Annotated in this window: 52 protein-coding genes (2 of these 52 cut by a window edge); 28 read left to right on the forward strand and 24 right to left on the reverse strand. The window is 63.6% G+C overall.

Features of this window, described 5'->3' with window-relative positions; translation table 11 throughout:
- Positions 1-333 carry the 5' portion of a winged helix-turn-helix transcriptional regulator gene (locus G455_RS0101850; protein ID WP_028092110.1) on the reverse strand. It extends 51 nt beyond the left edge of the window, so only the first 333 of its 384 coding nucleotides appear in the window; its start codon is at positions 331-333; its stop codon lies beyond the left edge, outside the window.
- 183 nt (positions 334-516) lie between these two features.
- Between G455_RS0101850 and G455_RS0101855 the strand changes: the two genes are divergently transcribed.
- Both G455_RS0101855 and G455_RS23135 read left to right on the forward strand, forming a co-directional pair.
- Entirely contained in the window at positions 517-1,080 is a 564-nt protein-coding gene (locus G455_RS0101855) for an NADPH-dependent FMN reductase (RefSeq protein ID WP_028092111.1), read from the forward strand.
- Positions 1,081-1,192: 112 nt separating this feature from the next.
- Positions 1,193-2,473: a DUF2254 domain-containing protein gene (locus tag G455_RS23135; RefSeq protein WP_035365902.1), complete on the forward strand. Its 1,281-nt coding sequence runs from the start codon at positions 1,193-1,195 to the stop codon at positions 2,471-2,473.
- Here the strand turns inward: G455_RS23135 and G455_RS0101865 are convergent.
- From G455_RS0101865 to G455_RS26660, 6 genes are all read right to left on the reverse strand, one after another.
- Positions 2,470-4,104 carry an MFS transporter gene (locus G455_RS0101865; protein WP_028092112.1) on the reverse strand — a complete coding sequence of 545 codons (1,635 nt, stop codon included), beginning with the start codon at positions 4,102-4,104 and terminating at the stop codon, positions 2,470-2,472. The genes G455_RS23135 and G455_RS0101865 overlap by 4 nt on opposite strands.
- Complete coding sequence (locus tag G455_RS0101870; RefSeq protein WP_028092113.1) at positions 4,101-5,408, reverse strand: HlyC/CorC family transporter; 1,308 nt, start codon at positions 5,406-5,408, stop codon at positions 4,101-4,103. The genes G455_RS0101865 and G455_RS0101870 overlap by 4 nt, the downstream gene beginning before the upstream one ends.
- A gap of 130 nt (positions 5,409-5,538) precedes the next feature.
- Positions 5,539-5,724 (reverse strand): hypothetical protein, encoded by a 186-nt coding sequence (locus G455_RS0101875; RefSeq protein ID WP_028092114.1) that lies wholly within the window; start codon positions 5,722-5,724, stop codon positions 5,539-5,541.
- Entirely contained in the window at positions 5,709-6,728 is a 1,020-nt protein-coding gene (locus tag G455_RS23140; protein WP_084436959.1) for a site-specific tyrosine recombinase XerD, read from the reverse strand. Before G455_RS23140 ends, G455_RS0101875 begins: the two co-directional genes overlap by 16 nt.
- 1 nt (position 6,729) lies before the next feature.
- Positions 6,730-8,259, reverse strand: a complete 1,530-nt coding sequence (locus G455_RS0101885) for a hypothetical protein (RefSeq protein ID WP_051312101.1) — start codon at positions 8,257-8,259, stop codon at positions 6,730-6,732.
- Positions 8,249-8,398 carry a hypothetical protein gene (locus G455_RS26660; RefSeq protein ID WP_169726933.1) on the reverse strand — a complete coding sequence of 50 codons (150 nt, stop codon included), beginning with the start codon at positions 8,396-8,398 and terminating at the stop codon, positions 8,249-8,251. The genes G455_RS0101885 and G455_RS26660 overlap by 11 nt, the downstream gene beginning before the upstream one ends.
- 82 nt (positions 8,399-8,480) lie before the next feature.
- Between G455_RS26660 and G455_RS0101895 the strand changes: the two genes are divergently transcribed.
- Both G455_RS0101895 and aroB read left to right on the forward strand, forming a co-directional pair.
- Positions 8,481-9,089 (forward strand): shikimate kinase, encoded by a 609-nt coding sequence (locus tag G455_RS0101895; RefSeq protein ID WP_028092116.1) that lies wholly within the window; start codon positions 8,481-8,483, stop codon positions 9,087-9,089.
- Positions 9,090-9,092: 3 nt separating this feature from the next.
- Positions 9,093-10,205 carry a 3-dehydroquinate synthase gene (gene aroB / locus G455_RS0101900; protein WP_028092117.1) on the forward strand — a complete coding sequence of 371 codons (1,113 nt, stop codon included), beginning with the start codon at positions 9,093-9,095 and terminating at the stop codon, positions 10,203-10,205.
- Positions 10,206-10,225: 20 nt separating this feature from the next.
- Here aroB and G455_RS0101905 read toward each other — a convergent pair whose 3' ends face one another.
- On the reverse strand, positions 10,226-11,296 hold the full coding sequence (locus G455_RS0101905) for a site-2 protease family protein (RefSeq protein ID WP_028092118.1): 1,071 nt from the start codon (positions 11,294-11,296) through the stop codon (positions 10,226-10,228).
- 72 nt (positions 11,297-11,368) lie between these two features.
- Complete coding sequence (gene ssb / locus G455_RS0101910; protein WP_028092119.1) at positions 11,369-11,890, reverse strand: single-stranded DNA-binding protein; 522 nt, start codon at positions 11,888-11,890, stop codon at positions 11,369-11,371.
- Between the two features lie 259 nt (positions 11,891-12,149).
- On the opposite strand from ssb, the gene G455_RS0101915 reads away from it, so the two are divergent.
- A complete protein-coding gene (locus G455_RS0101915; RefSeq protein ID WP_028092120.1) occupies positions 12,150-12,740 on the forward strand; it encodes a lytic transglycosylase domain-containing protein in 591 nt (196 codons plus the stop codon).
- A 17-nt stretch (positions 12,741-12,757) separates the two neighbouring features.
- On the opposite strand, the gene G455_RS0101920 is transcribed toward G455_RS0101915, so the two are convergent.
- Entirely contained in the window at positions 12,758-13,306 is a 549-nt protein-coding gene (locus tag G455_RS0101920; RefSeq protein WP_028092121.1) for a helix-turn-helix domain-containing protein, read from the reverse strand.
- A 94-nt stretch (positions 13,307-13,400) separates the two neighbouring features.
- On the opposite strand from G455_RS0101920, the gene G455_RS0101925 reads away from it, so the two are divergent.
- The 3 genes from G455_RS0101925 to G455_RS0101935 all read left to right on the forward strand — a co-directional run bounded on the left by G455_RS0101925 (position 13,401) and on the right by G455_RS0101935 (position 15,661).
- Positions 13,401-14,114 carry an AzlC family ABC transporter permease gene (locus G455_RS0101925; protein ID WP_028092122.1) on the forward strand — a complete coding sequence of 238 codons (714 nt, stop codon included), beginning with the start codon at positions 13,401-13,403 and terminating at the stop codon, positions 14,112-14,114.
- Positions 14,107-14,400, forward strand: coding sequence for an AzlD domain-containing protein (locus G455_RS0101930; protein ID WP_028092123.1), 294 nt, complete (start codon positions 14,107-14,109; stop codon positions 14,398-14,400). The genes G455_RS0101925 and G455_RS0101930 overlap by 8 nt, the downstream gene beginning before the upstream one ends.
- 106 nt (positions 14,401-14,506) lie before the next feature.
- A complete protein-coding gene (locus tag G455_RS0101935; protein WP_028092124.1) occupies positions 14,507-15,661 on the forward strand; it encodes a cytochrome-c peroxidase in 1,155 nt (384 codons plus the stop codon).
- A 37-nt stretch (positions 15,662-15,698) separates the two neighbouring features.
- Here G455_RS0101935 and G455_RS0101940 read toward each other — a convergent pair whose 3' ends face one another.
- A complete protein-coding gene (locus G455_RS0101940) occupies positions 15,699-16,316 on the reverse strand; it encodes a trimeric intracellular cation channel family protein (RefSeq protein ID WP_028092125.1) in 618 nt (205 codons plus the stop codon).
- A gap of 407 nt (positions 16,317-16,723) precedes the next feature.
- On the opposite strand from G455_RS0101940, the gene G455_RS0101945 reads away from it, so the two are divergent.
- Both G455_RS0101945 and G455_RS0101950 read left to right on the forward strand, forming a co-directional pair.
- On the forward strand, positions 16,724-18,424 hold the full coding sequence (locus G455_RS0101945) for an Hsp70 family protein (protein WP_028092126.1): 1,701 nt from the start codon (positions 16,724-16,726) through the stop codon (positions 18,422-18,424).
- Positions 18,414-19,523 (forward strand): hypothetical protein, encoded by a 1,110-nt coding sequence (locus tag G455_RS0101950; protein ID WP_028092127.1) that lies wholly within the window; start codon positions 18,414-18,416, stop codon positions 19,521-19,523. Before G455_RS0101945 ends, G455_RS0101950 begins: the two co-directional genes overlap by 11 nt.
- Before the next feature lie 451 nt (positions 19,524-19,974).
- Here G455_RS0101950 and G455_RS0101955 read toward each other — a convergent pair whose 3' ends face one another.
- The 9 genes from G455_RS0101955 to miaA all read right to left on the reverse strand — a co-directional run bounded on the left by G455_RS0101955 (position 19,975) and on the right by miaA (position 34,578).
- Complete coding sequence (locus G455_RS0101955; protein WP_028092128.1) at positions 19,975-23,373, reverse strand: DEAD/DEAH box helicase family protein; 3,399 nt, start codon at positions 23,371-23,373, stop codon at positions 19,975-19,977.
- 70 nt (positions 23,374-23,443) lie between these two features.
- On the reverse strand, positions 23,444-24,595 hold the full coding sequence (locus G455_RS0101960; protein WP_028092129.1) for a restriction endonuclease subunit S: 1,152 nt from the start codon (positions 24,593-24,595) through the stop codon (positions 23,444-23,446).
- Positions 24,592-26,130, reverse strand: coding sequence for a type I restriction-modification system subunit M (locus tag G455_RS0101965; protein WP_028092130.1), 1,539 nt, complete (start codon positions 26,128-26,130; stop codon positions 24,592-24,594). Before G455_RS0101965 ends, G455_RS0101960 begins: the two co-directional genes overlap by 4 nt.
- A 172-nt stretch (positions 26,131-26,302) precedes the next feature.
- Positions 26,303-28,393 carry a dipeptide ABC transporter ATP-binding protein gene (locus tag G455_RS0101970; protein ID WP_407636230.1) on the reverse strand — a complete coding sequence of 697 codons (2,091 nt, stop codon included), beginning with the start codon at positions 28,391-28,393 and terminating at the stop codon, positions 26,303-26,305.
- Positions 28,394-28,483: 90 nt separating this feature from the next.
- Positions 28,484-29,677, reverse strand: a complete 1,194-nt coding sequence (locus G455_RS0101975; protein ID WP_028092132.1) for an ABC transporter permease — start codon at positions 29,675-29,677, stop codon at positions 28,484-28,486.
- A gap of 15 nt (positions 29,678-29,692) precedes the next feature.
- Entirely contained in the window at positions 29,693-30,745 is a 1,053-nt protein-coding gene (locus tag G455_RS0101980) for an ABC transporter permease (protein ID WP_028092133.1), read from the reverse strand.
- A gap of 125 nt (positions 30,746-30,870) precedes the next feature.
- The gene (locus G455_RS0101985; protein WP_028092134.1) at positions 30,871-32,541 is read right to left on the reverse strand and encodes an ABC transporter substrate-binding protein; all 1,671 of its coding nucleotides are present in this window, start codon (positions 32,539-32,541) and stop codon (positions 30,871-30,873) included.
- Between the two features lie 258 nt (positions 32,542-32,799).
- Positions 32,800-33,594 carry an AraC family transcriptional regulator gene (locus tag G455_RS0101990; protein WP_028092135.1) on the reverse strand — a complete coding sequence of 265 codons (795 nt, stop codon included), beginning with the start codon at positions 33,592-33,594 and terminating at the stop codon, positions 32,800-32,802.
- A 90-nt stretch (positions 33,595-33,684) separates the two neighbouring features.
- Complete coding sequence (gene miaA, locus G455_RS0101995; protein WP_051312102.1) at positions 33,685-34,578, reverse strand: tRNA (adenosine(37)-N6)-dimethylallyltransferase MiaA; 894 nt, start codon at positions 34,576-34,578, stop codon at positions 33,685-33,687.
- A 123-nt stretch (positions 34,579-34,701) separates the two neighbouring features.
- On the opposite strand from miaA, the gene pyrH reads away from it, so the two are divergent.
- The 12 genes from pyrH to lpxB all read left to right on the forward strand — a co-directional run bounded on the left by pyrH (position 34,702) and on the right by lpxB (position 46,911).
- Complete coding sequence (pyrH, locus tag G455_RS0102000) at positions 34,702-35,448, forward strand: UMP kinase (RefSeq protein ID WP_028092137.1); 747 nt, start codon at positions 34,702-34,704, stop codon at positions 35,446-35,448.
- Positions 35,449-35,508: 60 nt separating this feature from the next.
- A complete protein-coding gene (frr, locus tag G455_RS0102005) occupies positions 35,509-36,072 on the forward strand; it encodes a ribosome recycling factor (protein WP_028092138.1) in 564 nt (187 codons plus the stop codon).
- Positions 36,073-36,080: 8 nt separating this feature from the next.
- A complete protein-coding gene (locus G455_RS0102010) occupies positions 36,081-36,830 on the forward strand; it encodes an isoprenyl transferase (protein WP_028092139.1) in 750 nt (249 codons plus the stop codon).
- The gene (locus tag G455_RS0102015; protein ID WP_028092140.1) at positions 36,827-37,627 is read left to right on the forward strand and encodes a phosphatidate cytidylyltransferase; all 801 of its coding nucleotides are present in this window, start codon (positions 36,827-36,829) and stop codon (positions 37,625-37,627) included. The genes G455_RS0102010 and G455_RS0102015 overlap by 4 nt, the downstream gene beginning before the upstream one ends.
- Before the next feature lie 31 nt (positions 37,628-37,658).
- A complete protein-coding gene (gene dxr / locus G455_RS0102020; RefSeq protein WP_028092141.1) occupies positions 37,659-38,831 on the forward strand; it encodes a 1-deoxy-D-xylulose-5-phosphate reductoisomerase in 1,173 nt (390 codons plus the stop codon).
- A 4-nt stretch (positions 38,832-38,835) separates the two neighbouring features.
- On the forward strand, positions 38,836-40,188 hold the full coding sequence (gene rseP / locus G455_RS0102025) for an RIP metalloprotease RseP (RefSeq protein ID WP_028092142.1): 1,353 nt from the start codon (positions 38,836-38,838) through the stop codon (positions 40,186-40,188).
- Between the two features lie 488 nt (positions 40,189-40,676).
- The gene (gene bamA, locus G455_RS0102035; protein ID WP_229861702.1) at positions 40,677-42,995 is read left to right on the forward strand and encodes an outer membrane protein assembly factor BamA; all 2,319 of its coding nucleotides are present in this window, start codon (positions 40,677-40,679) and stop codon (positions 42,993-42,995) included.
- Between the two features lie 45 nt (positions 42,996-43,040).
- Complete coding sequence (locus G455_RS23145) at positions 43,041-43,628, forward strand: OmpH family outer membrane protein (protein ID WP_154664319.1); 588 nt, start codon at positions 43,041-43,043, stop codon at positions 43,626-43,628.
- Positions 43,629-43,694: 66 nt separating this feature from the next.
- On the forward strand, positions 43,695-44,159 hold the full coding sequence (gene fabZ, locus G455_RS0102045; protein WP_028092144.1) for a 3-hydroxyacyl-ACP dehydratase FabZ: 465 nt from the start codon (positions 43,695-43,697) through the stop codon (positions 44,157-44,159).
- A 4-nt stretch (positions 44,160-44,163) separates the two neighbouring features.
- Positions 44,164-44,964 carry an acyl-ACP--UDP-N-acetylglucosamine O-acyltransferase gene (gene lpxA / locus G455_RS0102050; protein WP_035365907.1) on the forward strand — a complete coding sequence of 267 codons (801 nt, stop codon included), beginning with the start codon at positions 44,164-44,166 and terminating at the stop codon, positions 44,962-44,964.
- A 4-nt stretch (positions 44,965-44,968) separates the two neighbouring features.
- Positions 44,969-45,763, forward strand: a complete 795-nt coding sequence (locus G455_RS0102055; protein WP_028092146.1) for an LpxI family protein — start codon at positions 44,969-44,971, stop codon at positions 45,761-45,763.
- Positions 45,763-46,911, forward strand: coding sequence for a lipid-A-disaccharide synthase (gene lpxB, locus G455_RS0102060; RefSeq protein ID WP_028092147.1), 1,149 nt, complete (start codon positions 45,763-45,765; stop codon positions 46,909-46,911). Before G455_RS0102055 ends, lpxB begins: the two co-directional genes overlap by 1 nt.
- On the opposite strand, the gene mnmA is transcribed toward lpxB, so the two are convergent.
- Positions 46,905-48,050, reverse strand: coding sequence for a tRNA 2-thiouridine(34) synthase MnmA (gene mnmA / locus G455_RS0102065; RefSeq protein WP_028092148.1), 1,146 nt, complete (start codon positions 48,048-48,050; stop codon positions 46,905-46,907). The genes lpxB and mnmA overlap by 7 nt on opposite strands.
- A 149-nt stretch (positions 48,051-48,199) precedes the next feature.
- On the opposite strand from mnmA, the gene sciP reads away from it, so the two are divergent.
- The 5 genes from sciP to G455_RS27085 all read left to right on the forward strand — a co-directional run bounded on the left by sciP (position 48,200) and on the right by G455_RS27085 (position 54,404).
- Positions 48,200-48,478, forward strand: coding sequence for a CtrA inhibitor SciP (sciP, locus tag G455_RS0102070; RefSeq protein ID WP_028092149.1), 279 nt, complete (start codon positions 48,200-48,202; stop codon positions 48,476-48,478).
- Between the two features lie 123 nt (positions 48,479-48,601).
- The gene (gene ctrA, locus G455_RS0102075) at positions 48,602-49,315 is read left to right on the forward strand and encodes a response regulator transcription factor CtrA (RefSeq protein ID WP_028092150.1); all 714 of its coding nucleotides are present in this window, start codon (positions 48,602-48,604) and stop codon (positions 49,313-49,315) included.
- A gap of 96 nt (positions 49,316-49,411) precedes the next feature.
- Positions 49,412-51,850, forward strand: a complete 2,439-nt coding sequence (gene ligA / locus G455_RS0102080) for an NAD-dependent DNA ligase LigA (RefSeq protein ID WP_229861703.1) — start codon at positions 49,412-49,414, stop codon at positions 51,848-51,850.
- Positions 51,847-53,937, forward strand: a complete 2,091-nt coding sequence (gene recG, locus G455_RS0102085) for an ATP-dependent DNA helicase RecG (protein WP_028092152.1) — start codon at positions 51,847-51,849, stop codon at positions 53,935-53,937. Before ligA ends, recG begins: the two co-directional genes overlap by 4 nt.
- Before the next feature lie 344 nt (positions 53,938-54,281).
- Positions 54,282-54,404: a hypothetical protein gene (locus G455_RS27085; RefSeq protein ID WP_268246044.1), complete on the forward strand. Its 123-nt coding sequence runs from the start codon at positions 54,282-54,284 to the stop codon at positions 54,402-54,404.
- 380 nt (positions 54,405-54,784) lie between these two features.
- Here G455_RS27085 and G455_RS0102095 read toward each other — a convergent pair whose 3' ends face one another.
- Together G455_RS0102095 and G455_RS0102100 are read right to left on the reverse strand one after the other, a co-directional pair.
- On the reverse strand, positions 54,785-55,423 hold the full coding sequence (locus G455_RS0102095) for a MarC family protein (RefSeq protein ID WP_028092153.1): 639 nt from the start codon (positions 55,421-55,423) through the stop codon (positions 54,785-54,787).
- Positions 55,424-55,469: 46 nt separating this feature from the next.
- On the reverse strand, positions 55,470-55,922 hold the full coding sequence (locus G455_RS0102100) for an iron-sulfur cluster assembly scaffold protein (protein WP_028092154.1): 453 nt from the start codon (positions 55,920-55,922) through the stop codon (positions 55,470-55,472).
- A gap of 68 nt (positions 55,923-55,990) precedes the next feature.
- On the opposite strand from G455_RS0102100, the gene hisI reads away from it, so the two are divergent.
- Positions 55,991-56,350, forward strand: a complete 360-nt coding sequence (gene hisI / locus G455_RS0102105; RefSeq protein ID WP_028092155.1) for a phosphoribosyl-AMP cyclohydrolase — start codon at positions 55,991-55,993, stop codon at positions 56,348-56,350.
- 82 nt (positions 56,351-56,432) lie between these two features.
- On the opposite strand, the gene gluQRS is transcribed toward hisI, so the two are convergent.
- Positions 56,433-57,019, reverse strand: partial view of a tRNA glutamyl-Q(34) synthetase GluQRS gene (gluQRS, locus tag G455_RS0102110; RefSeq protein ID WP_028092156.1) — the 3' portion only. It continues 265 nt past the right edge of the window; 587 of the gene's 852 nt are visible here — the last part of the coding sequence; its start codon lies off the right edge, out of view; its stop codon occupies positions 56,433-56,435.

The following is a 57,019-nucleotide window of genomic DNA, read 5'->3' on the forward strand; positions in this document are numbered from 1 at the left end:
AGCGGATTCGTTCTCGACCGCCCAGGCGGTGAGCGTATGCAGCGGCGGCAGCAGGGTGCGGCCCAGATCCGTCAGGCTGTAATCGACGCGTGGCGGAATTTCCGGGGTGACGACTCGCTCGATCAAACCGTCGCGCTCCAGCTCTCTCAGTGTTGTGGTCAGGGATTTCTGGGTGACGCCACCGATGCCGCGCTTGAGTTCGGAAAATCGTTTCGGGCCGGGTTCCAGATGGGTGACGATCAGCGTCGACCATTTGCTGGAAATCTTTTGCAAAAGCGTCCGCACGGCGGTGCAGCTCGGATGGTCATGGGCGGGAAGAGTATGTGGTTTCATCGGTGATACCGGGGTTTCCCAAAGGTTCCGTCTTGCGGCAGCGCAGCAAATGTCTATCGTCGCCGCCGGTATCTCTTCGATACCAGAGTTTCACAAACACACCAAGTCCCTCAGCGCGGCCTCTCCTCCGCGCCAGGGATTGTTCCAGCTTCATGCTGAACTTTAAGAAAAGGACGCAATACCATGTCTTTGAAACTGAAAGTGATCATCGGTTCCACCCGCCCTGGACGAGTTGCTCCGATTGTCGGTGCCTGGGCGGCAAAGGCTGCCGAGGCCCATGGTGGCTTTGAGGTTGAGCTGGTCGATCTGGCATCGGTCGATCTGCCGCTTCTGGACGAACCGAACCACCCGGCGATGAAGCAGTATGAACATGCCCACACCAAGGCCTGGAGCGCGATTGTCGACGATGCGGACGCTTTCGTCTTCGTCACGCCGGAATACGACTATTTCCCGCCGGCGGCTCTGGTCAACGCGCTGCAATGCCTGTCGCAGGAATGGCGTTACAAACCGGCCGCCACGGTCAGCTATGCCTTCGTTTCGGGTGGTCTGCGCGCGGCGCAGGAGCTGCGCACGCTGATGGGCAACCTGCAGATGGTGGCGCTGCCGCAAGTGGTGCCGGTTCCCTTCTTCCCGCAGTTCGTCAAGGACGGCGAACTGGAGCCCAACGAGCCGATGACCGAGGGCATCAACATGACCCTGACCGAACTGGCCAAATGGGCCGAGGCCCTGAAGCCGATGCGCGGCTGAGGCTATCTGTATAGTCCGACGATGGACCGGCGCGATCATCGCGCCGGTCTTTTTCGTGCCCGGCCTTGTACTTGCCGGATCGCATGGCCATCCTGCCGCAAGGAGGGCGGTCATGCTGACATCGCTGTTGCAACGCTGGCATCTGATCCGGGCGACGCTGTGGTTCCGGGTGGTGGGGATTTCCGTGCTCAGCATCGTCGCGGTGCTGGCGGCCAAGCTGCTGGGCCCGGTGCTGCCGCATGAGCTGGATCAATGGGTCGGGGCGCAATCGGCCGATCAGCTTCTGGACATTCTGTCCAGCTCGATGCTTGCGGTCACCACCTTTTCGCTGTCGGTGATGGTAACGGTCTATCGCTCGATCTCGTCGCAATGGACGCCGCGGGCGCATCGCATCCAGTTGCGCGACCGCGCCACCCAGACGGTGCTGGCGACCTTCGTGGGCGCCTTCGTCTATGCGCTGTGTTCCATCGTTTTGCGCTCGACCCGGTTCTTCGCCGATCGCGATATCGTCGTGCTGTTCGTCATGACGCTGGGGGTGATCGTTCTGGTGGTGGTGATGATCCTGCGCTGGCTGGTGCGGTTGCAGACCATGGGCAGCCTGTCCGACATCGCCGGACGGATCACCGATCTGACGCTTGGCGCTTTCCAGGGCCGGATGGCGGCACCTTGTCTCGGCGCCCGGGCGCTGACATCGGATCTGATATTGCCTGAAACGGTTCTGGAGGTGCACGCGCCGCGATCGGGTTATGTTGAGCGGGTCTTTCCCGCCGCGCTGCAGTCGCATGCCAAGGCCTGCGGCGGCATTGTTTATCTTCTCAAGGGTGTGGGTGACTATGTCAGCCGCGGCGAGGTTTTCGCGCAGGTGACCGACGCCAGCCTGGAAAGCGTCGTTCTGGGGAACGTACATATCGGCTCGATGCGTGATATCGAACAGGATCCGGGCTTTGGCCTGCATGTTCTGGCCGAGATCGGATCGAAGGCGCTGTCGCAGGGGATCAACGACGGCGGCACCGCCATCGACATGATCGACCGGATCACCCGGGTACTGGAGAGCTGGCTGGCGCCGCAAGAAGCCCCGGCCGAGGCGGAACGCTATCCGAACGTCTATTTGCCGCCACTCGATCCGGCGCCGCTGGTCGCCGATCCCTTCGGGCTGATCGCGCGCGACGGGGCCGCCGTGCTCGAGGTGCAGATGGTGCTGCAATCGCGGCTTTTCGGGCTGGAGCATCATCCCGACCCGGACCTGGCCGCGGCCGCCCGCCATACCCGGGAGGAAGCGTTGGTCCGCGCGACCGAGGCCTTGCCCTATGCGGTCGACCGCGACAGGCTGGCCGAGCATGCCGAGGGTATGGGGCGCCGGAGCTGGGGGGAGGAGGCGGCGACCGAGGTCTAATCGTTGCTGCGCAGCCGCGACCGCTGCACCAGCTCGACCACGATCAGCGGCACCACCGTCCCGATCACCGCCACCACGATCAGCAAGAGCCCGAGCTGGCTGTAATCGGCGGGCACCTGCGGGCTGCCGTCGGGAGCCTTCACCTGGCGCGTTACCGTGAAAACCTGGTTGAGGTATTTGGTGCCGAGACTGCTGGCCGACAGCGCCAGATTGGTGAAGGAGGCCATCACCGCGAAGAAAGTGGCCTTGAGGTTGTCGGGGGCGTTGCGGGCGATCCAGGCCAGCATCGGGATCATCGCCACCTGACCCAGCGGGCTTTCCATCGCGGTATCCAGAATGGCGATGAAGCGGGCGTCGACCAGGCCGCCGGTCAGCGGCGCGGTCCAGTTCTGGATGCCGTAGTAAAGCCCGATATTGGGCAGCGACAGCAGCCCGGCGGCCAGGCTCAGGAGCACGACGATATAGACGATGGTGTGATTGGCCATCAACGGGCGCAGCACGAACATTCCCACCAGCGTCAGGACCGAAGTGATCAGCGACAGCACCGCCAGGAACTGCGGGTCGAAGTCGAGTTCGTCGATGGTGAACCAGGTGGCGCCGGCGCCGGGCAGGGGCGTGGCGCGAAAGACAAAGATGATGATCGCCGTGCCCACCAGCGCCCGCGCCTTGGCCGGCTCCAGCACCGCCAGGAGCTGGCGCATCAGATACAGCACGATCGCCAGAGAACCGGCAAAGATCATCTCCTGCGCATAGGGCAGATCCGACAGCCCCAGCGTGATCGAGATGGCGATGAAGAGGCCGCCGCCGATGAAATAGGCCCAGTTCGGTTTCGTCTCGCCACCCTCGGGGGCGAAATGCGCCTCGGCCTCGGTACGGCTTTGGCCCCGCCGGATCAGGGCGGCGATCTGGCGGTTCTGTTGCCATTTCGCCAGCAGCACACCAGAGACCGAGATCACCGGAATCGCCAGGCCGATCAGATAGATACGGCCATAGACCGCGCCCTTGGCGCTGTCGGGCAGATCTTCGATTCCGGCGAAAAGGGTAATGTTCAGCGCTGCCACCGCCGACAGCGCCCCGATCAGCGCCACCCGCCCGAGCGTCTGCATGGTGGTATGGAGCGCCCGGACCGTCGTCTCTTCGAGCGGGTGCCCGCTCTCATCGACTTTTGGCACCGCCTCGACCGAGAGCGCATCGGCCACTGCGTCCTGCAGCACGTAGCCGGTGGGCGACAGCAGCGAGGCCAGCACGAACCAGGCGGTGACCGGCATTACCCCGGGCATCCAGTCCACCCGAGTGGCAAGGCCGTACATGATCGCGAAGCTGGCGGCGATCAACCCGGCGCCGAAGAAGACCAGCAGCCATTTCCAGCGCCACAGCAGATCGACCAGATGGCCCATCGGCATCTTCAGCGCCCAGGGCAGCCCGACCCAGAAGCCGAGGCCAGCCAGGAACACCGCCGAGACATCGAGGTAATCCTTGACGAAGAACGTTCCCACCACCGAGGTGATGCCCGAGGCGCCATAGGCGAAATAGACCATCAGTGGTGGCAGGAAGGACCAGCGCATCTGCCGGGCCAGGTCGAGCACGACGGCATCGAACCAGCCCCTCAAACCGGCCCAGAGGCGGATCATAGCGGGCGGATTTTCAGCTTGGTCACCCGGTTGCCGTCGCGGCTGGTCACCTCGAAACGGAAGTTGTGGAAGGAAAACACCTGTCCCACGGTGGGGATCATCTGCGCTTCGTGTATCACCAGGCCGGCGACGGTATTGGCCTCGTCATCGGGCAATTGCCAGTCGGTGGCACGGTTCAGGTCGCGGATCGTCATGGCGCCGTCGACCAGATAGTTGCCATCCTCGCCACGGCGCACCGGATGATCGCCGTCGACGTCGAATTCATCGGTGATCTCGCCGACGATCTCCTCAAGGATATCCTCCAGCGTGATCAGCCCCTGGAGCGAGCCGTATTCATCCACCACCAGTGCGAAATGAGTGCGCCGGCGCAGGAACTGCCGCATCTGATCGTCGAGCGTGGTGGTCTCGGGCACGAAATAGGGCGGTTTGGCCATATCGGTGACCTGAAAGCCGCGGAAGGTCTCGGCCAGGTCACGCGACTGATCCATTCGGGCATAGATCGCCCGCAGCAGATCCTTGGCGTGGATGACGCCGATGATATTTTCGGGCTCGTCCCGGAAAACCGGCAGCCGGGTATGCGGGCTGTTGACGCATTGGGCGAAGATATATTGCGGGTCGGCGGCGGCGTCGATCATCTCGATGCCCGAGCGGTGCAGCATGATTTCTTCGACGGTCCGGTCGCCGAGGTCGAGCGCGCCGAGAATCCGGTCGCGATCTTCCTTTTCGACCACGCCTTCGGAATGGCCAAGCTGCAGCGCGCCGGCAATCTCCTCGCGCACGGCGAGCATCTGGCTGTCGGCGTCGATCCGCAGGCCGAACAGCCGCAGCACGCCGCGCACGATCAGGCGGACGGCTGCGACGATGGGCGAGAACACCGTGACGATCACCCGGATGATCGGGGCGACGGCGGCGGCGGCCTTTTCGGCATTGGTGATGGCATAGGTCTTGGGCAGCACCTCGGCGAAGATCAGCACCAGCAGCGTCATCACCAGGGTGGCCAGTGCCACGCCATTCTGGCCGAAGACCTTTGTAAAGAGCGAGGTGGCGAGCGAGGCGGCGAGGATGTTGACCAGGTTGTTGCCCAGTAGCACCGAGCCGATCAGCCGTTCGTTATCCTCGGTCACTGTCAGCGCCTGCTGGGCGCCGCGCGATCCCTTGTCAGCCTGGGTGCGCAGCTTGGCGCGGCTGGCCGCGGTCAGCGCGGTTTCCGAGCCCGAGAAGAAGCCGGAGAGGATCAGAAGAAACAGGATCGACCCGGTGGTGATCCAGAAGGCGGTGTCGAGAAGGGTAGAGGAGCTCTCCATCGGGGGGGGTATCTGCCGTAAATCAGGGATTTTATTCGGTTATGGGGCCTGGGTGCCCCGCGTTCAAGTGCGCCGTGTCATGCCCAGCGTTCCGCGGCTTTTTGCCGTGCCCGTCGCCGGGCTGCGGGCTTCAGTGCCGGAGGTGTCCGATCCGGGGACGGCTGATTTTCATCGTCAGCAGGACCAGCCCAACCAGGAGCAGGGCGATCATCGTCGTGAAACGGGCGGCAATTGCAGCCAGCAGGGCAGCGGGCGCCGCCGAGAGCCGGATTGTCTCGGCAATATCGTGGGGGAAAAGGCTCACTTCGGTTTGCATGGTCGGGCTTGCGGTTCCCTGGCAAGGCTATCTGGGGCCGGCTCTACAGGCAGGGAGCGGCTTGCCCCATTCTGTGCGAGCGGATGGTGTTCCAGTACCAGCTCGGCCAGCCGTTCGTCGAGCACATGGGTATAGATTTCCGTGGTCGAGACATCGGCATGGCCCAGAAGCGTCTGGATCGAGCGCAGATCGGCGCCATTGGCCAGAAGATGGGTGGCGAAGGCATGGCGCAGCGTATGCGGGGTGACGGTGTCGGGATTAACGCCGCCGGCGACCGCAAGTTCCTTGATCAGCAGATAGAACCGGTTGCGGGTCAGATAGCCGGACTTGCCGCGTGACGGGAACAGAAAACGCGATGGCTGAAGGCCTTTCAGGCGATGCTCCTCCTCGATCTCGTCGCGTCGGGCCAACCAATCCGCCAGGGCGCTGCGCGCGGGCGGCGACAGCGGCACCAGCCGTTCCTTGCCGCCCTTGCCCTTGACCAGCAGCATGCGCGGATCGCCCCGCGCCGCCGAGGCGGGCAGTGAGACCAGTTCGCTCACCCGCATGCCGGTGGCATAAAGCAGTTCCATCAGGCAGGTGTTGCGCAGCCGGTCGTCGGCTGTGCGGCCAACCTCGCGCGCGGCGGCCAGCAGCTTGTCGACATCGGGCACGCTCAGGGTCTTGGGCAGGCGCTTGTCGCGACCGGGGCCCCGGATCTGGATCGCCGGGCTGTCTTCGCGCCAACCCTCTTCGAAGGCGAAGCGGTAGAGTTGCTTGATGGCGGAAAGGCGCCGGGCGCGCGTGGCGCGGGACAATCCCTGCGCGTCGCAATCGACCAGATAGCTTTCGATCTGATCGCGGTCGGCCCGGGCGAAATCGCTGCCGCGCCGCTCCAGCCAATGGGCGAAATCCTTCAGGTCGCGACCATAGGCCAACTGGGTGTTGGTCGCTGCCCCCAGTTCCGCCGCCTGCGCATCGAGGAAGGTGGCGATCCAGCCGATCTGATCCGCTGGGGCCGGCATTTCAGACCGCCCCGATCAGGAGAAGCTGCAGCGCCGCGCGTCGCGCCGTGTCCTCAAGCCCCACGGCGCGGAAAGTGGCCAGCGCGGTGGTCAGCTCGGTCGGGTTGCCGCGGGCGCCGTGATCGAACAGTGCGATGGCCCGCAGGATGACCTCACCCAGCCGTTGGGCCTGCAGCGCATCGGCCAGATCCTGCGGCAGCCGGGTGTCGTCGGAAAAGCCGTGTGCGATCGCGCGCGCCAGCTCGTCCGGAGGATCGGCGCGGCCGGGATCGCCCTGGGCGAGCGCCGCCAAGAAGGTGCGTTCGGCGCTGTTGTCGGGCGGGCGGTGAGAAAACCCTTCGTAGGTGGGGGAGAGAAGCTCGATCTGCCAGGCCAGCGCCGCCGCCTTGCCGTCGAGCCGCAGCGCTGACAGCCGGTCGGTGAACATATGAGCGAAGGGCACTTCCAATCCGGCGATACGCATCTGCTCCCAGGCGCGGGGCAGGGTCTTGGCGACCGCTTCGGCGCTACCGGTCGACAATGCGGTGTCGAATCGCTGCACTGCCGCCACGCGATCCCAGACGCCGCCGGAGGCCGCGGGCCTGCGGTCGGTATAGAGGCCCAGCAACCTGTTGGGGTTGAGCGCGCCGATCCGGGTCAGCCGTTCGGCGGCTTCGATCTGGGCTTTCCATCCGGCCAGATCGCGCAGATCGGCATTGGCGAAGGCGCGCGGCAGGTTACTGCTGGGCAGCCGTTCGCCGATCGCCTCGTAAAGGCGGAAGGTCAGCGGGTCAGGGGCGTCCGGGGCCGGCAGGGGCGGCGCACCGTCGAAGAATTCGGGATTGAGAAACCGGTCTAGCAGATCGACCTGCGCCTCTGGCAGAAGCGCCAGCGAGCGCACGGTTTCCAGTGTCAGGGCTGCGGTCTGCCAATCGCCTTCGCGCGCGGTGCAGAAGATCAGCGCGGCATAATCTGGGGCCAGATAGGGGGCTGCCAGCAGCGCCGCGCAGGGCCTGTCCTCTTCGCCCGACAGCAGTGCCGCGTCGAACCAGCGCCTGAAAAAGGCAGCGTCGCGGGTGGGGCCGGCCTGTTCGACCAGCGCCAGCGCCGCATCCACCGCGCCCAGGCTGATCAGCCGGTCGATCTGCGCCAGCATCAGCTGCCGCGCCTCTTTCGGGCCGGCGCCCTCGGGCGGCAGTTTTTCGGCCAGCAGCAGCGTATAGAACAGCGCCTGCATCGCCGGGCTGTCCTGCACCGGCGCTTCCGAGATCAGACGGACAAGCTGGCGCGGATCGCTGCCCCGCCACAGATCGACCGGTAGGCCGGTGGTCGCCGGGGCGACCAGACCGGTTGCGACTGGCGCGTCTTCCAGCGGGCTGACCTCGATCTCGGGGCGCAGGGCTGCCTTGGCCACTGGCGGCTCCAGCAGGACGGAGCCCCTGACCGTGGGCGCCTGATAGGCGGCGCCGAGCCAGTCGATCACCGACAGCGGGTCCTGCGCCAGGGCTGTCGCTGGCCAGAAGACAGCGAACAGCGCCGGGTTAATCCGCATGCAGGGTGACCGGTTGTCGGATCTCGGCCAGCGGCGGCGAGAAATCCTCACCGAACCAGGGGCCAAGATAGGCATAGCCCACCAGCCCGATTGCTGCCAGAATAATAAGGTAAAACAGGTATTTGATCAGTCGCCCCATGGGTTTTCCCGTGTCCTCGCCTCTGCCCTTTTTCCCAACTTATATATGGCCTTTTGGCTAAGATCACGTCATTCACTGAAGAATGAGCGAAATTGAGCATACCACCGCCGCCAAAGCGGATTCTGCGTCGGCGCCGGCAGGCCGCCGGGTCAGGAAAACCATCGTTATGGTCGGGATGATGGGCGCCGGCAAGACCGCCGTGGGCCGGGCGCTTGCGCTGCGTCTGGGGGTGCCCTTCCTCGACAGCGATCACGAGATCGAGGAAGCGGCCAATATGACCATCCCCGAGATCTTCGCCCGCGATGGAGAGGCCTTCTTTCGGCAGAAGGAAAGCCAGGTGATCGAACGCCTGCTGGACGAGGCGCGCGGCGTGTTGTCCACCGGTGGCGGCGCCTTCCTGTCCGAGGCCAATCGCAAGATGATCTCGGAAAAGGGGGTGTCGGTCTGGCTGAACGCCGATCTGGAGGTCCTGTGGAATCGGGTGCGTCACCGCGATCACCGTCCGCTTTTGCGTACCGCCGATCCGCATGCGACGCTGAAAGCGCTGTACGAGGCGCGGGTGCCGCTTTACGCCAAGGCCGATCTGGTGGTGCATTCGGACGCCCAGACCTCGATCGAGGGGATGGTGGACCGGGTGCTGGAGGGGCTGGAGACCCGCCCCGATGTGCTGGAGCCGGTAACAGGAGCCTGAAGAATGAAGACTACCGTTCACGTCGACCTGGGCGAGCGGTCCTATGATGTCGAGATCGGCCCCGGTCTGATCGCCGAAGCCGGCGCGCGGATCGCGCCCTTGCTCAAGCGCAAGCATGTCTGCGTGCTGACCGACGAGACCGTGGCAGAGCTGCATCTGGCGGAACTACGTGAGGGGCTTGCCGCTGCGGGCATCACGATGGAGGCCTTGGCGCTGCCGCCGGGCGAGGCCACCAAGGGCTGGCCGCAGTTCACCCGCGCGGTCGAATGGCTGCTGGAGCAGAAGGTCGAACGCCGCGACGTGGTGGTGGCCTTCGGCGGCGGTGTGATCGGCGATCTGGCGGGCTTCGCGGCCTCGGTCCTGCGCCGCGGTGTGCGCTTCGCGCAGATCCCGACCTCTCTGCTGGCGCAGGTCGACAGTTCGGTCGGCGGCAAGACCGGCATCAACACCGCCCAGGGCAAGAACCTGGTGGGTGCCTTTCATCAGCCGTCGCTGGTGCTGGCCGATACGGCCGTTCTGGGCACGCTGAAACCGCGCGATTTCCTTGCCGGCTATGGCGAGGTGGTGAAATACGGGCTGCTGGGCGATGCCGCCTTCTTCGACTGGCTGGAAACGCAGGGGCCGGCGCTGGCGGCCGGCGACATGGCGGCGCGTGTCCGCGCGGTGACGCGCTCGGTGCAGATGAAGGCCGATATCGTCGCTCGCGATGAGACCGAGCAGGGCGACCGCGCTTTGCTGAACCTCGGGCACACCTTCTGCCACGCGCTTGAGGCGGCCACCGGATATTCCGACCGGCTTCTGCATGGCGAAGGTGTGGCGATCGGCTGCGCCCTGGCGTTCGAACTGTCCTCGCGACTTGGGTTGTGCAGCCAGGAGGATCCCAGCCGGGTGCGTGCCCACCTCAAGGCAATGGGGATGAAGACGGATCTGAGCGACATCGACGGGCCCTTGCCGGATGCGGAGGGGCTGATGGCGCTGATGGCGCAGGACAAGAAGGTGGTGGACGGCCAGCTGCGCTTTATCCTCGCCCGCGGCATCGGCGAGGCTTTCGTGACCTCGGATGTCCCGCGCGAGGCGGTTGTGACCCTGCTGCAGGACGCTTTGGCAAATCGCTGATAGCGCCGCGCTTGCGGGGGTCAACGCCCCCGCAGCACCATCAGCTCACCAACGTTCTCATTGGTGATATAGCCCAGCATATGCCCCTTGGCGTCGATGACAACGATGGCGGGCGCCCCTTGGTGAAGCGCGTCCAGGACCTTGTCGAGCCCGGCGTTCAGCGGCAGGGAAGGGATGTCCTTCACCATGATCTCGGCCACCGGCTGGGTGCGCGGATGCTCATGCGCCAGCGCGGCAAACAGCGCATTGCGCGTCAAGAACCCCTGAAAGCCGCCCTGTGTGTCGATCACCGGAAATTCGTGCTGCGTGGTCCGGATCAGCGCCGAGGCGGCGCCGTCCAGCGTATCCTCGGGCGTCAGGCTTTCATAGCTGGTGATCATCGCGTCGCGGGCGCGTAGCTTCCGCGCGACGCTGCGCATCTCCACATCCTGGCTTTCGGCGCTCGCCGCCATGAAAATGAAGACAGCGATCAGCACCAGGATCGGGTTGCCGGTGCTCAGCCCCCAGAAGCCGAACAGAAAGGCCACGATCTGCCCGGCGGTGGCAGCCGCCTGGGTCGCCTTGACCCGGTCCATGCCCAGCGACAGCAGGGCCCGGAACACCCGGCCGCCGTCCATCGGAAAGGCGGGGATCAGGTTGAACAGCGCCAGAAACAGGTTCAGCGCGGCCAACCGCCCGAGAAAGGAGGCGCCACTGCCCGAGAATTCCTCGGTCAGGTTGAGCGTATTGGTCGCCCCCAGCGCCATCAGAATTGCCCAGATCGCGATATTCACCGCGGGTCCTGCCAGCGCCACGGCGATTTCCTGAGCGGGTTTTTCCGGCATCTTTTCAAGCTGGGCCATGCCGCCGATCGGCAGCAGAGTGATCGAGGGGGTGCGGATGCCATAGCGCCGTGCGGTCAGCGCATGGCCGAACTCATGCGCCACCACGCAGGCGAACAGCGCCACCACGAACAGCACGTTGTCCACCGCCGCCGGCCAGCCGCCCTGGGCATAGGCGGCATAGCCGATCCAGGCCAGCAGCAGGAAAAAGGTGACATGGATCCGCAGGTCCGATCCGAACAGCCTGCCGATGGAGAATGACCAGCTCATGCCTGATGCCTCGCCCTTGAAAGAAAACGGGGCGCCCTTGCAGGTGCCCCGTCAGATCGTCGACCGTTCCGATCAGAACGGAATTTCGTCGTCGTCGATGCCGCCCGAGGGGCCACCGCGACCGCCACCAGAGGGGGCGCCATAGGGATCGCCCGAGGGGCCGCTGTCGTAACCGCCGCCATAGCCACCGCCCTGACCGCCGCCATAGCTGCCGCCGCCGCCCTGGCCTCCCTGGCCGCCATCGCGGCCGTCAAGGAAGGTCAGCTCGCCGGAGAAGGGACGCAGCACCACCTCGGTCGAATAGCGATCCTGGCCGTTCTGGTCCTGCCATTTGCGGGTTTCCAGCTTGCCTTCGATATAGACCTTCGATCCCTTGCGCAGATATTGTTCTGCCAGGCGGGCGAGGTTTTCGTTGAAGATCGCCACCGAATGCCATTCGGTCTTTTCGCGCCGTTCACCGGTGTTGCGATCCTTCCAGGTGTCGGAGGTTGCAATCCGCAGATTGCAGACCTTGCCGCCGTTGGGAAAACTGCGCACCTCGGGGTCGCGGCCCAGATTGCCGATGAGAATGACTTTGTTCACTGAGCCGGCCATGGGACTCCCTCGTCTCTTGATGTTCCTTGGGCGCCCGAATCTCCGGTTCGGGACCGGGCGCGATGCAGGCCACCCTACAGAACCTCAGGGGTGGTTAAAACCGGGTTGTGATCCTGCCGCGCGGCCAGCTAGGCGGCCAGACAGGGCAGCGCCGGGCGAAGCCCCGCCACCATACTGGCGGGGCAGATCAGGTCATCTTTCCTTCCGGCCGAATTTATGTATAGTCCGGCGCGAGTGAAACGGGCAGGGCAGGGCCGGGATGCGCGGTGTCGCCATTGGTGTAATGATTATCCTCGGGGTTTGCGGCGGGCTGGTCGAAGACGCCCGCGCCGATATTTTCGCGACCCGTGGCCAGAAAAACCTATTTAAATCACAGCTCAAGGTGCTCGACAGCCGGGCCGCGCAGCAATACAGCGATTCGGCGCGCTTGCAGCCGAAATCTACCCATGACGGTATCGCCGGGCCGTTGCCCTATACCGGCAAGTACCGCGGCGAATATCTGACCATGGCGCGGGAGGCAGCGCGTCGGCATAATATCCCGGAAGAGTTGTTCTTGCGTCTGGTCCAGCAGGAATCCGGTTGGAATCCCAATGCGGTGTCGCACAAGGGCGCGCTGGGGCTGGCCCAGCTCATGCCGGACACTGCGCGTCATCTGCGGGTCGATCCGTCGGTTCCTTATGAAAATCTGGACGGCGGGGCGCGCTATCTGGCGCGGCAATACCGCAAGTTCAAATCCTGGCGCCTGGCGCTTGCGGCCTATAACGCCGGCCCGGATGCGGTGAAAAAGCACGGCGGCGTGCCGCCTTATGAAGAAACCCGGAACTACGTCAAGAAAATCTGGGGAAGCTGAAGCGCCCGGTCGGCGTCTCAGCGCGGGCTTTCCATCACCAGCAGCAACAGCGCGGGGCCGTCCAACGCCTCGTAACTATGGGCGGCGTCGGCGCAGTATCGGAAATAGTCGCCCGGCCTGATCTCCTGGGGCTGGTCATCGGGGCCGAGCCGGACGCGGCCGGAGCAGAGGAAGGCGTGTTCTACTGTACCGCGTGGATGCGGGGCCGAGCGGCGCGGTGCCCCGGGGCTGAGCGTGACGCGATAGATATCGCGGCGCCGGTCAGGCGGGGATTTGTCCAGCAGTACCGTGGTGAAATCGGCCTCTCCGGCGGCGATCTCGTCCCCCTCTCCGGCGCGGATCAGATGGCTATGCGCCTGGGCGCTTTCGAACAGCGCGCTGAACGGGATGCCAAGCGCGGTGGCAATCGCCCAGAGGGTTTCGATATTCGGATTGCCGCGTCCGGCCTCAAGCTGGGACAGGGTGGATTTCGCCAGCCCCGCCTTGGCGGCCAGCGCCGAGAGGCTGAGCTGCGCAAGATCCCGTTCGCGGCGGATCGCTTCGGCGACGATTGAGCTGGGCGTCATGTCGTTCTCTTTGTCGGTATATCGTTCGTCTTGACGAACGATCTGGGCCCGTTCATCTTATCGAACGTTGTTCGATGATTCCAGAGGGACGCCCATGCCCCCCGTCTATGATCCAGATGCCGCCCGGGCCGAATTCCGCGCTGGCCTGCGTGATATCACGCCCCTGTCGCTGGGGGTGGCGCTTTATGGTCTGGCCTTCGGTCTGCTGGCGGCGCAGGTCGGCATCAAGGCGCCGTTGACGGCACTGATGGGGCTGACGGTCTTTGCCGGATCGTCGCAGATCGTCGCGGTCGAACGTCTGGCCGCAGGGGCCGGGATGTCGGTGGCGATCCTGGCCGGGTTGGCGCTGAACCTGCGGCTCCTGTTGATGACAGCCTCTTTGCGGGACGAGCTTGCCGGCCGGCCGCTCTGGCAGATCATGCTGGGGGTGCATCTGACCTCGGACGAGAATTGGGGACTGATGCATGCGACCCGGTGCAGGGGCGGGCGGGCCGGGTATTGGTATCTGGTCGGTGGAGGCACCAGCCTGATTGCGGTCTGGGCGGGCGCCACGATGCTTGGCACGGGATTTGCCGGGCTGTTGCCCGATCTGGCCGCGATCGGTCTGGATTTCGCCTTTACCGCCGCCTTCATCCTGCTCTTGCGTAATCTCTGGCGAGGGCCGGGTGACCTGGCGCCCTGGGCGCTGTCGGCGGGGACGACGCTGAGCGTGGCTGTGTTGCTGCCGGTTGAGCCCTCCTGGGCGCTGATCGTCGGAGGGCTGGCGGGGGCCGCGCTGGCGGCGGGGCGGGGGGCGGCACATGGCTGATCCGCTGCTGGTGACCGCCGGGCTCGCGCTCGGAACTTTCGCGATTCGGTTGGGGGGCTATCTGCTGGGTGGCGCCTTGCCAGCGACGGGCCCCTGGGCGCGCGGGCTCAATGCCCTGCCGGGCTGTCTGATCGCGGCGCTGCTGGCGGTGCTGCTGGTGCAGGCGGGGCCCGCGGAATGGGGGGCGGCGGCGCTCTGCGCCGTGGTGGCGGTTCTCACCCGGTCGCTACCCTTGACCATGCTGGTGGGGATCGGCGCGGTCTGGCTGGCCCGCACCTTGATCTGAGCCGCTTTCACGACGTCGTGTGCGGGCGCGTTTTGCGGATTTGCGTCAGATCAATTCCTGACTATATCACTCTGCTAAAAGGCACCCGAACAAGGGGACTCGGATCATGACATTTGCGTATCGCGCTCGGCGCGCCGCCTGTGCGGCGCTTCTCGTATTGGCGCCCGTCGCGTCGCAGGCCGGCGCGGGGCAGGAGGCGGCTCCGGTATATAGCACGCTGGAAAGCCTGGGCGAGGCGTTGTTCTTCGACACCAACCTGTCGAAGAACCGCACCATGTCCTGCTCCACCTGCCATTCCCCGGATTTAGGTTTCATCGACCCGCGTGAGGTCGAGCCGGTCGGCCGGGCGGTTGCGCTTGGCGATGATGGCCATTCCCTGGGCACCCGCAATGTGCCCACCGCCGGCTATGCCGCACTGACGCCACCGTTTCACCTGACCGAGGACGGCAAATGGGAAGGCGGCCAGTTCCTTGACGGTCGTGCCTCGACGTTGGAGGATCAGGCCGGCGGCCCGCCGGTCAACCCGGTCGAGATGGGGATGCCCGATCAGGCCTCGGTCGTTGAACGTCTGCGCGAGAACCCCGATTATGTCGCCGCGCTCAAGGCGCTGGTGGGGGCGGGTGTCTTTGACGATCCGGAGGCAGCCTATGCCGCCATGACCCAGGCCATCGCCGCCTATGAGCGCAGCCCGGAGTTCGCGCCATTCGATAGCAAATATGACCGCTACCTGCGCGGCGAATACCAGATGACCGCAGAGGAGGAACTGGGCCGGCTGCTGTTCTTTTCACAGCAATTCACCAATTGTAATCTTTGCCATCAGTTGAAGACCAGCCCGATCGACCCGGAAGAGACCTTCTCGAACTATCAGTATCACAACATCGGCGTGCCGGCGAACCCGGCGGTGAAAGGCGGGCCCGATCAGGGTGTGCTGGACAATCCGGCCGTCACCGATCCGGCTCAGGCCGGGAAGTTCAAGGTGCCGACATTGCGCAACGTGGCGGTGACCGGGCCCTATATGCACAACGGCGTGTTCAAGGATCTGCGCACGGTGGTGTTGTTCTATAACAAGTACAACTCCAAAGCTGCCGCCCGGCAGATCAACCCGGAAACCGGCCAGCCCTTCGGCCCGCCCGAGGTGGAGGGCAATCTGTCGATGACCGAGCTGACGACAGGTCCGGCGCTCGATGACAAGCGCATCGACGCGCTGGTGGCCTTTCTCAAGACGCTGACGGATGCGCGCTATGAGGACTTGCTGGAGTAGCGGCAGGCCCGATCCGCAGCGACCGGACGGGCGCCCTTCAGAACCAGGGGGCGCGCGGCAGGTGCCAGCCGAACCGCACGCTGGCCAGGCGCAGGATCACTGCAAGCGCGCCGCCGATCACCGCGGCCAAGGTGGTTGACAGCCCGAGCGCAAGACAGCCGACATAGGCGGCGGCCCCTGACAGGGCCGCGAGGGCATAGACTTCTTCCCGCAGGACGCGCGGCACCTCTGACACCATCATGTCGCGCAACATGCCGCCGCCGACCGCGGTGATGACGCCGAGCAGGATAGCGCCCGGCGGGGTCAATCCCAGCATCAGCGCCTTTTGGCAGCCCGCAATCGCGAAAACGCCAAGCCCCACCGCATCGAGGAACATCACCGGCCGTTGCATCCGATCCAGGAGGGCGCCGAAGAAGAAGGTGAAGAGGCCGGCGGCACAGGCCATCCCGAGCGGCAGCGCGGAGCGGAAGACCGCCGGAGGCGTGTCGCCCAGCAGCAGATCGCGGGTCATCCCGCCTGCCACGCCGGTGGCCGTGGCCAGCACGAGAACGCCGAAAAGATCCAGCCGCTTGCGGATCGCGACCATGGCGCCGCTCAGGCCGAACACGAAGGTGCCGAGCGCATCGAGAGTGCCGAAGAGCGTCACTGCGGACATTGATCCATGCCTCCTCCAGGTGCCGCACTCTAGCAATTGCGAGCCTGAGGCCAAGGCGAAAGGTGGGATGGTGCTGAGGTGGACGAGGCGCGCGGATCGGTGGCGGCATGGGGCGCCTCGGCCCATATCCGACATTTGCAAGCGGCATGACGCTGCATCGCGGCGTTATTGAACCGGGCATTCATTTATCGCGCAGAAATTGTATTGCGCCAAGCGGGGACACCGGCAGACCATTTGGTCGATGTCCGGCATGAACCCTATTGTCCCAACCTGAGCTGGAAACATCGTTTGTTTCCGTCGCGTCCGAGGGGGCGATAGTGATTGTCTCTTAATTCGCATTGTCTATGACACAGTTTCGAACTTACAAGGCTTTGAACATATATCGTTTTTGTTGAAAGGGACCTGCGTTGACCTGCGTTGGTATCGACCTTGGAACTACGAATTCGCTGATCGCAGTTTATGAGGAAAACGGGCCGCGACTGTTGCCAAATGCATTGGGTGAGTTTCTGACCCCTTCGGTTGTTGGTCTTGCCGATGATGGAAAGTCCCTTCTGGTCGGACGCGCGGCCAAAATGCGCCTTGTGCGTCATCCGAAACTCACTGCCGCGCGATTTAAACGCTTGATGGGAACGGACAGACGTATCCGGCTTGGTCGGCAAAGCTATACTGCGGTGGAGTTGTCCGCCATGGTGCTGAGAACCCTCAAGGCGGATGCCGAGGCCGCGTTGGGGGCGCCGGTTTCCGAGGCGGTGATTTCCGTGCCCGCCTATTTCAACGGGGTGCAACGGCAGGCCACGAAAGACGCCGCCGAGATCGCCGGTTTGACAGTTCGTCGTCTGATCAATGAACCCACCGCGGCGGCGCTGGCGGCCGGGGTCCTGGACATGGGGGCCGAGAGCACATTTGCGGTTCTCGATCTGGGGGGCGGCACCTTTGACGTTTCGATCCTGGAAATGTTCGAGGGCGTCATGGAGGTCCGCGCCAGTTCCGGGGATGCACAACTGGGAGGCGAAGACTTCACGAACAGGATCGCGACTGATCTGGCCCGAACCGCAGGGGAGGAGTGGGATCGCCTGGAGCCCGGCGAGCGTGAGGCCTTTCTAAGCATCGCCGAAGAGCTGAAGCGGCGTGTGCGGCCTGACGTCCCCGCACGCGCGCAAATCTCGATCGGGCAGCGGCCCCTGACAGTCGAACTGACGACTGAGCGCCAGGATGAAATCGTCAAGGACCTAGTGGCCCGGTTGCGGCGGCCAATTGATGTCTGCCTTTACGATTCCAGCATAACCGTGGACGATATTGATCGGGTCATTCTGGTCGGTGGCGCCACGCGTATGCCTGTTGTCCAGTCGCTTGCGGCCCGCGTCTTTCGCAAGCTCCCCGAGCGAACCGTGGACCCCGACCATGCCATTGCATTGGGCGCTGCGGTTCAGGCCGGGCTGGTTGCGCGCCACAGTGCGCTGGATGACGTGGTGATGACAGATGTCGCGCCGTTTTCATTGGGCATCGCATCTGGAACGAAAATCAATGGCAAGTACTTCGGTGATCGCTTCGCCCCGATTATCGAACGCAACACGATCCTTCCCGCAAGCCGAAGCCAGGTATTTGCGACTGCTGGCGACAATCAGGTCGAGATCCAAGTTCAAGTCTATCAAGGCGAATCCGTTGTGGCGTCTGAAAACGTGTTGCTGGGAGACTTTTTCGTCCCGGTGCCGCGCGGCCCACGCGGCAAGGAAGCGATCGAGGTGCGTTTTACCTATGACGTCAGCGGACTTTTGGAGGTTGATGTGCGCGTTCTCTCAAACGGAAAGCGCGTTGTCGATGTGATCGACAATCTTGCGTCGGCCATGACCGAAAAGGAAAAAATGCGCCGCCTCAAAGAGCTTGAGGGCCTGAAGATAAGCCCATTCGAGGCTGCTGAAAACGTCGCCTTGATCGAAACCCTGAAACATCTGCACGAGATGCTGCTGGCGGATGATCGCAGGTCTTTGCAAGATCTGTTGAATCAGTTTGAAGCGGTATTGGCCGAACAGGACCCCAAGGCCATAGCCGCCGAACGCGCGCGACTGCTCGAAATCGTGAAGCGGATCGAGGAAAACTATGTCCGCTGACGCCGTTGGATGGCCATGGGACGTTTTGGGGCTTGAGGGCGCGACACAGGACAGCCGCGTCATCCGGCGGGCCTATGCCAAACGGCTCAAGTCACTGGACCAGGGCGATGTATCCGCGTTCCAGGCGCTGCGTGGCGCTTATGAATATGCGGTGTCCCAATCGGACAAGGGGAAGGCGGAAGCGCGGCCCCTCGTGATCCAGGCGCTTGCCGGCGGTTCCGGGGAGGAGGCGAGGCTTCCAGTGCCACCGGGAGACGTCACGCTGCCCGATCCGGGCCAGCAGACCGATGCGCCATCTGACGGCTCTGAGCCGGAGCGCTTTGCGCCCCGCGAACCGATATCCGCCTCTTCCGTGGGCGAGGCATCCGCCCTGACAGAAGAGGATCAAGACGAGGATGCGGCAATTATCGAACGCGCGCGCAATCTGATCGCGTTGAATATGTTTCGTACTGCCGGTTGGCAGCCGCTCCTGGAACAGCGGGCTATGATGTCACGCGAGGCGACCCAGCAATTGGAATGGCTGCTGATCACTCGGCTCAACAAGCCGGTCAAGATGCCTTACACGCCAACACCGCCCGGGTCCTGGATCCGGCTTGTGGATGAGCATTTTGGCTGGCTCCAAGACGGCATCGGGTTTTCACGTCGGTTCGGCATGATGCATCTGGCGATGCAGCGCGTTGTCGAAGCCAGGACCGCCGCTGCGCCCGCAGTGGAAAAGGTCAAGGTCGCGTCTGGCGTCAAGATCGCTGCCTGGATCGTTGCTTTGATCATGCTGATCCGCGGGCTTAGCTACATGGAGGTGACGCGCGACGTCGGGCCGGCACTGCTGACCGCATTGCTTCTTGTTTCGTTGACCTTCGGGTTGTGGATGCTCATCGGGGTGAGAGTCCTCGCGTTCATTGTCCGACGATCCCCTGCCATGCAGCGGTTTCTGGGACGGTCAATGCGGTGGTGGAATGGGACAACCCTGAGAATCCCGCGCCGATCCCTTTTGTATCTGTCACTTGTGCTTGGTATGACCGCATGGCTGTTCTTCGTCTTTCCGAAAGGCAGCGATCACCCAAGTCTAAGGTTGGGCATTCCGAAAGCGGAGCAATGACAGGGGCGCGCTTTTCTGGCTGAGCGAGGCGCAGATGGTACGGCCCACCCCTGTTCCCGATGTCGCGTGGCGGAGTTCACGTCGATGACAGACGGGGGCCGGGCGGGATTGATCTTCGTCGACGACCGCAATGGGAGCGGGGACCCGGTGCCCCGCAAGCCCCGGGGACCGCACAAGACGTTCAGCAACTGCTGAAAATGCTGGAGCGAGAAGCGCCTCTTCGCGCGGATGACGGCGGCTCTGGCCGCCGAGCACGCGAACGGACGGCCACGCCGGTCGAAGCAAACAAGCGAATACGTTCAGGATGCGCCTACGTAAGTGACGGCAGGCACACAGAACGGCCGTCAGCATGGTGGCCCCAAAGGGGGCGGTGGCCTGTCCGATCGGTTGAACCGAAGGCGGCACGAACACTGACCTGCCTGCGGTCACGGATGTCTGGGGCGGCTTCAGATCAAGCCGCTTCGGCAGAGCTGTTGATTTCCCTGACGATATTGATGATCCGCACCGCTTGATCTTTTGAGAAGACGCCGGCAATTCCCATGTCATTGAGATCGCAGAACGGGCTTTCGTAAAATGTCGCAGGTTCTACGATCCCGCTGTCTGTCAGGTGATCCACGATCATGTCGATGAATTCGGTCTGATCGGCGTTTAGCTTATGGGTCGTGACGAACTCGCCAAAGGCGTCTTTCGCGGCAGAGCGATCCAGTCCGACGAGCCGCCGCAGGAAGTTCCCCAAGGGCTGCTCGGCGACCAACTGGGCGAGGGTCTGCTGATCGGCGATACCCTGTTCGAGCAGCATCCGCTGCAGCTCCTCCAAGTCGGTCCTGGTCACAGGTTCGGCCCTGCGGATCTTCTGCAAGGCGATATGGTTCAGATGCCTGTCCACGAACTGACGGACTTTCGCGGTGAAGCGGGCTTTATCTATCCCATCTCCCACCTGCGGCAAGGTCACCACGTCGCCGGCCCCGATGTCATCTTCGAAATCGGTGATGATGTCCTTGCGTTCTTCGGGTTTGATGAGGTCGGTGAGCAAACGTAGCTTGCGGCGCACCTCATCCAACAATTCGACGGAAACATCAGTCCAGAACTCATCGGTCTGAACTTCCAGGATGAGCGCCATCTGCCTGGCCACGCTTGGCACGTTCCCGAGCGTCTCCAAGGCCGAGGCGGTCGCGCGAATGCGTGTCTGCAACCGACCAAACCCGGCATCGCCGCGAAGAAGCGCAATCTGCGTGTTCAGGAGCAGGAGGTCAAACTGCTTAGCGGAAAGCGTCTCGTCCTCATAGGCACTTGGCAATCCAGCAACCTCGTCGATCAATACCAGTCGGTCGTCCAGCGACAGCCTGGACCAGTTGGCTTTCTCCTGGAACCGCTCCACGGCGCGGCGCTTGTCCCGCACGATGAAGTTGTCAAGGCTCATGCCGTCCATCTCGGACTGAAGGCGGTCCTTCAGCGTGCCAATCAGGGCCGAGTGATCCTCTGCCTGGTCCTGCAATTCGCCGATCAATTCAACACGAGTTGCGAACAGGCGCTGACCGATAGGCTGGGCAACTGCGGGCTCCCGGCGATCGGGGGTCTCACGGAAGAATTCGAGGTTCTGGCAGAAATCGAAGATCAGAAACTCGCTCTTGTTGTCGCCGGGGCCGAACAGGTCCGGACACAGCCGCGTGCCACGCCCGACCATCTGCCAGAACTTGGTCTTGGACCGGACGATCTTGAAAAAGACCAGGTTGGCCACCTCGGGCACGTCGATCCCGGTGTCCATCATGTCCACTGACACTGCGATATGGGGCACCTTGGCGGGGTCCGAAAAGTCATCAATCAACGATTGCGCATAGGGCACGCTATAGTCGATCAACTGTGCGAACTTGCCCTGATAATGTGGGTAGTTGGCATTGAACCTGTCCACGATGAACTGGGCATGCTTGCTGTTCTTGGCAAAGATGATGGTCTTGCCGAGCCGATCTCCGCCTTCGACGCGGATGCCGTTGCGCATCACATGTTCCAGAACCTTGTCCACGGTGTCGATGTTGAACAGCCATTTGTTCAGATCGGCGGCCTCGACGCGGTCCGGCACCTCGCCGTCGTCGTTCCACTCTAGCGCGTCCCATTCCTCTTTCTCCTCCTCGGAGAGATCGTCATAGGTGATGCCCTCGCGCTGGAACTTCAGCGGGACCGAGATGGACTTCGGCGGAACCAGGTAGCCGTCCCCAACAGCATCATCCAGGTCATAGGCATCGGTCGGCACGCCGCGCTCAAGGTTGAACAGGGAATAGGTGTCTCGGTCGATCTCGTCCTTGGGGGTGGCGGTCAGACCGATCAGCAGGCTGTCGAAATAGTCGAAGATGGCGCGATATTTGCGATAGACCGACCGGTGCGCCTCGTCGATCACGATCAGGTCGAAATGGCCGGGGCCGAAGCGCTTCTCTCCGGCCTTCACCTCGTCGATCAGGCCCATCATGGTGGGGTAGGTGGACAGCAGCACCCGGGCGCCCGAATGGTCATTCTTGGCCGGGTCGTGGCGTTCCAGAAGGTTGGCCGAAGGTGTCGCCCCCAGGTGGGTCTTGAATGCGCCATGCGCCTGTTTGACCAACGCCCGACGATCGGCCAGAAAGAGCACGCGCTTGACCCAGTTGGCTTTCATCAACTGGTCGATCAGGGCGACCACGGTACGGGTCTTGCCGCTGCCGGTGGCCATGACCAGAAGCGCCTTGCGCTGGTGATCCTTCTCGAAGCTCTGGCCGACCCGCCGAATGGCCCGCTGCTGGTAGAACCGGCCGGCGATCTCCCTGTCGACCTCGACATCGCCCAGGGGTTTGCGGTTGCTTCGGCGCTGCTGCAGCAGCGCCAGCTCATCGTGCTTCAGGAACCCGGCCACCCGGCGCGGCGGATACATCGCATCATCCCAGATCCAGTGTTCGAACCCGTTGGTGGTGAAGATGACCGGGCGCTGGCCATAGACCCGTTCCAGGCAATCGGCATAGAGCTTTGCCTGCTGCTGGCCGATACGGCTGTCCTTGCGGGTGCGCTTGGCCTCGACCAGGGCCAGCGGTTTGCCATCCTTGCCCCAGAGGACGTAATCGACAAAGCCTTCACCGCTCTGGTTGGGCATGCCTGTGACGGGGAATTCGCGGTCGCGGGGCTGATCCAGCGCCCAACCGGCCTCGGCCAGCAGCAGGTCGATGAAGTTGTCGCGGGTCGCGGCCTCGTCATAATCATGCGGGTCGGGAACGGCCTGGTTGGCGCGGCGCAGGGCCTCCAGCTCGGCGCGGGCGGCGGCAAGGGCTGCATCGGCGGCCTGCCGGCCTTCCTCGGATTGGCGCAGGCGCTCCTCTGCCTCTTCGGCGCGTTTACGCGCGGCGGTGACATCGGTCTCGATCCGCTGGATCTGGGCGACCGTGCTGGCGGTGATGGTGACCGAGGTTTCCAGCCGGTCCGCATCAAAGCTCAGCCCCGGATCGGGGCGGGCGGTCCTGGCATAGGTGCGGGCGATCCAATAGCAGACATGGAACAGCTCTCGCACCGTCGCCACGGCATCATGGGCCGTCAGGGGCTTGCCGTTGTCATGCGCCGCCCGGTTGCCCTGCGTCCGGATATAAGACGCCTTTTTGGTGATGGCGGGGCCGGTCAGGGCGGTCAGGCTGGGTTCGGCAATCATCGCCGCCAGCGTCGGCGAATAGACCCGCCGCAGCGCCGGTTCGCTGTCGTAAAGCCATTTCAGCGCGGTTTCCAGTGTCAGCCGGGCCCAGAAACAGGCACCGCGCGGATCAGAGCGCGCATGTTTCTCCGCCTTGACGGCGTGGCAGTGCAGCTCGGGGAAATCGGCGGCGAGAAAGGCGAACTGGGTCATGGCGAACATCCTGTATCGACAGGAGCCTATGACGCAGCCCGCTCGGTCTCAACCATGAAGTGCAATGGGGTCAGAGGTCTCCGCGAAAGGCGCGATGTTGGAGCGAGGCGAAGAGGGTGTCTGCTTGGTCTAATGCAGCTTTAACATGGGCACTCACAACAGACGCGTCCGCTAAGCGCTGTTCGAACGTGTTCTGCTGCTCTAGTGGCGGTGTAATTATCGGCAGGGTCTTAATCTTTGCACCTGTGAGGTGTGCGATTGTCGCGGATGAAATAAAGTCCGATAACTGCCCAGTGTGTGCAGCAATGTAGAACCAAAATGCAATAAAATTTGCTGTTGCTTTCGTTGGGTCCACGCGTGCCCTGTGCAGAGCCTTCTGGTAATAAATTTCAGTTTCATCATGTTCCCAGACCGCGCACCGTCCAGGTTCACCCCCCTCACAGATCAAGAGGTCGCCCTTTTCTACTTTGAACCTAGACAGCTCATTTTCTGCAAATTCCATTTCAAATACTTCGGACAGATCAAAGCCGAACCACCGGACGTTCACATTGCGCAGGTAGGGCCTAGTTCTGATACCTCTGAATTTGCCTTTGTCCAGCATTTTACCCAAGCGCACGTCAGCGATTTCGCCAAAAGGCCTCGTCGGGAAACGGCTGTTTCGAAGATCCCCAAACATCTCATGAAAGATCGCCTGGCCGAGGGTGTTCATGGTGTCGAGGGCGCGGCTGCGGAGGCGGCAGAGCTTTGCTGCCTGATCCAAAATTCCCGCGATCCGCTTCTGCTCCTCCAATGGGGGGAGAGGGATGGATAATCCTCGAAGGACATCCAACTTAATGCCTTTCACCGTAGCGCCGGTAGCTTGTTCGAGGAGGCGATCACTGTTTGCTAGAAGAGCGTTGTATAGATAACGCGTGTCAACGCCGGGCTGAGGAATGAGTGCCTTCAGGTCTTGGTTAATCGCCAAGTCTATTGTGTTGATGGCGGCTTTGCCTACGGCCATTCGCGTGGGAACGATGATGTTGCCGGCTGGAATGATTTGCGTTGCAGATGCGGCGACTCCTTCAGCAGTTATGTGATCCACGGTCCTAGACAGTTCACTACTCTTGAAGTCTTTGACGGATGCCCAAGGTATGTCACCGCCCCAATAGGCTGAGACTTTCTTGTCCGGGGTGCCGCCTCCCTTGATCTCAACCAATTCGCCCAAGGCTACGAATTCACTCATCCCAACATCCCCTCAAGCCGGTCCAGCCCTTCGGTGATCTCGGCCTCGAGCGCCCGCAGCTCGGCGATGATCTCGGCGGGCGCCTTGTGGCTCACCTCCTCGTGCTCGATCTCCTTGTAGCGGTTCAGCGACAGGTCCCAGGATCCGGTGGCGACGATCTCCGCCCTGGGCACCATGAAGCTCTGCGCGGTGCGGGGATTGGCGGTCTCCGCCTCCCGCGCGGTCCAGCGGGCAAGGATGTCCGGCAGGTTGTTCTTCGCATGTTCCTCTGCCGTCAGCGCCTGTTCCGGTACCGGGCCGAGCCTGGCCTCCTCCAACAGGGGCGTGCGCTTGTCGTCCAGGCTGAACCCGTCCGCCGTCATGTCGTAGAACCAGACATTATCCGTGCCGCCCGAGTCGGTCTTGGTAAACACCACGATGGCGCAGGACACCCCGGCGTAAGGCCTGAACACGCCCGAGGGCAGCTTGATGACGGCATCGAGCTTGTGATCCTCGACCAGCATCCGCCGGATGTCCTTATGCGCCCTGGACGAGCCGAACAGCACTCCATCGGGCACGACCACCGCCGCCCGCCCGCCGATCCGCAGCAGCCGCAGGAACAGCGCCATGAACAACAGTTCGGTCTTCTTGGTCTTGACGATCTTCTGCAGGTCCTTGGCGGTGGCATCGTAATCCAGCGATCCGGCAAAGGGCGGGTTGGCCAGGATCAGCGAATAGGCCCCGGCATCGCCGCCGTGCTCCTCGGCCAGGCTGTCGCGGTAGGAGACATCGGCGTTCTCGACCCCGTGCAGCGTCATGTTCATCGCTCCGATCCGCAGCATGGTCGCGTCGAAGTCGAAGCCGTGGAACATGTGGTTGTGGAAGTGATCGCGGCTTTCCCTGTTGCGCAGGATGGCCGGATGCTGCTGCCGCAGGTATTCGCCCGCCGCCACCAGGAAGCCGCAGGTGCCTGCCGCCGGGTCGCAGATGATGTCCTGCTGGGTGGGCGCCATGATGTGAACCATCAGCTTGATGATATGGCGCGGGGTGCGGAACTGGCCGTTGGTGCCCGCGCTCGCGATCTTGCCCAGCATGTATTCATAGACGTCGCCCTTGGTGTCGCGGTCGTCCATGTCGATCTCGTCCAGCTTCTCGACCACCTTCGACAGCAGGTTCGGGTTCGAGAAACCCAGCCGCGCGTCCTTCATGTGGGTGCCGTAGGAGGACCCTTCCTCGCCCAGCTTGCGCAGGAAGGGAAAGACATGTTCGTCCACGATGCGCATCATCTCGCGCGCCTCGAAGTTCTTGAAACGGGACCAGCGCAGGTTGTCGTAGGGCTCGCCCTTGTCGTCGGCGCCCACAGGAAAGATGCGCCGCGCCATCGGCTGGTCGAGCATCACGGCCTTTTCCTCTTCGCGGGTGTGGATCTCGTCTAGCTGCTTGATGAAGAGCAGAAAGGTCAGCTGTTCGATCACGGCCAGCGGGTTGGAAACCCCGCCGGACCAGAAGGCGTTCCATATCTGGTCTATCTGAGAGCGGATGGTGCCTGTGAGCATTGGGGTGCGCCTGTCCTTTGATTTCGGCCCTTAGTAGGAAGCCGCGCATCCCGGGGCAATCGAGAATGCTGCTGGCAGGGGCGGGGGCGGGGTCATGTCGTGACCGGCCGCGTTCCACCTATCGCTGCCATTGGGCCAGGGTGTCACGAAGGTCCGGGTCCCGCCGATTGCCTCAGTCCGCCGCGATCCTGATCACCGGTTGCATCTGGGCCAATGTCTCGTCGCTCAGATGGCATTTCACCTGATGCCCCTGGGCCAACTGCCGCAGCGGCGGCACTTCGCGGTCGCAGAGGTCGCCGGGAACCTGCGATTTCCAGCGGCAGCGGGTCTGGAACGGGCAGCCGGGCGGCGGGGTCATGGCGGACGGCACGTCGCCCTCCAGCACGATATGCACCTTCTCGACCGAGGTATCGGCGATCGGCACCGCTGACAGCAGTGCCTCGGTATAGGGGTGATAGGGCGGGCTGAACACCTGATCGGTGCTGCCCAATTCCACCACATGGCCCAGATACATCACCAGTACCCGATCGCTCAGGTATCGCACGATGGAAAGATCATGCGAGATGAACACAAGCGTGGTCTTCTGCTCGCGCTGGATCTGCATCAACAGATCGGTCACCGCCGCCTGCACCGAGACATCGAGCGCCGAGACAGGCTCATCCGCCACCACGATGCGGGCATCCCCGGCAAAGGCGCGGGCGATCCCCACGCGCTGCTTCTGGCCGCCTGACAATTGTCGCGGCATCCGGTCGGCGAATTCGCGCGGCAGTTTCACCAGATCGAGCAATTCTAGCATCCGCTCGCGGCGGTGCGCCGCGGTCTGGCCGACACCGAAGACCTCCAGCGCCCGGATGATCTGCCGGCCCACGGTCATCGCGGGGTTCAGCGTGTCGAAGGGGTTCTGAAACACCATCTGCACCTCGCTCAGGGTGCACGCATCGCGCGCCTCGATCGGCAGCGCTTCGATGTTGCGCCCGCCGAGCCTGATCTGTCCTGCGGTCGCCGTCTCCAACCCCATCAGCACCTTGGCAAAGGTCGACTTGCCACAGCCGCTTTCGCCGACGATGGCTAGGGTTTCGCTCTCCCGGGCCTCGAAGCTCAGCTCTTCATTGGCCTTGATCGGCCGATGCGTCCGGCCCCGGAACAGCGTGTTGGCCGCCACCTCATAGTATTTCTTCAGCTTGTCCACCCTCAGCACGACTGGCCCGATCTCGGGCCGGGGCTGTTCCGCGCCAGTCGGCATCGGCGCGTCCCAGTCGATGTCCTGAAACCGCAGACAGCGGCTGGTATGGCCTTCGGCACCTGGAACATTCGCCAGCGCGATATCGCCGGCATCGCAGCGTCCGGCCTCGAAATAATCGCAACGCGGGCCGAAGGTGCAGCCGGGCGGGCGTTGGTGGGGCAGGGGGAAGGTGCCGGGGATCGCCCTCAACGGTCGGTGGGTCTTGTCCGTCCCGGGCAGCGGGATCGACTGGAACAACGCCCGGGTATAGGGGTGGCGCATGGCGCCGAACAGATCGGGAAGGCTGCCTCGCTCGACCGCCTCGCCGGAATACATCACGCAAAGCCGGTCGCAGGTCTCCCGCACCAGTCCGAGGTTGTGCGAGATGAACAGCATCGCGGTGCCGTATTTCTGCCCCAGCTCCTTCAGTAGATCGACCACCGCCGCCTCCACCGTCACATCAAGCGCGGTGGTGGGCTCATCGAGGATCAGCAGCGATGGCTCCGACATCAGCGCCATGGCAATGACGATCCGCTGCTGCTGTCCGCCCGACAACTGATGCGGATAAGCGTTCAGGATCCGCGCTGGATCGGGCAGTCTGACATCGACCGCCATCTGCAATGCCCGTGCATAGGCCTCTTTCCGCGACAGGCCTTGATGGATCATCGGCACCTCCATCAACTGGCGACCGATCTTCATCGCCGGATTGAGGCTCGCCATCGGCTCCTGATAGATCATTGCGATTTCGTTTCCGCGCAGCGCCTGCATTTCATGGTCTGACATCTGGCTCATGTCGCGGCCCTTGAACTTGACCGTGCCGCCGGTGATCCGACCGGTACGGCCCAGATCACGCATCACCGCCAGTGCCACGGTGGATTTGCCGCAACCGCTCTCGCCGACCAGACCCATCGTTTCGCCCGGCTGTACCGAGATCGAGAAATCCAGAACCGCAGGGATTTCGCGCCGCCGCGTGAAGAATGAGATCGACAGCCCGTCGATCTCCAGAATGGGGCCCTCATCTGCGGATTGCATCATGGTCATTCTCCCGTGAGGGCCGGTGCGCCCTGTCTTTCGGCTCTTTTTCTGGCGTCAAATATCCCGGGGGTCCGGGGGCTGGCCCCCGGCGGCGGGTCAATCTTTCAAACTTTCCTCCCGCAGCCCGTCGGCCAGCAGGTTCAACCCCAGAACCAGGCTGAGCAACGCCAGCGCCGGCGCCAGTGCCGCATGCGGATAGATCGACAGCAGCTTGCGACCCTCGTTGATGGTGCTGCCCCAGTCGGGGCTTTCCGGCTCCAGCCCGAGCCCGAAGAAGCCGAGCGTTCCCAGAAGGATGGTGGTATAGCCGATGCGCAGGCAGAAATCGACGATCAGCGGGCCGCGGGCATTGGGCAGGATTTCCCACAGCATGATGTACCAGGGGCTTTCGCCGCGGGTCCGGGCGGCGGCGATGTAATCGCGGGTCTTGATATCCATCGCCAGCCCGCGAACGATGCGGAACACCATGGGCGAATTGACGAAGACCACGGCGACGAAGATGGTCAGGATCGACAGATCGTCCGGGACGAAATCGAACGGCCAGAAGGCGATGGCGCTGTCCGGTGCCCCGGAGTTGATCGCTGCGGCATAGACCAGAAACAGCGGCACCAGCACGACGATCAGCCAGAGCCACATCTTCCCGGGCTGGCTGGCGAACCGCGACCGGATCAGCACGGCGGAAAACACCAGGGGGAAGGCGAATAACGCCGCCGCCATGTATTGCGGCAGCCCGGTCAGTCTGATCTCGGGCGCGACCAGCAGATAGAACAGCAAGATCACCGGAAAGGCTAGGATCAGGTTGGCCAGAAAGCTCAGCAGCGTGTCGCGCCGGTCGCCGTAATATCCGGCGGGCAGGCCCAGGGTGATGCCCACCATGAAGGCAAAGAGCGTGGCCAGCGGCGCAATGATGATCACCGTGGTCGCGCCCCTCACCATCCGGCTGAACACATCGCGCGCCAGATTGTCGCCGCCCAGCAGATACCAGCCATATTGCCCGGCCTCGGCGGCGCGCAACGGCGTGCCGGGCGCCTTGTTCTTCATGCCGGAAAGCTGCGCCAGCGGATCGTGGGTCACGATCATGTCGAAGGGGGCGAACAGGCCGGTGAACAGCCAGAACATCACCAGCCCCAGGCCAATCATCCCGACCGGACTGTAGAACAGCTTGCCATACAGTCCGAGCCGGCGCCTGAAGGCGAAAGAGACCGAGAACAGCAGGACCAGGGCAAACCAGACCGGGGTGAAGCGATAGAGGATGTGGCCGATGATCTGGAAGGGGGTCAGAGGATCCATGTGTCCGATTGCCTGTCACGAAATCCGGATGCGCGGGTTCAGGTAGACATATCCGATGTCCGAGAGGAGCTGCGTGGTCAGAACCACCAGGACCGACACCACCGAGACCGCCAGCAGAAGGTCGATGTCGTTGTTGCCGGCCGCCTGTACCAATGTCCAGCCGAAGCCCTTGTAGTTGAACAGGGTCTCGACGATGACCACACCGTTCAGCAGCCAGGGGAATTGCAGCATGATCACCGTGAAGGGCGCGATCAGCGCGTTTCTGAGCGCGTGTTTGATCACGACATTGGAAAACGACACGCCTTTGAGGCGGGCAGTGCGGATATATTGCGCCGCCATCACCTCGGCCATGCTGGCCCGCGTCATCCGCGCGATATAGCCCATGCCATACAGCGCGATGGTCAGGACAGGCAGGAAGAAATTTTCGAAATTGGCGTGATCCATGGCGCCGGTGGCGGTCCCCTTGAACCATTTCAGCCCGACGCTGGACGAAGCAAACACGGCGATGAGGATCACCCCCGAAACATATTCCGGGGTGGCCGTGGTGATGATCGACAGGCTGGACAGCCCCCGATCCAGCCAGGACCCTTCCCGCATCCCGGCCAGGACGCCGACGATCAGGGCCAGCGGGACCATCAGTGCCAGAACCCAGAGCATCAGCTTGCCGGTCAGCCCCAGCCGTTTGGCGACGATGGTCGAAACCTCTTCGCGGAACACGGTGGAAAAGCCCCAGTCGCCTTGCAAGACCCCGCAGAACCGCGGCGCTCTGGCGGCGGCCTCCGGCGCGATGGTTCCGTCAAGACAGCGTCCGGTGACGCCCTGATCGGTCTCTTGCCGCCAGCCCGGAACCACCCCCAACCATTGCCCGTAGCGCAGCGGCATCGCCTCGTCATAGCCGTTTCGCTCCAGCCAGCTCGCCACCGCCTCGTCGGACATGCGGAAATTGCCCTGGGTCTTTGCCAGCTTTTCCAGGTTGGGCCGGAGATTGGTCAGGACGAATACGATGACCGTCAGGCACAGGGCCGTCAGGATCATCATGCCCACCCGGCGAAGCAGAAAAAGTCCCATGGGCCCCCTTGTCGGTCAGGCGTTGCCATCGTCCGGATGCGCAGGCACCGTGCGGCGGGAATGTTGCATCAAGGTTGCGGGCCGCCCCCCGGGGGCAGCGGCCCGCCTTGGTCACGGGGGGGCGATCAGGCCGCCCAGGCCCATTTGTAATGGTGGTGTTCAAAGGTGATATGCATCTCGGTGCCGATCAGGCCGGGGCGCATGTGGCGGTAGAGCGAGCGCCAATAGGGTTGGATCGTCACGCCTTCCTCCTGGATCAGCGCTTCGCCCTTGGCGACGATCTCGCGGCGCTTGTCGGCATCGGCGATGGCCAGCGCCTGTTCCAGCAGCGCGTCGAATTCCGGGTTCGACCAGCCGAATTCATTCCAGGCCTCGCCAGAGCGATAGGCCAGCGCCCAGATCTGCACCCCCAGCGGGCGGTGGTTCCAATTGGTCGAACTGAAGGGATATTTCGTCCAGTCGTTCCAGAAGGTCGCCCCGGGCAGAACCGTGCGTTTCACCTTGATGCCGGCATCGCGCAACTGGGCGGCGACCGCATCGGCGGTGTTCTTGCGCCAATCGTCGTCGATCGAGATCAGATCATGTTCGAAATCGAGCATCCCGGCCTCCTCCATCAACGCCCTGGCTCCGGCCGGGTCGGCCTTGAGCGGCGGCAGCTTGGCGTATTCGGGGTGGATCCGGCAGACATGATGATTTTCGGCGATCTCGCCACGGTCGCCATAGCCCAGTTCCAGCAGGACGGCATTGTCCACCGCCATGCTGAGCGCCCGGCGCACCCGCTTGTCGGCATAGGGTTGCTTGCCGTCGATCTCGGCCAGTTGGTTGGGCCGGATCACCAGGGTGGCGGCGGTCACCACCTCGGATTGCACCAGGCCGATGTCGTTCATGATGTCGATGAATTCGCCGACGGATTCATAGAGCATATCGACCTCTTCGGCTTCAATTGCCGCCAGCCAGGCCGAAGGATCGGTACCGTAGTCGATATATTCGATGGTATCGAGATAGGGGCCGCCGTAGATGTCGGTGCCCCACCAGGGATGGTCGGCAGCGCGTTCCAGCCTGGCGGAGAGACCGACGTCGATCCGGGTCAGCTTGTAGGGGCCCGTGCCGATCAGCTCGTTCGGCTTTGCCGGGTCGTAGCTGGCGTGAACGATTGCTGCGGGATAATCGGCAAAACCCGGAATGATCGAGATATCGGGAAAGGAGGTATGCAGCACCACGGTCATCGGATCGACGATCTCGATGGCGCCATCGCGGGCCTTGCCGGTGTCGGGGTCGATCAGAGACGACACCCGGGCGGCCATCGAATTGCCCTCGACGTTCTTTTCGCACCAGCGTTCAATATTGCGGGCGACATCGGCGGCGGTGAAGTCCTCGCCTGTATGCCATTTGATCCCGGGGCGGATCCTGAGCCGATACTCAGTAGCATCCTCGTTGGCTTCCCAGCTTTCCAGCAACATGCCGCGAAAGGAGCCGTCGTTTTCGTATTCGACCAGATATTCGCAGGTACCGCGGGTGGTGCAGGCGATTTCGGACCAATCGGCGCTGCGGGTGTCCTTCAGCGCCTTGACCTGCATCTGGACCCGCAGGGTGCCGCCCATCCGGGGCGTGCCTTCCAGCGTCTGCGCCTGCGCCGGGAGTTCCCCGATCAGACCGTAGGCGGCGGTGACGCCGACGCCCAGTGCGGTGACACGGGTGAGGAATTCGCGCCGGCTCAGCTTGCCGTCGGCATATTCACCGGCGTGCATCCGCGCTGCGGGATGAATGCACTCGCGGGGGGTGGTGATCGGTGTCATGGATATCTCCCTGTCATGCGGGTGGTTCGGTGGCGATCGGCGAAACGGTTCGCGCGACTTCGGGCCGCCCTTGGCAGATTTATGCGGCATCCCCGGATGCCATGGTTCCCCATGGGGTGTAGTCGGCACCGGCAATCCCTTCGCGTCAATGGGTACGATCTATGTTAAAGGGTAGGAGTGCGACAGCCAGATGTCAAAAAAGCGACTTTCGAGGTCACCGCATTCTGCCGCCGGTCATGCAGTCGCGGGGCCGCCGGATTACATCGCGCGGCGCAACGCAGTGGGCGGCTGGCCAGTGTGCTGCTGGACGAAACGGGTGAAATAGGCGGCGCTGCCAAAGCCAAGATGCCGGGCGACATCCTGGACCGGGGTGTCGGTGGAAATCAGCAGTCGCCGCGCCGCATAAAGCACACGTTCGGTCAGCAGCGCCGCAGCGGTGCGGCCCGTTTCGGTGCGGCAGACCCGGGTCAGATGGGTGGGGGTGACCCCGAGCCGCTGCGCCAGCTCTGCCATGGTGGCGCCACTGGCGTATTCGCGGACCAGCAGATCGCAATAGCCCTGCACCAGTTTCTGGGCTGCGGTGGGGGGCGGGCCGGCGGCGGCGTCCATGTGGCGGCGCAGCCAGATCGCGATCAGTTCGGCATAGGCGTGCATGGCTGACTGGTAAAGCGGCTGTGCGCCGGTCTGTTCGCGGCCCATGGCCTCGAAGAGCGCGGTGAGATCGCCCTGGCTGGCGGCGTCGCGCATCCGCAGGTGCTGGACGCCGCCGGGCAAGGTCAGCCCGCTGGAAGGCGGGATCAGCAGCACCTGTCCGAAGCCGCTCCGCATCATCTCGATCGCCATCAGGCGACGGGCGGGGATGAACAGCGCGTTATGCGCGCCGATGCCGCGGCGCTGCCCCTCAAGCAGGGCGACCCCCTGGCCACGGGTGATCCAGATCAACAGATGTTCGGCCCGGTCATGAACCAGTTCAAGCTGCCAGGCGCCGCGCTGGGAAAGCTGCGCAAGCGTGACAAGCCGGATGTCGGTCAGTTCTGTCGGGTCATAGGCCATGTGGTCGGAGGGGACATCCCTGGGCGGAGATTTCCAGCCACTAGACCACCTTGAGCCGAATCGAACAAGTCGAGGCCGTAGGTTTGCGCTTCATTCCGCCGGAATGACCGGGTGCCAGCGCCGCATCCGTGACCGGAACCAGGTGCGTTGCCGCTTGGCGAACTGGCGGGTGGCAATGGTGGCGGCCTCACGCGCCTGCTCCAGCGTCAGCCGGCCGTCAATATGGGCCATCAGTTCGGGCACTCCGATCGCCTTGCACGAGGGCAGGGCCGGATCATAACGGTCGCGCATCGCCGCCACCTCGTCGAGCGCGCCCTGCGCAAGCATCAGATCGAAGCGCCGGCCGATCCTGTCGTTCAGCCAATCCTTGTCCACATCGAAGACCAGCGGCACCGTCGCCGAGGCGGGCAGCAGCGGCGGCGGCGTATCGGCCTGCCAATCCGCCAGCGGCCTGCCGGTGGCGCGCTGCACTTCCCAGGCGCGTTGGACCCGGGCGCGGTTGCGCTGATCGAGCCCGGCGGCGGTGGCGGGATCGAGATCGGCAAGCAGCCGGTCGAGCGGGATCAGGTCGGCCTCGGCCCGGATCTCGAGCGGGGTGGCGGGGATCTGGGCCAACCCTTCGGTCAGGGCGAGGAAATAGAGCCCGGTGCCGCCGACGATGATCGGCCGGTCGGGCCCCTGCAGCAGCGGCGCCACCTCGCGCAGCCAATGTCCGGCGGAATAGGGGGCGTCATAGGGCAGATGGCCATAAAGCCGGTGCGGCGCCTCGGCCTCTTCGTCGGCGCTGGGGCGGGCGGTGATCACTCGCCAGCAATCATAGACCTGGCTGGCATCGGCGTTGATGATCACCCCGCCGGCGCGCCGCGCGATTTCCAGCGCCAGGGCCGACTTGCCGCTGGCCGTGGGGCCCGCGATCAGCACCGGGCGATCGTCGGGGATTTCAGGCAGCGCGGTCAGGCCCGATCGCGTTTGCAATGTCTTCATGGGGGTGGTCCGTTTTCCCGAATGCACAATTTCGCGTCGATCCCGGCGCTTGTTGCATTGAACCCGGCGGCGATTTCCGACATTTTGGCGCGAAAATAACCCCGTGCCAGAGCGGAGCGCAACATGACCTCTTCCGAAACAGCCGAAACCCAGACCTCGCCGGTGAAATACAAACGCGTGATGCTGAAGATATCGGGGGAGGCTTTGATGGGGGATCAGGGCTTTGGCCTGCATCCGCCCACCGTCGAACGCATCGCCCGCGAGGTCAAGGCCGTGCACGACCTGGGGGTCGAGATCTGTATGGTGATCGGTGGCGGCAATATCTTCCGCGGCCTGTCGGGCAGCGCCCAGGGGATGGAACGGACCACCGCCGACTATATGGGGATGCTGGCGACGGTGATGAACGCGCTGGCGATGCAGAGCGCGCTTGAGGGGCTGGGGGTGTTCACCCGGGTGATCAGCGCCATCCGCATGGATGAGGTCTGCGAGCCCTATATCCGCCGCCGCGCCGTGCGCCATCTCGAGAAAAAGCGGGTCTGCATCTTTGCCGCGGGCACAGGCAACCCCTATTTCACCACCGATACCGCCGGCGCCCTGCGCGCCAACGAGATGGCCTGCGAGGCGATCTTCAAGGGCACCAAGGTGGATGGGGTCTATGACAAGGATCCGCATAAGTTCGACGATGCCAAACGCTATGATACCGTCAGTTATGACGAGGCGCTGGCCAAACGGCTGGGGGTGATGGATGCCGCCGCCATCGCACTGGCGCGCGACAACAATCTGCCGATCATCGTCTTTTCGCTGGACGAACCGGGCGGCTTCCGGGGCATCCTGGCGGGCGAGGGCACCTATACAAAGGTCTATGGCTAAGGCTATAGACCCTGCAAGCAACAATCCGAACAATCCGAATAACCCCAGGGGGTGGGCAGCATGTCCGAAGATTTCGAACTCGATACCGATGCATTGAAACGCCGCATGGACGGCGCCATGGCGAACCTGCGCACCGAATTCGCTTCGCTGCGGACCGGGCGTGCCTCGGGCTCGATGCTGGAGCCGGTCATGGTCGAGGCCTATGGCCAGATGACCCCGATCAACCAGGTCGGCACTGTCAACGTGCCCGAGCCGCGCATGGTGACGATCAACGTCTGGGACAAGTCGATGGTCAACAAGGTCGAAAAAGCGATCCGCGAAAGCGGTCTGGGTATCAACCCGCAGCTCAACGGCACCATCATCATGCTGCCGATCCCCGAGCTGAACGAGGAGCGCCGCCGCGAACTGACCAAGGTGGCCGGTCAATATGCCGAACACGCCCGCGTCGCGATCCGCAACGTCCGGCGCGATGGCATGGATCAGATCAAGAAGGCCAAGTCCGATGGCATGTCCGAGGACGATCAGAAGTTCTGGGAAACCGAGGTGCAGGAGCTGACCAACAAGATGATCGCCCTGGTCGATGAAGCGCTTGAGGCCAAACAGGCCGAAATCATGCAGGTCTGACCCAGATCATGCCCGATGCTTCGGATACCGGCCAGCAAACAGCCACGTCGGCCCCGCGCGGTCCGCGCCATGTTGCCATCATCATGGATGGCAACGGTCGCTGGGCGCAGGCACGCGGCCGGCCACGGCTGTTCGGTCACCACGCCGGCGCCCGCCGGGTGCGTGAGGTGGTCGAGGCCTGCCCGGCGCTCGGGGTCAAATATCTGACCATCTTCGCCTTTTCGACCGAGAATTGGAAACGTACTCAGACCGAAGTCGCTGGGCTGATGAGCCTGTTCCGCCGTTATATCGCCAAGGAAATGCAGGCGCTCGCGGCCAAGAACGTGCGGGTGCGTTTCATCGGCGATCGGGTGCGGCTGGATGCCAAGCTGATCACACTGATGGATCAGCTCGAACTGCAGACTGCGGGCAATGACGGCACCCATCTGACCATCGCGCTGAATTACGGCGGCCGCGACGAGGTGGCGCGCGCCACCAAGCGGTTGGCGCAGGATGTGGCCGACGGCAAGCTGAAGCCCGAGGATGTCGACGAGGAAACCCTGCCGAAATACCTCGATACCTGCGTGCTGCCCGATCCCGATCTTGTGATCCGCACCAGCGGCGAGGCGAGGATTTCGAACTTTCTGCTCTGGCAGTCGGCCTATGCGGAATATGAATTCATCGACACGCTCTGGCCCGATTTCTCGGCCAATGAACTGGCGCGGCTGTGCCACAGCTACGGCTGCCGCGATCGCCGGTTCGGCGGGGTGAAAACATGAGCGGCGCGGCGGGCTCAGGGCGCTGGGGCGATCTGACCGCGCGCCTTCTGTCGGGGCTTGTGCTGGCGGCGCTGGGGCTTGGTGCGGTCTGGCTGGGCGGCTATGTGTTCATCACCTTCGTGTCGGTGGCGATAGGGCTGATCGTCTGGGAACTGACCCGGATGATGCCGCCCGATGTGGCGCCGCGTTCGGTGGCCATGGGGCTGCTGGCCGGGGTTTCGGCCTTTCTGGCGATCTATCTCAAGGCCGGTTTCGCTCCGCCGATGCTGCTGCTGCCGGCGGCGGTGGGATTCTTCTGGCTGCCCGAACACCGCCGTATCTTCGTGCCGTACCTGATCTTCATCCTGCTTGCGGGGTTCGGGATGATGTCGGTGCGCAACGAATTCGGCTTTCCGTGGATGCTGTGGCTGGTGGCCGTGGTGGCGGGAACCGATATCGCCGGCTATTTCGCCGGCCGGATGCTGGGCGGGCCGAAGTTCTGGCCGAAGATCAGCCCGAAAAAGACCTGGTCCGGCACTGTGGCTGGCTGGCTGGTGGCGATGATCGTCGGCTGGGCCTTCACCTTTGTCACTGGGGCAGGCGCCTGGCTGATTGCGCTCTCGGCACTGGCCTCCTTTGCCTCGCAACTGGGGGATATCGCCGAAAGCGCGGTGAAGCGGCGGGCGGGGGTCAAGGATTCCAGCTCTCTGATCCCCGGGCACGGCGGGCTGTTCGACCGCTTCGACGGTATGTTGGGGGCGGCACTTCTGGTGTTGGCGGTGATGGAGCTGACGGGCTATCCCCCCGGAGCCCTGTGATCAACCGGCTCTCTATGAAAAGGCAAGATACATGCGGCGGGTGACGATCCTGGGGGCGACCGGCTCCATCGGGCAGAACACCATTGACCTGATCCGGCGCGATCCCGGCGCTTTCGATGTGGTCGCCTTGACCGGCGGCGCCAATATCGCCCGGTTGGCCGAAGACGCCCGCGCTCTTGGCGCCGGACTGGCGGTTACCGCCTATGAGGATCGGCTGGAGGAACTGCGCGCCGCACTCTCCGGCACCGGGATCGAGACTGCGGCGGGTGCCGAAGCGATCCGCGAGGCCGCGACGCGACCGGCCGACTGGGTGATGTCGGCGATTGTCGGCGCCGCCGGCCTGGCGCCGGGGCTTGCTGCCCTGGAACAGGGGGCGACGTTGGCCCTGGCCAACAAGGAATCCCTGGTTTGCGCCGGTGATCTGGTGCTGCGCACCGCCCGGGCGCACGGGGCCCGTATCCTGCCGGTGGACAGTGAACATTCTGCCGTGTTCCAGGCCCTGGTGGGCGAGGATATGGCGGCGGTCGAACGGGTGGTGATCACCGCCTCGGGCGGCGCCTTCCGGGACTGGCCGCTGGAGCGGCTGCGTGGCGCCACCGTTGCCGAAGCCTCGAGCCATCCGAATTGGGACATGGGGCAACGGATTACCATCGACAGTGCTTCCATGTTCAATAAGGCCATGGAAATAATTGAAGCAAAAGAGCTTTTTGGAATTCAGCCCGATCAGATAGAGGTGCTGGTTCATCCTGAATCTATGATCCACGCGATGGTGGGATTCGTCGATGGTGCCTTGATGGCCCATGTCGGCCCGCCGGACATGCGTCATGCCATCGGATATGCGCTGTACTGGCCGGAACGGCGCGGCCTGCCGGTGGAACGGCTGGATCTGGCAAAGATCGGTCAGTTCACCTTTCGCGCACCGGACGAGGGCCGTTATCCGGCGCTGCGCCTGGCGCGAGAGGTGATGACGGCGGGTGGACTTGCCGGCGCGGTCTTTAATGCGGCAAAGGAACGCAGTCTCGATCATTTCATCGCCGGCCGCATCGGATTTCTCGACATGGCGGCGGTGGTCGAAACGGTTCTGGAGCGCTACGCTGGACTGCGACGCAATGACGATGCAGCGATGACCCTTGATAACGTGCTCCTGATTGACCATCTCGCCCGGGAGTGGGCCGATGAGACGGCGGTGAAGAAAGCAGGATAAGACATTGAATATTGTTGAGATGATTCCGCAGTTTGGCGGGCTGGTTTACACTTTGATCGCTTTCGTCGTGGCCTTGTCGGTGATCGTCTTCGTGCATGAGTTCGGCCATTATATCGTCGGCCGCTGGAGCGGCATCCATGCCGAGGTCTTCTCTCTGGGGTTCGGCCCGACGCTGATCAGCCGGGTCGATAAACGCGGTACCCGCTGGCAGATCGCCGCGTTGCCCTTCGGCGGCTACGTCAAGTTTCTGGGCGATGCCGATGCCACCTCGGGCAAGGACGCCGAGACGATGGCCGACATCTACCGCCGCAATCCGGAGGAACTGCGCCACACCATGCATGGCGCCCCGCTCTGGGCCCGGGTGCTGACGGTGGCGGCGGGGCCGGTCTTCAACTTCATCTTTTCGATTGCCGTCTTTACCGGCGTGTTCATGGCGCAGGGCGTTGCCCGCGATCCGTTGACGGTGGGAGACCTGCACCCGATGCCGGGGCTTGAGAACGGGTTGCAGCAAGGCGATGTGGTGCTGGCGATCGCCGGCATGCCGACGCCGTCGTTTCAGGATGGTGTCTCATGGCAAAGCTTTCTGGACGGTCTGCCGCATGCCCGCACGCTGGACTATCGCGTGCGCCGCGCCGGGCAGGAGATCAGCGCCGCGGGGCCGCATCCGTTCCCGGCCTATGTCTATCGGGTCGCGCCGCGCAGCGCGGCGGTGGACGCGGGGCTGCGCCCGGGGGATGTCATCACCGAAGTGGACGGCACGCCGGTCTATGTCTTCGCCGATCTGAAAAAGGCGGTCGAATCCTCTGACGGGGCGCCGGTGCTGTTGACGGTCTGGCGCGACGGGGCGGAATCGAAATTCACCCTGACGCCGCGCCGGGTGGACGAGCCGGCTGCCGATGGCGGTTTTACCACCCAGTGGCGGATCGGGATCGTCGGCGGCATGGCCTTCGAGCCGGCGACCGCCACCGCCGGTCCCGCCCAGGCCTTTCTGGGCGGCGTGTCGCAGACCTGGGCGATCATCACCGGGTCCGTTTCCGGCCTGTGGCACATGATCACCGGCGCGATCAGCACCTGTAACATTTCCGGCCCGATCGGCATTGCCGAAACCTCTGGCGAACTGGCCAGCCAAGGCGCGCAGACCTTCATTTCGTTCATTGCCACGCTGTCGACGGCGGTGGGTCTGCTGAACCTGTTCCCGATCCCGGCGCTCGACGGTGGCCATCTGGCATTTTACGCCTATGAGGCTGTGTTCCGCCGCCCGCCCAGCGACAGGGCGCTCAAGGTGCTGATGACGGTAGGGCTGACGCTGATCCTGTCGCTGATGTTCTTCGCTCTCGGCAACGATCTGTTCTGTTGATCTGAGCCGGGGCGCTGTTGTCTCCGCGCCGATGCTGTTGGCGCGGCATCGACGCCCCGGTTTCGCCAAAATGCCGCCACATTCCGCCCGTAGGGTCCAGTCGCGAACAGCGATCTGAAACGCCAAAAAGGGCAGAAGATGCGGAACCTGCATTTTTCCACGCGTGGTCTTGGCCTGCTGATGCAGTTGAACTGGGATCTGCTTCTCTATGTGACGACTATAATCCTCGCCCTCACGGCTGGGGGCTGGTTGCTGCGCGTGATGTGATCGTGATCCCTCTGGCGGCGTTGTCGCGCTGTCGGGACGGATCGGGCAATTGGCCTTTTGACATCGCTCGGCAATCCCGATACTCACGTTTTCAATGTCTGTAAAATACTGGGTTCAAGACTATGGGATTGGGGAGCACCGCAGGAGAACCCTGCGCTGAGCGTGGTATCGGCGGCACCGTTTTCTTCCGTGTGCTGACCGCTCTTTTTCTTTTCGTTTCGATGTTTTTTGTGTCCTTCGCCTCGCCGGCGATGGCGCAGGATTATCGCTTCAACTCGATGAAGGTCGAAGGCAACCAGCGGATCGAAAGCGCCACGATCGTTGCCTATACGGGGATCGAGCGTGGCAAGACCGTATCCGCCGGGGAACTGAACGACGCTTATCAGAAAGTGATGGCGAGCGGTCTGTTCGAAACAGTGGATCTGGAGCCCAAGGGCAATACGCTGGTCATTTCGGTCAAGGAATATCCGACGATCAGCGTCATCAACTTCGAAGGCAATCGGCGGATCAAGGACGATGCGCTGGCCAAGCTGATCGAATCCACCGCGCGCCAGGTGTTCAGCCCGGCCAAGGCCGAACGCGACGCGGATGTCATCGCCAAGGCCTATTCGCAGCAGGGCCGGGTGGCCGCGACCGTGGTGCCGCGCATCATCCGTCGCAGCGATAACCGCGTTGATCTGGTGTTCGAGATTTCCGAGGGCGACACCATCGAGGTCGAGCGGGTCAGCTTTATCGGCAACCGCATCTATTCCGATCGCCGCCTGCGCCGCATCCTGGCCACCAAACAGGCGAATTTTCTGCGCACCTTCCTGCGTGGCGACACGCTGGTCGAGGACCGGATCGCCTATGACAAGCAGCTTTTGCGCGATTTCTATCTGTCGCGTGGCTATGTCGATTTCCGCGTCAACAGCGCCAACGTCGAATTCACCCGGGAACGCGATGCCTTTTATCTGGTGATGGACATCACCGAAGGCCAGCAGTTCAAGTTCGGCAAGATCACCACGATCAGCGAATATCCCGGTGTTGATGCCGCCGAATATCAGGCCGCGCTGAAAGTCAAATCCGGTGAGATCTATTCGCCCACTGCGGTCGACAATTCGATCACCCGGCAAGAGCGTCTGTCGATCAAGAACGGGGTCGACTTCCTGCGGGTCGAGCCGCGCATCACCCGTAACGATCGCGACCTGACCCTGGACGTCCAGTTCGTTCTGACCAAGGGACCGCGGGTCTTCGTCGAACGGATCGACATTGAAGGCAACACCACCACCCTGGACCGCGTCGTGCGCCAGCAATTCCGGGTGTCGGAGGGCGATCCCTTCAACCCGCGTGAAATCCGCGCCAGTGCCGAACGCATCCGCGCGCTTGGCTTCTTCTCGAAGGCGGACGTCAATACCCGTGAAGGCTCCTCGCCGGAGCAGGTGATCGTCGATGTGAACGTCGAGGAGCAGCCGACAGGCTCGCTCAACCTGGGTGGGTCCTACTCGGTGAGCAACGGCTTCGGTGTCGCGCTCGGCCTGACCGAGAACAACTTCCTCGGGCGTGGGCAGCGGCTGTCCTTCACCTTCTCGACCGCCGAGGATTCCGAGGCCTATGTCTTCGGCTTCACCGAACCCCATCTGATGGGGCGCGACCTGCGGTTCGATCTGGACCTCGGTCTGTCGACGACCAACTCGAGCTATGCGAACTACGATACCAAGCGGGTGTTCTTCAACCCGGGGCTGACCTTCAATCTGTCGGAACAGCAGCGGCTGAAGCTGCAATATTCCTGGCAGAGCACCGAGATGGAGGACCGGGATACCGCCTTGGCGGCCACCTATGGCCCTGTCGTGGGGACTGAAATCGCGCGCGGCAGCGAAAGCGCCAGCATGGTCGGCTTCACTTACACCTTCGACAGCCGGCTGAGCGGACTTGACCCGAATGCCGGGATGCTGTTCGAGATCGGTGCCGATTTCGCCGGCCTGGGCGGTGACAGCCAGTTCATTCGTACCAGGGCCAAGGCCATCGCACAGCGGAAGATCCTGAACGAGGAGGTCACGCTGAGGGCCACCTTCGAGGCAGGCGCGCTGAGCTGGCTTGGTTCGGACGACAGCCGGACGGTCGATCGCTTCATGCTGTCCTCGGAGATCATGCGAGGCTTCGAACCCGCCGGGATGGGGCCGCGCGACATGACGCCCAATTCCTCGGGGTCGCCCTATGACGACGCGCTTGGCGGTAACTTCTATGCCGTCGCCCGGTTCGAGGCTGAATTCCCGCTGGGTCTGCCGGAAGAGATCGGCCTGCGTGGCGGTCTGTTCCTCGATGTCGGCAACCTGTGGGATCTGAGCAACGTGAACACCGCAGCCGCCTCTACCGGCTGTGGCGCCTCGGGGGCCTCGTCCTGCATCGTCGGTGCAGATGGATCCTGGCGTTCGGTCATCGGCCTGTCGTTCCTCTGGACCACGAGCTTCGGCCCGCTGCGGTTCAACTTTTCCAGGGCGCTCAGCAAGGAAGATTACGACAAGGAACAAACCTTCGACCTGACGCTTCAGGCGCGGTTCTGATCCGTGATGGCAGGCTGCAGGTCCAGTCGGCCGCAAAAGAGATTGATGACGGCTGCCGTGTTGGCGGCCGTCTTCGGTTTTCTGGCGGTCTCACCTCAGGCGGGGTTGGCGCAACAGTTGGGAACCCCGGTCGCTCCGGTGCCGGAGGTGCCGCACAGCGCCATCCTGACGCTTGAAAGCGACCGCCTGTTCTCGGAATCGGCTTTCGGCAAGCGGGTCGCCTCCGAGATCGAAGCCGAGAGCGCCGTACTGTCGGCTGAGAACCGCAAGATGGAAGCTGAACTGACCGCTGAGGAAAAGCAGCTTACCGAACGGCGCCGCGCGATGGAGCCGGCGGCATTCAGGGCGCTGGCTGATGCGTTCGATCAGAAGGTTCAGAATATCCGCCGGACCCAGGATTCCAAGGCGCGGGCGCTGAGCCAGAAGGCCGACAAGGCGCGAGGGGATTTCCTGCGCGCCGCGCGGCCCGTTTTCGAGGCACTGATGCAGGAGGCTGGCGCCAGCGTCATCCTGGAGCGGTCGAACGTCTTCCTGTCGGCAAATGCCTCGGACATCACCGATGAGGCGATTTCCCGGATCGACGCCGCAATCGGAGATGGCGCGGCAGCCGCCAACACCGGGCAGGATCAATAGCGCCGCTTGCCCAATCGGGCCGGGATTGCTAGTCAGTCGCGAAAGACGACCAATGGGAACCCCTAGATGACCACAGAGATGAAAAGCGCGGATATCCAGCTTATCCAGCGTATCCTTCCCCACCGCTATCCCTTCCTTCTGGTGGACAAGGTGGTCGATATTGACGGCTACAGCTCGGCGCGTGGCATCAAGAACGTCACGATGAACGAGCCGCATTTCCAAGGCCATTTCCCGGGCACGCCGATCATGCCGGGGGTGACCATCATCGAGGCGATGGCGCAGACCGCTGGCGTCATGCTCGGCGTCGGTATGGACATCGTCGATACCGAGCTGCTGATTTATTTCATGAACATCGACAAGTGCAAATTCCGCCGCAAGGTGGTGCCGGGCGATGTGATGGAAATGCGGGTGACGACGCTGCGGGGCAAGATGCGCGGCAAGATCTTCAAGTTCCAGGGGACGGCGACGGTGGACGGCGAAGTCGCTGCCGAGGCCGAGTTCTCGGCAATGGTCGATTATCAGGAGGATTGAGCGCATGGCCCCGGAAACCAGGACACAGGTACACCCCTCGGCAATCGTCGAAGAGGGGGCGCAGCTTGGCGAAGGCTGTGTGGTGGGGCCTTTCTGCGTGATCGGTCCCAAGGTGGTTCTGGGCGATCGGGTCGAGCTGAAAAGCCACGTGGTGGTGACCGGCGACACCCGGATCGGCGAGGATACCACCATCTTTTCCTTCGCGGTGATCGGAGAGGTGCCGCAGGATCTGAAGTTCAACGGCGAAAATACCCGGCTTGAGATCGGTGCGCGCAACCGCATCCGTGAACATGTCACCATGAACCCGGGCACCGAGGGCGGTGGCGGCGTCACCCGCATCGGTAACGATTGCCTGTTCATGGCCGGCTGCCACGTGGCCCATGATGTGCAGATCGGCGACCGGGTGATCATGGTCAACCACGCCGGCGCCGCAGGCCACTGCGTGATCGAGGACGATGTGATCATCGGCGGCATCTCCGGCCTTCACCAATGGGTGCGTGTCGGGCGCGGTGCCATCATCGGCGCGCTGACCATGGTGCCGCAGGACGTGATCCCCTATGGTCTGGTACAGGCGCCACGCGGTGAACTGGACGGGTTGAACCTGGTCGGGCTGAAACGCCGGGGTGTGCCGCGTGCGGATATCACCGCGCTCAGGGCCGCCTTCCAGATGCTGGCGCAGGGCGAGGGCACCTTCCAGGAACGCGCTCATCGCCTGGGAGAAGAGACAGACAGCGAATATGTGCGTCAGATCGTCGAATTCATCACCGGTCACAGCGATCGGTCGTTTCTGACCCCGGGGAACTGAGCCGATGTTGGCGCTGATTGCCGGGCGTGGGTCATTGCCGGTTGCAATCGCACGGGCACAAACGCAGCCGGCGCTGATCTGCGCGTTGGAGGACAATGGCCCGGACCGGCTTGAGGTCGATCTGTGGTTCCGGCTCGAGACGCTGGGCAGCTTGATCGCCGAGCTGAAGCAGCGGGGCGCAACGCAGGTTTGCATGGCCGGGGCGATCCGCCGGCCTCAGATCGACCCGGCCGCCATTGATGCCGCTACGCTGCCGCTGGTTCCGGTGTTGACCGAGGCGCTGCAGCGGGGCGACGACGGGGCCCTGCGCGCCGTGATAACTTTGTTCGAGACCGCCGGGATAACCGCGGTTCCGGCGCAGGAAGCGGCCCCCGGCCTGCTGATCGGGGCGTCGACCCCGACGGTTTCCCAGCCGACCGAGGCGCATCATCGCGATGCCCGGCGCGGCGCCGAGATCGTTGTGGCCATGGGGGCTGCCGATATCGGCCAGGCCTGTGCCGTTCTGAACGGGCAGGCGCTGGCGGTGGAAAGTGTCTTTGGCACCGACTGGATGCTGGCCACCTTGTTCGATCGCCCGGATGAGGGCGGCGGGATCCTCTACAAGGCGCCGAAACCCGATCAGGATCGCCGTGCCGATCTGCCGGCCATCGGTCCCGATACGGTACGCGGCGCCGCTGATGCCGGGCTCGACGGGCTGGTGATCGAGGCGGGCGGCGTCATCCTGCTGGACCCCGACGCGGTGATCGCCGCTTGTGACAGGATGGGTCTGTTCCTGTGGTCGCGGGAGCCGCAGGGCTGATGCGGGTCTTTTTGATCGCCGGAGAGTTGTCTGGCGACAAGCTGGGCGCGGCGCTGATGGCCGGGCTGAAGACGCTGGTTCCGGATGTCACCTTCGACGGTGTCGGCGGCCCAAGCATGCAGGCCGAGGGGCTGGTCAGCCGCTTTCCGATGAACGAGCTGAGCCTGATGGGCATTGCCGAGGTCCTGCCGAAATATTTCCACTTGAAGCGACGCATCGCCGAGACCGCGCAGGCGGTGATCGACACGGCGCCGGATGTGCTGATCACCATCGACAGCCCGGATTTCTGCCTGCGGGTGGCCAAGCTGGTGAAACAGCAAAGCGACATCCGCACCGTTCACTATGTCGCCCCCAGCGTCTGGGCCTGGCGGCCGGGGCGGGCGGCGAAGATGGCCAGGGTGATCGATCACGTTCTGGCGCTTCTGCCGTTTGAGCCGCCCTATATGGAAGCCGCCGGGATGGCGTGCGATTTCGTCGGCCATCCCGTGGTGTCCGAGCCGGTGGCGAGCGCGGCGGAGGTTTCGGCCTTCCGCACCGCCCATGGCTTGGGAGAGGCGCCGGTGCTCTTGGTGCTGCCCGGATCGCGGCGGGGCGAAGTCACGCGCCTGGCGCCGGTTTTCGGCGAAGCCCTGCAGCGGATCATGGCCGTGCGCCCCGATCTGCGCCCGGTGCTGCCGGCGGCGGGGCCGGTCGCGGCGCTGGTGCGCGAGTTGACGGCGGGCTGGGCGGACCGGCCGTTGATTCTGGATGGTGCCGATCCGGCCGAGAAACGCGCCGCCTTCGGGGCCGCAGGTGTTGCCATGGCGGCTTCTGGCACCGTGGCGCTGGAATTGGCGGCCGCGGCCACGCCGATGGTCATGGCCTATGATTTCAGCTGGCTGACCTGGCAGATGGCGAAATACATGGTCAAGCTCGACACCGCCAACCTGGTCAACCTGGTCAGCGAAACCCGGGTGGTGCCGGAATATCTGGGCCCCGCCTGCCAGCCGGGCCCGATTGCTGATCATGTGCTGAACCTGCTGGCCGATCCGCAGGCGCAACACGCCGCCATGGCGTTGACGATGCAGCGGCTGGGTCAGGGCGGGGAGGCGCCGGGGCTGCGCGCCGCGCGCGCGGTGTTGCGCGGGCTGGGGCAGGCGGGTCAGTAACCCCGCCAGATCCAGCCGCCGCCGAACACCCTGGTGCCTTCGGTTTCATAGAAGACGCAGGCCTGACCGGGCGACACGCCTTCTTCGGGCGTCAGCAGCTCCACCTCGGCGGTGGTCGGCGACAGTGGTCGCACGATGGCTTCGCGCGGCGGGCGGGTCGAGCGAACCTTGACCGACAGATGCCATGCGGCGCGCGACTCGAAAGGCTCATCGCCGAGCCAGTTGATTTCCCGCACCGGGATGATGCGGGTCGAGAGCAGCTCTTTCGGGCCGACGACAACCTGCTTCTTGTTGACGTCGAGTTTCACCACGTAAAGCGGTTCTGCAAGCCCGCCGATACCCAGGCCGCGGCGCTGGCCGATGGTATAGTGGATCACCCCCTCATGCGTGCCCAGAACCCGACCGTCGGCATGCACGATCTCGCCCGGTTCCGCCGCGCCGGGGCGCAGCTTTTCGATGACCGAGGCGTAATTGCCGTTTGGCACAAAGCAGATGTCCTGACTGTCGGGCTTGTCCGCCACTGCCAGCCCGTAGTCCGCCGCCATCGCCCGGGTGGCCTCCTTGCTGGGCAGGTGTCCCAGCGGGAAGCGCAGGTATTCCAGCTGTTCGCGCGTGGTCGAGAACAGGAAATAGGATTGATCACGGTTCGCATCGACGGCGCGGTGCAGCTCGGGGCCATGGGGGCCGATCTTGCGTTGGATGTAATGGCCGGTCGCCATGCAGTCGGCTTCGAGATCGCGGGCGGTTTCCAGCAGATCCTTGAACTTGACCCGCTCGTTGCATCTGATGCACGGCACCGGGGTGGCTCCGGCCAGATAGCTGTCGGCGAATTCGTCGATCACCGCATCCTTGAAGATGTTCTCGTAATCGAGGACATAATGCGGAAAGCCGCGCTCTTCGGCGACGCGGCGGGCATCGTGGATGTCGATACCGGCGCAGCAGGCGCCCTTCTTGGCCAGCGCTGCGCCGTGATCGTAAAGCTGCAGCGTGACCCCCACCACGTCATAGCCGGCCTGTGCCAGATGCGCGGCCACGACCGAGCTGTCGACCCCGCCCGACATCGCCACCACGACACGGGTCTCTGAGGGCGGCTTGGCCAGACCAAGAGAGTTCAGCGGAATATCGGTATCAAGCGCCATGGCGGCGGCTCCTTGCATGATCGGGCCGGGAAGGAAAGGACGAGGTGTGTCGGAATATAGGAAAATTCTAACTACTCTCAAGGGCGGGTTTCACCAACGGTTAAGGCCTGCGCGGCAGACTCGGGGCCGGGACTGCTGAGGTGAAGGTTATGTATCTAAAAAAAGTGGAAGGCCCGCGCGCGGTCAAACTGCCGGATGGGACGACCATGACGCGGGCGGACCTGCCGCCGGCGTCGACTCAGCGCTGGGTCGCTTCGCGCAAGGCCGCTGTGGTGCGTGGAGTGATTTATGGGCTGATCAGCGAGAGTGACGCGAAAAAACGCTATTCTCTCAGTGACGAAGAGCTGCAATCCTGGATGCAGGCGGTCGCCCGGCACGGGGAGCAGGCGTTGAAGGCGACGGCGCTGAAAAGATATAGACAACCTTAGGTTGTCTTGTCATGCTGGTATGGAAGTTTTCACGATAGTAACACACGATTAACTTTTTTTCGCCAAGGTTCTGGCCAAGGTTAACGTGAATTATCGGACCCGGTATGTACGGAGATTTCCATTATGCGTGTACTTTTGGTGGAGGACGACCCGGCAACGTCGAAGAGCATTGAGCTGATTTTGACGCATGCCAATCTTAACGTCTATTCGACGGAGCTTGGGGAAGAGGGCATCGACCTCGCCAAGCTCTATGATTACGATCTGATTTTACTTGATCTCAACCTGCCGGACATGAACGGCCATGAGGTGCTGCGCCAGATCCGGTTGGCCCGGGTTGATACGCCGATCCTGATTCTGACCGGCGCGGATGACACCGAGAACAAGCTGAAGGGCTTCGGTTTCGGCGCGGACGATTATCTGACCAAACCTTTCCATCGTGACGAACTGGTGGCGCGTATCCACGCGATCATCCGCCGGTCCAAGGGGCATTCCCAGTCCGTCATCCACACCGGCAAGATCGCCGTCAATCTGGATGCCAAGACTGTCGAGGTCGCCGGCGATCCGGTGCATCTGACCGGCAAGGAATATCAGATGCTTGAGCTTCTGAGCCTGCGCAAGGGCACCACGCTGACCAAGGAGATGTTCCTGAACCATCTCTATGGCGGCATGGATGAGCCCGAGCTGAAAATCATCGATGTCTTCATCTGCAAGCTGCGCAAGAAGCTGAGCCAGGCCACCGGTGGCGAGAATTACATCGAAACCGTCTGGGGCCGCGGATATGTGTTGCGAGACCCGCGAGAAAGCGCCGAAAACGCCAGGATCGCAGTCAGCGCCTGAGGCTTGATCCTATCGTCTGGACCAATCGCGGCGCGCACCCTATCAGGGAAGCCGGAGCATTCTTTCCGGAACCAGAGGGGCGGAGCGCGCGGGATCGTGACGGACGACAAGAACCTTTCCAGGGCTGAAACGCTTTCGGTCGACACATTGACCGAAGATCAGGCGCAGGCCGAGCTTGCGCGGCTGGCGCAGGTAATTCTGGGCGCAGATGGCGCCTATCACGCCGAAGACGCGCCGGTGATGTCGGATGCCGACTATGATGCGTTGAAGCGGCGCAACGCGGCGATCGAGGCGCGCTTTCCAGCTCTCAAGCGTGATGACAGCCCTTCGGATCGGGTCGGGGCGCGGCCAGCTGAGGGCTTTGCCAAGGTTACCCACGCGCAGCGGATGATGTCGCTGGGCAATGCCTTTTCCGCCGAGGACGTGCAGGCCTTTGATCTGAGCGTGCGCAAATACCTCGGGCTGGAATCCGGTCGCGTCGCCTATACTGCCGAACCCAAGATCGACGGTTTGTCCCTGTCGCTGCGCTATGAACGGGGCCGGTTGGTGCAGGCGGCCACCCGGGGTGACGGGGCGGTGGGCGAAAACGTCACCGCCAACGCGATGACAATCCCCGACATCCCGCATCGGCTGGATGACGCGCCCGATCTGCTCGAGGTTCGGGGTGAGGTCTATATGGCGCATGCGGATTTCGAGGCGCTGAATGCGCGGCAGGAGGAGAAGGGCGACAAGACCTTCGCCAACCCACGCAATGCCGCCGCCGGATCGCTGCGCCAGCTTGATGCCGAAATCACCCGCTCGCGGCCACTGAGGTTCTTCGCCTACGCCTGGGGCGAGTTGTCTCAGCCCTTGGCCGACACTCAGATGGGCGCAATTGCCCGGCTCAAGGCGCTGGGGTTCAGTACCAATGAACTGACCGTGCTCTGCCAGGGGCCGGAGGAGATGCTGGCGCATTACGCCCGGATCGAGGAACAGCGCGCAACGCTCGGCTATGATATCGACGGGGTGGTCTATAAGGTCGACGATCTGGCCTTGCAGGCGCGGCTTGGCTTCCGCTCGACCACACCGCGATGGGCGATTGCCCATAAGTTCCCGGCCGAATTGGCCTGGACCCGGCTGGAGGCGATCGACATTCAGGTCGGACGCACCGGCGCGCTGTCGCCGGTGGCGCGGTTGCACCCGGTCACCGTCGGCGGCGTCGTCGTCTCGAACGCAACCCTGCATAACGAGGATTATATCGCCGGGCGTTCGGCCTCGGGCGAGGTGCTGCGCGAGGGTAAGGATATCCGCGTCGGCGACTGGGTGCAGGTCTATCGCGCCGGCGATGTGATCCCCAAGGTGGCGGATGTCGATCTGTCGAAGCGGCCTGACGGCGCCGTGCCTTACCAGTTCCCCCATGTCTGCCCCGAATGCGGCTCTGCCGCGATCCGGGAGGAAGGCGATTCCGTGCGCCGTTGTTCCGGCGGGCTGATCTGCCCGGCGCAGGCGGTGGAGAAGCTCAAGCATTTCGTGTCGCGCGCGGCCTTCGATATCGAAGGGCTGGGCGCCAAGCAGGTGGAATATTTCTACTATACCTGCCGGATTTCGGAGCCTGCCGATATCTTTCTGCTGCAAGAGCGTGACGGCGATCCGAACCGGCTGACAGCGGAACCGCGCGAACGGATCGAGCAGCAGATCAGCGATCCCGAACGGCGGGTGGGACTGCTGGAGAAACTGGCCGAGATGCTGCGTGGCTCCGGCGTGCCAGTGGACGAGGCCGACGCCGAACATGTGATCTCGGCGGTGCGGCATCTGGCCGGCAAACCGTTGGCGCAGGTCAAGGGGTGGGGTGAGAAATCGGCGCAGAACCTCTTTGCGGCGATCGAGGAGCGGCGCAATATCCCGCTCAATCGGGTGATCTTCGCGCTTGGCATTCGCCATGTGGGGGAGGTGGTCGCCAATGATCTGGCACGCCATTACACCGCCTGGGAGGCGATGATTGCCGCGCTCGATGCCGCCCGTCCGGCGTTGGAGCGCTATCAGAGCGCTGAAGAGGCTGTCGCCGCCGAACGGCAGGCGGCGGCCGATGAAGCGCGACGGGCGAAGATTACCGACACTCGCGCCGCGATCTGGGCGGCTGATCCGGCCCTGCCCGAGGGCGCCCGCGCCGCTTGGGACGATCTGGTCAGCGTTGACGGCATCGGCACCACCGTGGCCGTCGCCCTCGTTACCGCCTTTTCGCAATTTCGAGAGCGCGCCTCGATTGACCGATTGGCGGCGCATCTGGCGATCCAGCCGGTCGAGGCGCCGAAGACCGCCGGCAGCCCGGTCGCAGGTCTGACCGTGGTCTTTACCGGCACGCTGGAGCGGATGACACGGGCCGAGGCCAAGGCCCGGGCCGAGGCGCTTGGTGCCAAGGTTTCGGGCTCGGTCAGCAAGAAGACCGATATCGTCGTGGCTGGCCCCGGTGCGGGCTCCAAGGCCGCCAAGGCTGCTGAACTTGGCATTCGCACCATGGACGAAGATGCCTGGCTCGATCTGATCGGGGCCACATGACGGGGCGGCCGGAACCGCTGTTTCCGCTCTTCGCGGGGCTGGAGACGCTGGAGGGCGTCGGCCCCAAGACGGCGCAGCTCATGGCGCAGCTCGATATCGAGGCGCCGCGCGATCTGCTGTTCCATCTGCCCTATTCGGTGATCGACCGGCGCCGCCGCGACACGATCCGCGGGGCCGAACTGCCGGCGACTCTGACGGTCGAGGTGACGGTTGGGATGCATCGCCCGGCGCGCAACCGCGGCGGTGCCTATCGGGTGCATGTCTCCGACGCGCAGGAGGAATTCCAGTTGGTTTTCTTTCATGCCCGCGGCGATTACCTGCAACGGCTGCTGCCGCAGGGGGCGCGCCGCGTGGTCTCGGGCAAGCTGGAACTCTTCGACGGTCTGGCGCAAATGGTCCATCCCGACCATGTGTTGCCGGTCGAGGAGGCCGGCGATATCCCCGAGTTCGAACCGGTCTATCACTTGACCCAGGGCATCAGCCAGAAGGTGATGTACAAGGCCACCCGCGGGGCGTTGATGCGGATGCCCGATCTGGCCGAATGGATCGACCCGGCGCTTCTGGTCAAGCAGGGTTGGCCCGATTGGGCTGGCGCCATGCGGATGGCCCATGCGCCCGAAGGCACCGATGACGTCACTCTGACCGCGCCGGCGCGCGAACGTCTGGCCTATGATGAGTTCTTCGCCCATCAGATGACATTGGCCCTGGCACGCCGGCGCGAACGCAAGGCGCGCGGCATCGTTTCGGTCGGCACTGGCCGGCTGCGAAACAAGGTGCTGGCCTCCTTGCCCTATCGTCCGACCGGGGCGCAATCCCGCGCGGTCGAGGAGATCGCCGCCGATATGGCACAGCCCAGTCGGATGAACCGGCTGTTGCAGGGCGACGTCGGCGCCGGCAAGACGCTGGTCGCCTTCCTTGCCTTGCTGATCGCGGTGGAATCCGGCGGCCAGGGGGTGATGATGGCGCCCACCGAAATCCTCGCTCGCCAGCATCTGGAGGGGTTGCGGCCCCTGGCCGAAGAAGCCGGTGTGGTGCTGGAGCTTTTGACCGGCCGCGACAAGGGGGCGGAACGGCGCGCCAAGCTGGAGGCCTTGGCGCGGGGCGATATCCAGATCCTCGTCGGCACCCATGCGGTGTTCCAGCAGGATGTGAGCTTTGCCGACCTGCGGCTTGCCATTGTCGACGAACAGCACCGCTTCGGTGTGCGCCAGCGGCTTGAGCTGGCGGAAAAGGGCATGGGCGCCGACGTGCTGGTGATGACCGCGACGCCGATCCCGCGGTCGCTGGCCTTGGCGCAATATGGCGACATGGATGTCTCGATCCTCGATGAGAAGCCGCCGGGGCGCAAGCCGGTGAAGACGGCCGTGATCTCGACCGAGCGGCGTGACGAGGTGGTGGCGCATCTGCGCCGGGCGATCAGCGAGGGCAAGCAATGCTATTGGGTCTGCCCGCTGGTCGATGAATCCGAGGTGACCGATCTGACCGCGGCGGAGGAGCGGTTCAAGCATCTGCGGGCCGTGCTGGGCGAGGGCCATGTCGGTCTGGTGCATGGCCAGATGCCGCCCGCCGAAAAGGACGCCGCGATGGCGGCGTTTCAGCGCGGCGAGACCTCGGTTCTGGTTGCGACCACGGTGATCGAGGTGGGCGTCAACGTGCCCAATGCCAGCATCATGGTGATCGAGCGGGCCGAGATCTTCGGCCTGGCGCAGTTGCACCAGTTGCGTGGCCGGGTGGGGCGGGGCAGCGAGGAAAGCACCTGCCTGCTAATGTATCAGCCGCCCCTGAGCGAGGGCGGTCGGCGGCGTCTGGAGGTCCTGCGCGAGACCGAGGATGGTTTCCGCCTGTCAGAGGTGGACCTTGAAATGCGCGGCGCCGGCGATCTGATCGGTACTGCGCAATCCGGCCTGCCGCGGTTCCGCATCGCCGATATGGAACGACAGTCGGCCCTGATGGCGGTGGCGCAGCGCGATGCCCGCACGCTGCTCGAGACCGATCCGGAGCTGCAGGGCCCACGCGGCCAGGCGGCGCGGGTCATGCTGTGGCTGATGCGGCAGGATCAGGCGATCCGATTGATAACCGTGGGGTGAGGGGCGCCCCGGAAAGGCTCCTGCAGAGCCTTTCAGCCGTGAACCGGCAGGGCCCCGGGGCGACGACGTTTCTGAAAGCTTCTCCAAATGCGGGCGTAACGGCGCGCGCGCCGTTGGCTGCGTATACCCTCGGGCGGAGGTTTCCGTGCTCCCGGTCCGCCGTGGTGCGGGCCAGCTGAAGGTGCTTGGGAACAAATCGGAAACAAAATTCTCCTATCTTTTCTGTGCCTTGGCTCACATGTTCCGGAAAGTTCACAAATGTTCTCCAAAAGTTCTTGATCGACTCGGGGGGATGTGAGAACAAAGTGGCAACAAAGGGAATTGAAAACGCCGGAGGTAAGCCAATGATCCGCCAGATCAAGACTGTGGTTTCAACCCATCGCGATACACTGTTGCAAGATGCGATGGGGGTTGTTTCGCTGATCGTCCTGTTGGTGGCCGCGCTGCATTTGCCGGCTCTGGTCTGATCCGTTCGGTCTCTGTCCCGGATGTCCGGGGGAGAGATTAGGTCTTCTGCCTGCGATCTCGCGCCGGGGTGAACCTGCCTTTCGCTTCACTGTCCCATTGGAGGCGAAAGTGGACCTGCCTGTCCTGTACCGTCGGTCTTCTGCCTGGTCGACCCGATGGTGTTTGCCCCGGATCCCTCGTGAGACACGCATGACCTGCCGCCGCCGTTCCTGCCCGGAACGTGCGGCGGTTTTTTCTGAAAGCGGTCTGGTAACGCGCGGCTTGGCTTGCCGTCGGGCGCGGCTGCGGTCGCCATGGTGCCATTGATCGACCGGACGACAGCACGGGGGCGTGCAAGGCCCTGGTCGGCACGAGGCGGAAAACGGGCGGGGGAAGGGGGCTAGAGTTCGCCGGTGGCGAAGATCGTCAGCAGTGCCTTCAACACTGCATTGGCGGCGACCGATGCCAGGATCATCCCCATCACCCGGCTGACGATGGCCGATCCCGCATGTCCGATCAGCTTGATAATCGGATCGGCCAATCGCATCAGGACATAGGCCGCGGCGATAACCACCAGCATGATCACCGCGGTTACCGCCTGATCCGTGACACTGAAACGATTGTTGTCGGTCAGGATCACGATGGCCAGCATCGCCCCGGGCGAGGCCAGTGAGGGGACGGCAAGCGGAAAGATCGCCGGGTTCGGCTTGACCGGATCCTCCTCGGTCAGATCGGTGATCGCCTTGCGGTCCGATTCCGTCCGGGGCTCTCCGAAGATCATCGTCAGCGCGAACAGGAACAGCACGATGCCGCCCGCGACTTGAAACGAGTTCAGACCGATGTCCAGCGCGTTGATCAGCATCTGGCCGAAGACCAGAAAGAATAGCAGTACCCCGGCACTGACCAGCGCGGCCTGTAACGCCACCTTTTTGCGCATCGTCGCGGCGGTGCCCGCGGTAATCGCGATAAAGACCGGAATGGTGCCGATCGGATCAATCACCACCCAGAGGGTCACGAATTGATTGAGGATGCTTTGCAGGGTCACGGTGGTCCTTGTCGGCCAGGGGGGCGGTTGATGGCTGGGGTCAGGCGCAATGGGCCTGTTCGGCCTCTGCCATCGCCTCGACTGTCGCCTCCAGGGCCAGCAGGATCGAGGCATGGCGATTCTTGAACTCTCGCGCCGGCAGCAGCACTTCAAACCCGTCGAAGGGCGCCTCGGGCACCGGGCCGCCTTCCTTCAGCATCGCTTTCAGCTGATCGCGCGCTTTCTCGACTTCGGCGCGGCTGGCGCCGATCACGACACGGCCCACCACCGAGGCGGCCGCCTGGCCCAGTGCACAGGCCTTCACATCCTGGGCAAAATCAGTGACCTTGCCATCCTTGGTCACCACATCGACGGTCACTGTCGAACCGCAGAGCGGCGAGCGTTTCTTGACGCTGGCATCGGGGTGATCCAGCCGGCCCAGATGTGGAATATCCGCCGCCAGCGCCAGAATCCGCTGGGAGTAGAGCTTGACCAGATCACGATCGCCGGACATTGGGGTTTCCTTCTGCTGTTATATCCTTACATAGGCGTCTCGACCCGCGTTGCAAAAGGTTTTCCACCATGCATTTCGATCCTGCATCCCTGATTTTCAACCAGGCCGGTCTGATCCCGGTGATTGCCCAGGATGCGGCCAGCCACGAGGTGCTGATGATGGCCTGGATGAATGCCGAGGCCGTCGCCCGCACGCTGGAAACCGGCCGCGTCACCTATTGGTCTCGCTCGCGGCAAAGCTTCTGGGTCAAGGGCGAAAGCTCGGGCCATGTGCAGAAACTGGTCGATTTCCGTGTCGATTGCGACCGCGATTGCCTGCTGGTCCTGGTCGATCAGACCGGCCCGGCCTGCCACACCAATCGGCGCAGCTGCTTCTACACTGCCGTGCGCGATGGTGACGAAGTCGAGCTGATGAAACCGGTGGAATAACCGGTCGCGGCTGCGCCCTTCGATCTGGATGCAAATATCCCGGGGGGAGGCCGCAGGCCGTGGGGGGCAGCGCCCCCCACCCTCAGCCTGCCAAATCCACCATCGCCCGGATATCCTCCGGGGTCGCGCCCTCGTCGCGATAGCGGGCGATGGCGCGGGCGTCGTCACGTTTGGCCAGCCGCTTGCCGGCGGTGTCGCGGATCAGCCGGTGATGATGGTAAACTGGCGTCGGCAGCTCCAGCAGCCCCTGCAGTACCACATGAATCTGGGTCGCCTCGAACAGGTCGGCACCGCGTATCACATGGGTGATGCGCTGGTCTGCATCGTCCACCACCACCGAGAGGTGATAGGACCCCCCCATGCCCCGCCGCACCAGCACGATATCGCCCACGGTTTCGATCAGCCGGTCCCGCTCCAGCGCATGCCGGCCCGGGTGCAAGGGGCCGGTCTCGACAAAATCGCGCAGGGGCAGGGCAGCGGTGGCTTTCGCCATATCCAGCCGGATCACATCCTGGGGCCCGGCCTCGGCCATTGTGCGGCTCCGGCAGGTGCCGGGATAGATCCGCCCGTCGGGGCCGAATTGCGGCACGCCTTCCTGCGGCGCGCCGGCAGCGGTCTCGATATCGCCGCGGCGGCAGCGGCAGGGGTAGGTCAGCCCCATGTCCGACA

The organism is Pseudodonghicola xiamenensis DSM 18339 (assembly GCF_000429365.1).
GTDB lineage: Bacteria > Pseudomonadota > Alphaproteobacteria > Rhodobacterales > Rhodobacteraceae > Pseudodonghicola > Pseudodonghicola xiamenensis.

Bases quoted from the DNA above. Each gene is read 5' to 3' on its own strand.
- G455_RS0101855 (WP_028092111.1), top strand. From the start codon at position 517: ATGTCTTTGAAACTGAAAGTGATCATCGGTTCCACCCGCCCTGGACGA.
- G455_RS23135 (WP_035365902.1), top strand. From the start codon at position 1,193: ATGCTGACATCGCTGTTGCAACGCTGGCATCTGATCCGGGCGACGCTG.
- G455_RS0101865 (WP_028092112.1), bottom strand. From the start codon at position 4,104: ATGATCCGCCTCTGGGCCGGTTTGAGGGGCTGGTTCGATGCCGTCGTG.
- G455_RS0101870 (WP_028092113.1), bottom strand. From the start codon at position 5,408: ATGGAGAGCTCCTCTACCCTTCTCGACACCGCCTTCTGGATCACCACC.
- G455_RS0101875 (WP_028092114.1), bottom strand. From the start codon at position 5,724: ATGCAAACCGAAGTGAGCCTTTTCCCCCACGATATTGCCGAGACAATC.
- G455_RS23140 (WP_084436959.1), bottom strand. From the start codon at position 6,728: ATGCCGGCCCCAGCGGATCAGATCGGCTGGATCGCCACCTTCCTCGAT.
- G455_RS0101885 (WP_051312101.1), bottom strand. From the start codon at position 8,259: ATGCGGATTAACCCGGCGCTGTTCGCTGTCTTCTGGCCAGCGACAGCC.
- G455_RS26660 (WP_169726933.1), bottom strand. From the start codon at position 8,398: ATGGGGCGACTGATCAAATACCTGTTTTACCTTATTATTCTGGCAGCA.
- G455_RS0101895 (WP_028092116.1), top strand. From the start codon at position 8,481: ATGAGCGAAATTGAGCATACCACCGCCGCCAAAGCGGATTCTGCGTCG.
- aroB (WP_028092117.1), top strand. From the start codon at position 9,093: ATGAAGACTACCGTTCACGTCGACCTGGGCGAGCGGTCCTATGATGTC.
- G455_RS0101905 (WP_028092118.1), bottom strand. From the start codon at position 11,296: ATGAGCTGGTCATTCTCCATCGGCAGGCTGTTCGGATCGGACCTGCGG.
- ssb (WP_028092119.1), bottom strand. From the start codon at position 11,890: ATGGCCGGCTCAGTGAACAAAGTCATTCTCATCGGCAATCTGGGCCGC.
- G455_RS0101915 (WP_028092120.1), top strand. From the start codon at position 12,150: ATGCGCGGTGTCGCCATTGGTGTAATGATTATCCTCGGGGTTTGCGGC.
- G455_RS0101920 (WP_028092121.1), bottom strand. From the start codon at position 13,306: ATGACGCCCAGCTCAATCGTCGCCGAAGCGATCCGCCGCGAACGGGAT.
- G455_RS0101925 (WP_028092122.1), top strand. From the start codon at position 13,401: ATGCCCCCCGTCTATGATCCAGATGCCGCCCGGGCCGAATTCCGCGCT.
- G455_RS0101930 (WP_028092123.1), top strand. From the start codon at position 14,107: ATGGCTGATCCGCTGCTGGTGACCGCCGGGCTCGCGCTCGGAACTTTC.
- G455_RS0101935 (WP_028092124.1), top strand. From the start codon at position 14,507: ATGACATTTGCGTATCGCGCTCGGCGCGCCGCCTGTGCGGCGCTTCTC.
- G455_RS0101940 (WP_028092125.1), bottom strand. From the start codon at position 16,316: ATGTCCGCAGTGACGCTCTTCGGCACTCTCGATGCGCTCGGCACCTTC.
- G455_RS0101950 (WP_028092127.1), top strand. From the start codon at position 18,414: ATGTCCGCTGACGCCGTTGGATGGCCATGGGACGTTTTGGGGCTTGAG.
- G455_RS0101955 (WP_028092128.1), bottom strand. From the start codon at position 23,373: ATGACCCAGTTCGCCTTTCTCGCCGCCGATTTCCCCGAGCTGCACTGC.
- G455_RS0101960 (WP_028092129.1), bottom strand. From the start codon at position 24,595: ATGAGTGAATTCGTAGCCTTGGGCGAATTGGTTGAGATCAAGGGAGGC.
- G455_RS0101965 (WP_028092130.1), bottom strand. From the start codon at position 26,130: ATGCTCACAGGCACCATCCGCTCTCAGATAGACCAGATATGGAACGCC.
- G455_RS0101970 (WP_407636230.1), bottom strand. From the start codon at position 28,393: ATGACCATGATGCAATCCGCAGATGAGGGCCCCATTCTGGAGATCGAC.
- G455_RS0101975 (WP_028092132.1), bottom strand. From the start codon at position 29,677: ATGGATCCTCTGACCCCCTTCCAGATCATCGGCCACATCCTCTATCGC.
- G455_RS0101980 (WP_028092133.1), bottom strand. From the start codon at position 30,745: ATGGGACTTTTTCTGCTTCGCCGGGTGGGCATGATGATCCTGACGGCC.
- G455_RS0101985 (WP_028092134.1), bottom strand. From the start codon at position 32,541: ATGACACCGATCACCACCCCCCGCGAGTGCATTCATCCCGCAGCGCGG.
- G455_RS0101990 (WP_028092135.1), bottom strand. From the start codon at position 33,594: ATGGCCTATGACCCGACAGAACTGACCGACATCCGGCTTGTCACGCTT.
- miaA (WP_051312102.1), bottom strand. From the start codon at position 34,578: ATGAAGACATTGCAAACGCGATCGGGCCTGACCGCGCTGCCTGAAATC.
- pyrH (WP_028092137.1), top strand. From the start codon at position 34,702: ATGACCTCTTCCGAAACAGCCGAAACCCAGACCTCGCCGGTGAAATAC.
- frr (WP_028092138.1), top strand. From the start codon at position 35,509: ATGTCCGAAGATTTCGAACTCGATACCGATGCATTGAAACGCCGCATG.
- G455_RS0102010 (WP_028092139.1), top strand. From the start codon at position 36,081: ATGCCCGATGCTTCGGATACCGGCCAGCAAACAGCCACGTCGGCCCCG.
- G455_RS0102015 (WP_028092140.1), top strand. From the start codon at position 36,827: ATGAGCGGCGCGGCGGGCTCAGGGCGCTGGGGCGATCTGACCGCGCGC.
- dxr (WP_028092141.1), top strand. From the start codon at position 37,659: ATGCGGCGGGTGACGATCCTGGGGGCGACCGGCTCCATCGGGCAGAAC.
- bamA (WP_229861702.1), top strand. From the start codon at position 40,677: ATGTTTTTTGTGTCCTTCGCCTCGCCGGCGATGGCGCAGGATTATCGC.
- G455_RS23145 (WP_154664319.1), top strand. From the start codon at position 43,041: ATGACGGCTGCCGTGTTGGCGGCCGTCTTCGGTTTTCTGGCGGTCTCA.
- fabZ (WP_028092144.1), top strand. From the start codon at position 43,695: ATGACCACAGAGATGAAAAGCGCGGATATCCAGCTTATCCAGCGTATC.
- lpxA (WP_035365907.1), top strand. From the start codon at position 44,164: ATGGCCCCGGAAACCAGGACACAGGTACACCCCTCGGCAATCGTCGAA.
- G455_RS0102055 (WP_028092146.1), top strand. From the start codon at position 44,969: ATGTTGGCGCTGATTGCCGGGCGTGGGTCATTGCCGGTTGCAATCGCA.
- lpxB (WP_028092147.1), top strand. From the start codon at position 45,763: ATGCGGGTCTTTTTGATCGCCGGAGAGTTGTCTGGCGACAAGCTGGGC.
- mnmA (WP_028092148.1), bottom strand. From the start codon at position 48,050: ATGGCGCTTGATACCGATATTCCGCTGAACTCTCTTGGTCTGGCCAAG.
- sciP (WP_028092149.1), top strand. From the start codon at position 48,200: ATGTATCTAAAAAAAGTGGAAGGCCCGCGCGCGGTCAAACTGCCGGAT.
- ctrA (WP_028092150.1), top strand. From the start codon at position 48,602: ATGCGTGTACTTTTGGTGGAGGACGACCCGGCAACGTCGAAGAGCATT.
- recG (WP_028092152.1), top strand. From the start codon at position 51,847: ATGACGGGGCGGCCGGAACCGCTGTTTCCGCTCTTCGCGGGGCTGGAG.
- G455_RS27085 (WP_268246044.1), top strand. From the start codon at position 54,282: ATGATCCGCCAGATCAAGACTGTGGTTTCAACCCATCGCGATACACTG.
- G455_RS0102100 (WP_028092154.1), bottom strand. From the start codon at position 55,922: ATGTCCGGCGATCGTGATCTGGTCAAGCTCTACTCCCAGCGGATTCTG.
- hisI (WP_028092155.1), top strand. From the start codon at position 55,991: ATGCATTTCGATCCTGCATCCCTGATTTTCAACCAGGCCGGTCTGATC.